This window comes from Teredinibacter haidensis, assembly GCF_014211975.1.
GTDB classification, from domain to species: domain Bacteria; phylum Pseudomonadota; class Gammaproteobacteria; order Pseudomonadales; family Cellvibrionaceae; genus Teredinibacter; species Teredinibacter haidensis.
Genome location: NZ_CP060084.1, coordinates 173,015 through 230,685 on the forward strand (window position 1 = coordinate 173,015; position 57,671 = coordinate 230,685).

At 48.1% G+C, this 57,671-nt stretch carries 47 protein-coding genes and 5 tRNA genes (2 of these 52 running past the window's edge); 40 read left to right on the forward strand and 12 right to left on the reverse strand.

Annotated features, from left to right (window positions below; genetic code table 11):
* Together H5715_RS00655 and H5715_RS00660 are read right to left on the reverse strand one after the other, a co-directional pair.
* Nucleotides 1–18 carry the beginning of an ABC transporter permease gene (locus H5715_RS00655; protein WP_221892325.1) on the reverse strand. It extends 1,641 nt beyond the left edge of the window, so the window shows 18 of its 1,659 coding nt (coding positions 1–18); it begins with the start codon at nucleotides 16–18; the stop codon falls past the left edge of the window.
* Between the two features lie 7 nt (nucleotides 19–25).
* Nucleotides 26–1,045, reverse strand: a complete 1,020-nt coding sequence (locus tag H5715_RS00660) for a Fe(3+) ABC transporter substrate-binding protein (RefSeq protein WP_075186059.1) — start codon at nucleotides 1,043–1,045, stop codon at nucleotides 26–28.
* Between the two features lie 237 nt (nucleotides 1,046–1,282).
* Between H5715_RS00660 and H5715_RS00665 the strand changes: the two genes are divergently transcribed.
* Both H5715_RS00665 and H5715_RS00670 read left to right on the forward strand, forming a co-directional pair.
* The gene (locus H5715_RS00665) at nucleotides 1,283–3,487 is read left to right on the forward strand and encodes a serine/threonine-protein kinase (protein WP_075186058.1); all 2,205 of its coding nucleotides are present in this window, start codon (nucleotides 1,283–1,285) and stop codon (nucleotides 3,485–3,487) included.
* A 223-nt stretch (nucleotides 3,488–3,710) separates the two neighbouring features.
* Complete coding sequence (locus H5715_RS00670; RefSeq protein ID WP_175574273.1) at nucleotides 3,711–5,210, forward strand: ATP-binding response regulator; 1,500 nt, start codon at nucleotides 3,711–3,713, stop codon at nucleotides 5,208–5,210.
* Between the two features lie 16 nt (nucleotides 5,211–5,226).
* Here the strand turns inward: H5715_RS00670 and H5715_RS00675 are convergent, their stop codons facing one another.
* Nucleotides 5,227–5,439 carry a bacterioferritin-associated ferredoxin gene (locus H5715_RS00675; protein ID WP_075186056.1) on the reverse strand — a complete coding sequence of 71 codons (213 nt, stop codon included), beginning with the start codon at nucleotides 5,437–5,439 and terminating at the stop codon, nucleotides 5,227–5,229.
* Between the two features lie 418 nt (nucleotides 5,440–5,857).
* On the opposite strand from H5715_RS00675, the gene H5715_RS00680 reads away from it, so the two are divergent.
* Entirely contained in the window at nucleotides 5,858–6,460 is a 603-nt protein-coding gene (locus H5715_RS00680) for a peroxiredoxin (protein ID WP_075186055.1), read from the forward strand.
* Nucleotides 6,461–6,568: 108 nt separating this feature from the next.
* Here H5715_RS00680 and H5715_RS00685 read toward each other — a convergent pair whose 3' ends face one another.
* Both H5715_RS00685 and H5715_RS00690 read right to left on the reverse strand, forming a co-directional pair.
* Entirely contained in the window at nucleotides 6,569–7,153 is a 585-nt protein-coding gene (locus H5715_RS00685) for a lytic transglycosylase domain-containing protein (protein WP_083608048.1), read from the reverse strand.
* A 4-nt stretch (nucleotides 7,154–7,157) separates the two neighbouring features.
* The gene (locus H5715_RS00690) at nucleotides 7,158–8,888 is read right to left on the reverse strand and encodes a proline--tRNA ligase (protein ID WP_075186054.1); all 1,731 of its coding nucleotides are present in this window, start codon (nucleotides 8,886–8,888) and stop codon (nucleotides 7,158–7,160) included.
* A 162-nt stretch (nucleotides 8,889–9,050) separates the two neighbouring features.
* Here H5715_RS00690 and H5715_RS00695 point away from each other — a divergent pair, with 162 nt between their 5' ends.
* On the forward strand, nucleotides 9,051–9,515 hold the full coding sequence (locus H5715_RS00695; RefSeq protein WP_185906579.1) for an HIT domain-containing protein: 465 nt from the start codon (nucleotides 9,051–9,053) through the stop codon (nucleotides 9,513–9,515).
* A gap of 67 nt (nucleotides 9,516–9,582) precedes the next feature.
* Here the strand turns inward: H5715_RS00695 and H5715_RS00700 are convergent, their stop codons facing one another.
* Nucleotides 9,583–10,002 (reverse strand): HU family DNA-binding protein, encoded by a 420-nt coding sequence (locus tag H5715_RS00700; RefSeq protein ID WP_185906580.1) that lies wholly within the window; start codon nucleotides 10,000–10,002, stop codon nucleotides 9,583–9,585.
* A gap of 385 nt (nucleotides 10,003–10,387) precedes the next feature.
* Between H5715_RS00700 and H5715_RS00705 the strand changes: the two genes are divergently transcribed.
* The 27 genes from H5715_RS00705 to H5715_RS00835 all read left to right on the forward strand — a co-directional run bounded on the left by H5715_RS00705 (nucleotide 10,388) and on the right by H5715_RS00835 (nucleotide 37,852).
* Entirely contained in the window at nucleotides 10,388–10,675 is a 288-nt protein-coding gene (locus H5715_RS00705; RefSeq protein WP_075186051.1) for an FmdB family zinc ribbon protein, read from the forward strand.
* A 50-nt stretch (nucleotides 10,676–10,725) separates the two neighbouring features.
* Nucleotides 10,726–12,531 (forward strand): aspartate--tRNA ligase, encoded by a 1,806-nt coding sequence (gene aspS / locus H5715_RS00710; protein WP_075186110.1) that lies wholly within the window; start codon nucleotides 10,726–10,728, stop codon nucleotides 12,529–12,531.
* Between the two features lie 15 nt (nucleotides 12,532–12,546).
* Nucleotides 12,547–13,287: a YebC/PmpR family DNA-binding transcriptional regulator gene (locus H5715_RS00715; RefSeq protein ID WP_075186050.1), complete on the forward strand. Its 741-nt coding sequence runs from the start codon at nucleotides 12,547–12,549 to the stop codon at nucleotides 13,285–13,287.
* Between the two features lie 178 nt (nucleotides 13,288–13,465).
* A complete protein-coding gene (gene alr, locus H5715_RS00720; RefSeq protein ID WP_075186049.1) occupies nucleotides 13,466–14,617 on the forward strand; it encodes an alanine racemase in 1,152 nt (383 codons plus the stop codon).
* An 18-nt stretch (nucleotides 14,618–14,635) separates the two neighbouring features.
* A complete protein-coding gene (birA, locus tag H5715_RS00725; protein ID WP_075186048.1) occupies nucleotides 14,636–15,643 on the forward strand; it encodes a bifunctional biotin--[acetyl-CoA-carboxylase] ligase/biotin operon repressor BirA in 1,008 nt (335 codons plus the stop codon).
* Nucleotides 15,643–16,398, forward strand: a complete 756-nt coding sequence (locus H5715_RS00730; RefSeq protein WP_075186047.1) for a type III pantothenate kinase — start codon at nucleotides 15,643–15,645, stop codon at nucleotides 16,396–16,398. The genes birA and H5715_RS00730 overlap by 1 nt, the downstream gene beginning before the upstream one ends.
* 23 nt (nucleotides 16,399–16,421) lie before the next feature.
* Nucleotides 16,422–17,156, forward strand: a complete 735-nt coding sequence (locus H5715_RS00735; protein ID WP_075186046.1) for an SPOR domain-containing protein — start codon at nucleotides 16,422–16,424, stop codon at nucleotides 17,154–17,156.
* A 56-nt stretch (nucleotides 17,157–17,212) separates the two neighbouring features.
* Nucleotides 17,213–17,288, forward strand: a tRNA-Thr gene (locus tag H5715_RS00740).
* 14 nt (nucleotides 17,289–17,302) lie between these two features.
* Nucleotides 17,303–17,386 (forward strand) — tRNA-Tyr (locus H5715_RS00745).
* A gap of 147 nt (nucleotides 17,387–17,533) precedes the next feature.
* Nucleotides 17,534–17,607: transfer RNA gene (locus H5715_RS00750), tRNA-Gly, on the forward strand.
* 53 nt (nucleotides 17,608–17,660) lie between these two features.
* Nucleotides 17,661–17,736 (forward strand) — tRNA-Thr (locus H5715_RS00755).
* Between the two features lie 89 nt (nucleotides 17,737–17,825).
* Nucleotides 17,826–17,901 (forward strand) — tRNA-Trp (locus tag H5715_RS00760).
* A 72-nt stretch (nucleotides 17,902–17,973) separates the two neighbouring features.
* A complete protein-coding gene (gene secE / locus H5715_RS00765) occupies nucleotides 17,974–18,348 on the forward strand; it encodes a preprotein translocase subunit SecE (RefSeq protein WP_075186045.1) in 375 nt (124 codons plus the stop codon).
* Between the two features lie 11 nt (nucleotides 18,349–18,359).
* A complete protein-coding gene (gene nusG, locus H5715_RS00770; RefSeq protein ID WP_075186044.1) occupies nucleotides 18,360–18,893 on the forward strand; it encodes a transcription termination/antitermination protein NusG in 534 nt (177 codons plus the stop codon).
* Nucleotides 18,894–19,080: 187 nt separating this feature from the next.
* On the forward strand, nucleotides 19,081–19,512 hold the full coding sequence (gene rplK, locus H5715_RS00775; protein ID WP_075186043.1) for a 50S ribosomal protein L11: 432 nt from the start codon (nucleotides 19,081–19,083) through the stop codon (nucleotides 19,510–19,512).
* Nucleotide 19,513: 1 nt separating this feature from the next.
* Nucleotides 19,514–20,209, forward strand: a complete 696-nt coding sequence (gene rplA / locus H5715_RS00780; RefSeq protein WP_075186042.1) for a 50S ribosomal protein L1 — start codon at nucleotides 19,514–19,516, stop codon at nucleotides 20,207–20,209.
* Between the two features lie 280 nt (nucleotides 20,210–20,489).
* A complete protein-coding gene (rplJ, locus tag H5715_RS00785) occupies nucleotides 20,490–21,020 on the forward strand; it encodes a 50S ribosomal protein L10 (RefSeq protein WP_075186041.1) in 531 nt (176 codons plus the stop codon).
* 125 nt (nucleotides 21,021–21,145) lie between these two features.
* The gene (gene rplL / locus H5715_RS00790) at nucleotides 21,146–21,523 is read left to right on the forward strand and encodes a 50S ribosomal protein L7/L12 (protein WP_075186040.1); all 378 of its coding nucleotides are present in this window, start codon (nucleotides 21,146–21,148) and stop codon (nucleotides 21,521–21,523) included.
* Between the two features lie 221 nt (nucleotides 21,524–21,744).
* Nucleotides 21,745–25,830: a DNA-directed RNA polymerase subunit beta gene (gene rpoB / locus H5715_RS00795; protein ID WP_075186038.1), complete on the forward strand. Its 4,086-nt coding sequence runs from the start codon at nucleotides 21,745–21,747 to the stop codon at nucleotides 25,828–25,830.
* Nucleotides 25,831–25,909: 79 nt separating this feature from the next.
* A complete protein-coding gene (rpoC, locus tag H5715_RS00800) occupies nucleotides 25,910–30,130 on the forward strand; it encodes a DNA-directed RNA polymerase subunit beta' (RefSeq protein WP_075186037.1) in 4,221 nt (1,406 codons plus the stop codon).
* 180 nt (nucleotides 30,131–30,310) lie between these two features.
* Nucleotides 30,311–30,682 carry a 30S ribosomal protein S12 gene (rpsL, locus tag H5715_RS00805; protein WP_075186036.1) on the forward strand — a complete coding sequence of 124 codons (372 nt, stop codon included), beginning with the start codon at nucleotides 30,311–30,313 and terminating at the stop codon, nucleotides 30,680–30,682.
* Between the two features lie 125 nt (nucleotides 30,683–30,807).
* Nucleotides 30,808–31,278 (forward strand): 30S ribosomal protein S7, encoded by a 471-nt coding sequence (gene rpsG, locus H5715_RS00810; RefSeq protein WP_075186035.1) that lies wholly within the window; start codon nucleotides 30,808–30,810, stop codon nucleotides 31,276–31,278.
* 158 nt (nucleotides 31,279–31,436) lie between these two features.
* Nucleotides 31,437–33,536 (forward strand): elongation factor G, encoded by a 2,100-nt coding sequence (gene fusA / locus H5715_RS00815; protein ID WP_075186034.1) that lies wholly within the window; start codon nucleotides 31,437–31,439, stop codon nucleotides 33,534–33,536.
* 58 nt (nucleotides 33,537–33,594) lie between these two features.
* Nucleotides 33,595–34,818: an elongation factor Tu gene (gene tuf, locus H5715_RS00820; protein ID WP_075186033.1), complete on the forward strand. Its 1,224-nt coding sequence runs from the start codon at nucleotides 33,595–33,597 to the stop codon at nucleotides 34,816–34,818.
* Between the two features lie 248 nt (nucleotides 34,819–35,066).
* A complete protein-coding gene (locus H5715_RS00825; RefSeq protein WP_246434816.1) occupies nucleotides 35,067–36,017 on the forward strand; it encodes a TRAP transporter substrate-binding protein in 951 nt (316 codons plus the stop codon).
* Between the two features lie 8 nt (nucleotides 36,018–36,025).
* A complete protein-coding gene (locus H5715_RS00830; protein WP_075186031.1) occupies nucleotides 36,026–36,529 on the forward strand; it encodes a TRAP transporter small permease in 504 nt (167 codons plus the stop codon).
* An 18-nt stretch (nucleotides 36,530–36,547) separates the two neighbouring features.
* Nucleotides 36,548–37,852 (forward strand): TRAP transporter large permease, encoded by a 1,305-nt coding sequence (locus H5715_RS00835; protein WP_075186030.1) that lies wholly within the window; start codon nucleotides 36,548–36,550, stop codon nucleotides 37,850–37,852.
* Nucleotides 37,853–37,897: 45 nt separating this feature from the next.
* Here the strand turns inward: H5715_RS00835 and H5715_RS00840 are convergent, their stop codons facing one another.
* Complete coding sequence (locus tag H5715_RS00840) at nucleotides 37,898–38,848, reverse strand: sugar kinase (RefSeq protein WP_075186029.1); 951 nt, start codon at nucleotides 38,846–38,848, stop codon at nucleotides 37,898–37,900.
* Between the two features lie 232 nt (nucleotides 38,849–39,080).
* Here H5715_RS00840 and H5715_RS00845 point away from each other — a divergent pair, with 232 nt between their 5' ends.
* From H5715_RS00845 to H5715_RS00860, 4 genes are all read left to right on the forward strand, one after another.
* Nucleotides 39,081–39,776, forward strand: coding sequence for a FadR/GntR family transcriptional regulator (locus tag H5715_RS00845; RefSeq protein WP_246434638.1), 696 nt, complete (start codon nucleotides 39,081–39,083; stop codon nucleotides 39,774–39,776).
* A 59-nt stretch (nucleotides 39,777–39,835) separates the two neighbouring features.
* Complete coding sequence (locus tag H5715_RS00850; protein WP_075186028.1) at nucleotides 39,836–40,471, forward strand: bifunctional 4-hydroxy-2-oxoglutarate aldolase/2-dehydro-3-deoxy-phosphogluconate aldolase; 636 nt, start codon at nucleotides 39,836–39,838, stop codon at nucleotides 40,469–40,471.
* Between the two features lie 28 nt (nucleotides 40,472–40,499).
* Nucleotides 40,500–41,600 carry a sugar kinase gene (locus H5715_RS00855; RefSeq protein WP_075186027.1) on the forward strand — a complete coding sequence of 367 codons (1,101 nt, stop codon included), beginning with the start codon at nucleotides 40,500–40,502 and terminating at the stop codon, nucleotides 41,598–41,600.
* Between the two features lie 293 nt (nucleotides 41,601–41,893).
* Nucleotides 41,894–43,369, forward strand: coding sequence for a mannitol dehydrogenase family protein (locus tag H5715_RS00860; protein WP_075186026.1), 1,476 nt, complete (start codon nucleotides 41,894–41,896; stop codon nucleotides 43,367–43,369).
* Between the two features lie 347 nt (nucleotides 43,370–43,716).
* On the opposite strand, the gene H5715_RS20485 is transcribed toward H5715_RS00860, so the two are convergent.
* Entirely contained in the window at nucleotides 43,717–43,947 is a 231-nt protein-coding gene (locus H5715_RS20485; RefSeq protein WP_075186025.1) for a zinc ribbon domain-containing protein, read from the reverse strand.
* A gap of 235 nt (nucleotides 43,948–44,182) precedes the next feature.
* Here H5715_RS20485 and H5715_RS00870 point away from each other — a divergent pair, with 235 nt between their 5' ends.
* Nucleotides 44,183–44,452, forward strand: a complete 270-nt coding sequence (locus tag H5715_RS00870) for a hypothetical protein (RefSeq protein ID WP_075186024.1) — start codon at nucleotides 44,183–44,185, stop codon at nucleotides 44,450–44,452.
* 753 nt (nucleotides 44,453–45,205) lie between these two features.
* Nucleotides 45,206–45,568, forward strand: a complete 363-nt coding sequence (locus H5715_RS00875; RefSeq protein ID WP_075186023.1) for a hypothetical protein — start codon at nucleotides 45,206–45,208, stop codon at nucleotides 45,566–45,568.
* A 255-nt stretch (nucleotides 45,569–45,823) separates the two neighbouring features.
* Here the strand turns inward: H5715_RS00875 and H5715_RS00880 are convergent, their stop codons facing one another.
* A complete protein-coding gene (locus H5715_RS00880; protein WP_425507050.1) occupies nucleotides 45,824–48,820 on the reverse strand; it encodes a cellulose binding domain-containing protein in 2,997 nt (998 codons plus the stop codon).
* Between the two features lie 1,657 nt (nucleotides 48,821–50,477).
* On the opposite strand from H5715_RS00880, the gene H5715_RS00885 reads away from it, so the two are divergent.
* Nucleotides 50,478–50,873: a cupin domain-containing protein gene (locus H5715_RS00885; RefSeq protein ID WP_246434640.1), complete on the forward strand. Its 396-nt coding sequence runs from the start codon at nucleotides 50,478–50,480 to the stop codon at nucleotides 50,871–50,873.
* Nucleotides 50,874–51,534: 661 nt separating this feature from the next.
* Entirely contained in the window at nucleotides 51,535–52,467 is a 933-nt protein-coding gene (locus H5715_RS00890) for a hypothetical protein (protein ID WP_075186021.1), read from the forward strand.
* Between the two features lie 533 nt (nucleotides 52,468–53,000).
* Here H5715_RS00890 and H5715_RS00895 read toward each other — a convergent pair.
* The 3 genes from H5715_RS00895 to H5715_RS00905 all read right to left on the reverse strand — a co-directional run bounded on the left by H5715_RS00895 (nucleotide 53,001) and on the right by H5715_RS00905 (nucleotide 56,368).
* The gene (locus H5715_RS00895) at nucleotides 53,001–53,297 is read right to left on the reverse strand and encodes a hypothetical protein (protein WP_075186020.1); all 297 of its coding nucleotides are present in this window, start codon (nucleotides 53,295–53,297) and stop codon (nucleotides 53,001–53,003) included.
* A gap of 87 nt (nucleotides 53,298–53,384) precedes the next feature.
* A complete protein-coding gene (locus H5715_RS00900; RefSeq protein WP_221892326.1) occupies nucleotides 53,385–53,900 on the reverse strand; it encodes a DUF6702 family protein in 516 nt (171 codons plus the stop codon).
* Between the two features lie 2 nt (nucleotides 53,901–53,902).
* A complete protein-coding gene (locus H5715_RS00905; RefSeq protein ID WP_246434642.1) occupies nucleotides 53,903–56,368 on the reverse strand; it encodes a M1 family metallopeptidase in 2,466 nt (821 codons plus the stop codon).
* A 295-nt stretch (nucleotides 56,369–56,663) separates the two neighbouring features.
* On the opposite strand from H5715_RS00905, the gene H5715_RS00910 reads away from it, so the two are divergent.
* Nucleotides 56,664–57,671 carry the 5' portion of an efflux RND transporter periplasmic adaptor subunit gene (locus H5715_RS00910; RefSeq protein WP_075186018.1) on the forward strand. Its footprint extends 198 nt past the window's final position, so the window shows 1,008 of its 1,206 coding nt (coding positions 1–1,008); it begins with the start codon at nucleotides 56,664–56,666; the stop codon falls past the right edge of the window.

A 57,671-nucleotide genomic window follows, 5' to 3' on the forward strand; every position in this document is an offset into this window, starting at 1 on the left:
AATTACAGGAAACTTCAACGGATAATTATTTCCAACCGGCCCTGTCCATTAGTTTAACCGCAGCACCATTGAGTTCGCCGACTTTTTCCAGAGGTATTTGCTCGGATTTAAAATCGCCAAATGATTTTAATACGGAGTTTGTTGCTACGTTAGTGCGCACCGGATATTCAAAATTCGTATCTGCATACCAGCGTTGAGCTTCTACGCTAAGCATAAAATCGATTAGCTGTTGCGCTTCCTTAATATTTTTACTGTGGCGAGCGATGGCTGCACCGGAAATATTAATATGTGTTCCCCGGTTCTGTTGATTCGGCCATATAACGCTTACTTTTTTTGCCGCAGCTGTTTGAGCTACGTCACTACCCGCCAGCATACCGGCGAGATAATAGGTGTTGGCGATGGCGATATCACATTGGCCTGCGGCAACTGCTTTGATCTGATCTCTGTCTCCACCCATTGGTGGGCGGGCAAAATTATCAACAATGCCTTGTACAACCGAGGCCGTTTTCTCTTCGCCCAGCTGCTCCAGAAGGGCTGCAACCATTGATTGATTGTAGATATTGCCGGATGAGCGAATACAGATTTTACCTTTCCATTTGGGGGCGGCAAGATCTTCCAGGCTGGTGAGAGACCCAGCGTCTACACGGTCGGGGGCGATCATTAGGGGGCGAGCGCGAAGTGTGAGCCCAATCCAGTGGTTCTGGGAATCACGTAAATGCGAGGGGACGGCTTGTTCTACAATTTTGGATGTGTAGGCTTGCGTTAAACCCTGTTCTTTGGCTCGCACCAAGCGGCCAACATCGGTTGTTAGTAAAATGTCCGAGGGGCTGAACTTGCCTTCATTCGCCATACGCACAATCAATGCGTCGGCGTTACCGGTAATAAGATTGACCTTGATGCCTGTTTTTTCGGAAAAAGTGTCAAGCAAAGGGAGAATTAAAGCCTCTTTCCGGGCAGAATACACGTTAACTTCTTGAGCCGTGGTCCACTGGGGCAGTGAGATCAGGCCAGCGAGAGAGAATAAGGCGATAATACGTTTGAACATGGCTATTTCCTGACGGGTAATGTTGGCTGCTATGTTACTAGAAACGAGAATCAGTCTCAATTACATTTGACTGATATAGCGCTCGATTCAGTTATTGGCAATGCTTGTGGGTCGCTATTAGTGTAGCCCCACTGCAGCTTTCGGTGGCAACAGCGGTTGGATAAACCAGCGGTTCCCTAGATTTTATGGCGGCTCCCAAAACAACAAACCTACAATAATGACAATAGGTCGATTTAGATGGCTGTAGATATACCGGGGTATAAAGTTCTTCGCACGCTGGGGCGAGGAGGCATGGCTACGGTTTATTTGGCGCAACAGGACATTTTCGAGCGGGAAGTGGCGCTCAAGGTCATGTCTCGCGCACTGGCAGATGATGAAAGCTTCGGCAAACGCTTCTTTCGTGAAGCTAAGATTGTCAGCCAGTTAGTGCACCCGAATATTGTCACTGTTTACGATGTCGGTCTGCACGAGGGAAATTATTATCTCTCTATGGAGCATATTGGCGGCAGCGATTTGAGAAAGCTGCGTAAAACCCTCACGCTGGAACAAAAAATTAAGGCCATTTGCGACATCGCCAGAGCTCTGGATTACGCTGGTGCTAAAGGCTATGTTCATCGCGATATCAAGCCCGAAAATATTCTCTTCCAAAGTTCCGATGGTCGGGCAGTTTTAACTGATTTCGGTATTGCGCGTGCAGCAGAAGCCGACACCAGCATGACCCAAACGGGTATCGCCATCGGTACTCCCCATTATATGAGTCCGGAGCAGGCTAAGGGCAAGGCTGTCGATTCACGCTCCGACATTTACAGCTTGGGTGTGGTTTTCTTTTTGTTGCTCACCGGGCGAGTTCCCTACGACGCTGAATCTGCAGTGGCTATTGGGATCAAACACATTACCGAGCCTGTGCCGCTGCTACCTGATAATATGGCCGTTTTACAGCCTATTATCGATACTTTGATGGCAAAAAGGCCCGAAGATCGTTACCAGCAGGCGGGTGAACTTGTCGATGATTTAACGCGCCTCGATTTGGAGTTGCTAGAGCAGACCCTTTCTTACGATCGAAATTTACAGGCTCAATCTGTAGATAGCGAAAGCCCAACGGAACCGGGGTTTGGCGCAATTGATAGTGATTTGGCTTTTGAAGACCAGGACACGATTATTAATGAGAGGAGTGGGTTTTTCTCTTGGTTGGTGTGGATTTTGATTTTCGGTAGTCTGATTGCCTGGATTCTTTACTACCAAAAACCCGAATTGGTCCTTCCCTGGCTGGAGAAGAGTAAAGTGTTTGTTGTGAGCAAACACGAGGATACTCGACAGTTGCTGGACGAGTTTTTTGCTGAAGAAAAATCACCTCTGGCATCAATAATATCACCGGTTCAGAAGGAAGAATCCGAAAAACGAGATCCACCGATAGAGGCAGTAGACGCGAGAGAAAAGAGCGACAAAGTCGCTGCTGAACCAGAGCCTGTTCCCGCCAAACCTCTAGAGCCGCAAAAGCTGCGGGATCAACCGGTGGCACCTGCAACCTCTATCGCGGAATACCTTAGACAGCTGGAGGCTCTTCAGGCACTTTATGTTAATGATGCAGCCTTCCTTTCGGAGCTTGTTGCTTTGCATAAGCTGATTCTGAAGGATTACCCCGTGCATGCTTCAACGGAAAAATCGCTGGGGCGATTGCGCACTTCCGAACTGAACTCCGTTACTGGCTTACTTTCGGAGGGAAAAACAGAAATGGCGGGGAAAAAGCTCGCCCAGCTCCAAGTGCTGTTTCCCGCTACGCCCGGAAGTATATTCATTCAATTGCAGCGACAGGTAGAAAACGCAGAATCTATTGAGCGCCTGTTTGCAGAGGCTGAGGGCTACCGCAAGCAGGGGCGACTCGCCTTGCCGCGGGGTCGGAGCGCGCTAGATAACTATAAAAAAATTCTGCAGTTGGATGCCGACAGTCGAGCTGCAAAAAAGGGTTTGCAGGACATTGCCGGAATATTCGTCGCGCGAGCGCAGAAGGATTTTGATCTGGGGCGTTTAAGTTCTGCTAGGGTGGGATTAGATAAGGCTCTAAAAGCGGATAGTACGTACCGGCCAGCGGTGAAGTTAAAAAACAGCGTTGATCAGGCTATTCAGCGGCAACAGGAGCTCAATACCTGGTTGTCACGCGCACAGACTAGACTTGATCGCAAAGCCTTTTTTTCCCCCGTGAACGATAATGCCTACTATTATTACCAGCGGGTTCTGGAGCGGGAGCCGGGTAATAGTCAAGCGCTTACAGGGCAGAAGCAGGTGGTCGATAGTTTTGCGCGCAATATCTGGAGCTTGGTGGGTAACGAGCAATTTGACACTGCCCGCGATCAGTTGGCAATGGCGCTGCGTTCCCTCCCCAAAAATCAACGCCTGCAATCCCTGTCGCTCGCCGTTGAAGAAGTGGTTGCGGAAAAACTCTAGCCGTTGTCTCCAGAACCTTCTTTCTGGGTTCTATTCCTGTGATTGCCAGAACTTTTGCTATTCTTCGAAGATTAGAGCTGAAGTTAAATACTCTTTCCTGAATATCTTTTTCTCTCTCTCCCGCTTAAACGGGAAGCCGTTGTTCGTAAATCAATGACAATACGTAGAGCAGCGTTGGCTAATACGCAATTCGGAAATGGACGTGGTGAACGGAGACTTAACCGTGGCTTCAAAAGCTTTTGTCGCAGGGATTCCCAGCTCGGTGTCGACTGTGTTTGTAGAAATCTGCAAACAGCAGGGCTATGACGTGACCTGCTGCGAGGATAGAGCCACAGCTTTGGTCGCCATTGAGGAGCAAAGCTTTGATTTGGTATGTCTTGGGAGTGGCATAAAAAACGCTAGCCCGTTTGATCTTTGCAAAATAATGCGTAGGCACTCGAGCTGGCGTGATTGCCTGATAGTCTTGGTTACTGATCGGCCGGAATCTGGTCTGATCGAAAAGGCATTTTCAGCCGGATTTAGCGAATCTTTTAGCTCCACGCAGCTGGATGCCTTAGCAACATTTATTACCCGTTACGGTAACTACCGCCGTTCCATAGAGGGGCGTGTGTTGTTAGTAGAGGATTCGGCCGTGCTTCAGCAGGTCGTTAAGTTGATGTTGGTACAGGTTGGGCTAGAGGTGGTGTGTAGCGAATCGGTCAAGGCTGCGCAGGAAGAACTGGAGAGCGGATCATTCGACCTTATTATCACCGATGTGGTACTGAAGGGGGATTTGACCGGGCTGGATCTGATCGCCCGGGTCAGGCGAATGGAAGGGGTTCGGGGGGACGTCCCCGTACTGGTGATGTCTAACTATCAGTCGTCCGCGCAACGTTTAGCGCCGTTCCGTATAGGGGCAGACGATTATATTTCCAAACCTGTTGATGGTGATGCGCTAACGGCGCGTTCGCTTCGTTTAATCGAATCCTACCAACTGCTGGTAACCGTGCGTGACCAACAACGAAAGCAAGAGAAAACCAACCATCTGATGGGGCAAATGCTTAGCCGTGTGAGCCACGAGTGTCGTAACTCGATGAATATCATCTTGGGTATTTCGAAGCTGTTATTGCGTAAAAACGATGTTAATAAAGACCAAACAAACAAAATAGAAATGATCATCAATGCTGGGAAGCACCAGTTGTCGCTGCTTAACGATATTTTGGATTACACCAAACTGAATTCTGGGGATATTGATTTTCGGCCCAGTATCACGGCTGTTGGTGAAATTGTGAGTGAGGCTGTTGGACTGTTTGAGCAAAGTTGTGAAGATCGTGGCTTAACGATGGAGTTTTCGGTTTCTCCTGAGGTGCCGGAGCATTGTTTTCTCGACGTGCGTCTGGTCAAACAGGTTTTGATTAACCTACTGGCTAACGCAGCTAAATATACTACTGAAGGTAGGGTTTCGGTATCGGTGGCGGTTGATAGTGTATTAAACAAAGGTCCCATGCTCGTATTTTCAGTGCGGGACACCGGGCGGGGAATTGCTCGAGAGGAGCTTAGGTTGTTGTTCTCAGAATTTAAGCAATCCCGTATAGGTCATGAAGTGGGCGGCGGAACGGGGCTGGGTTTGTCTCTGTGTCTAGGTTTCGCCCAAGTGATGGGCGGAGAAATAGATGTTCGATCAGCTGTGGGAAAAGGTAGCGAGTTTTTGCTTCGCTTGCCTTTGGTAGAAAAAACACGCTAAGAGAAATGCTCTAGCATTAGGCTACATTGTAGTACACAGAGTTGTAGGAGGAACTCGTTCCACTACTGCCAAGCGCATCTGAAATAATTTCGTGTGCCAGACAAGTACATTTACCGCACTGGGTGGCAACACCCAATTGATCTTGCACAGCGGCAAGGCTATCGGCGCCGTTACTCACCGCATCGCGGATATCGGAGTCTTTAATGCCTTTACACAAACATACGTACATAGCTTTTCTGAATACTCTTAACCAGTATGGACTAACGGGTGGTTAGTTAGTGAACAATACCAAGGTTAGTGCTAATGGGAATGATTGTCAATTAGTTTTGTGATTGGTTTTTGCCTTGAATCAATGATTTCGGTTATAAGCTGTGCCACGGGTAAAGCTGTTTTCTCGTGTACTTGGCGGCGGTAATAGCTCTATGTCAGTTATATCCAAGTTGGTAAGGCTATTAGTATTTTTCGGCCTTAGTGATATATAAAATTAATGAAGAGTTGGTGAGTTGGGTGTGTATTATTACCCCTCACTATGAGTGTTGACGTGTTGATTGGCTGTTGTTTGAGCGCCGATAACATGTCAGCAGATCCATCCAAAGAACACACATCTTTTCCATTCGTTTTACTAACAGTTATCAAGGGAGATAAAAATGGGCGTACTAGTCGGAAAATCTGCTCCAGACTTCACAGCACCTGCCGTTTTGGGCAGCGGTGAAATTGTTGACTCTTTCAGTTTCGCGGAAGCGACAAAAGGCAAGAAGGCCGTTGTTTTCTTCTATCCATTGGACTTTACCTTTGTATGTCCTTCCGAGTTGTTGGCTTTCGATCACCGTATAGCTGAGTTCGAAAAGCGCGGTGTTGAAGTTATTGGTGTTTCTATCGATTCTCACTTTTCTCACAACGCATGGCGTAATACTGCAATTAACGACGGTGGTATTGGCCCAGTGAAGTACACTCTGGTTGCCGATATCACACACGCTATTTGTCAAGCCTATGACGTTGAATCGGAAGGTGGTGTTGCTTTCCGTGGCTCTTTCCTGATCGACGAAGATGGTTTGGTTCGTCACCAGGTTGTCAACGATTTGCCTTTGGGTCGTAATGTTGATGAGATGCTGCGCATGGTTGACGCGTTGGCGTTCCATCAGGAGCACGGTGAAGTATGTCCTGCGGGTTGGCAGGAAGGTGATTCTGGTATGGACGCTTCTCCAGAAGGCGTTGCCAAGTACCTGTCTGAGAATGCCGAAAGCCTGTAAGCTTTTAGCTATACGAAGAAAAAGCCAGTGTTACACTGGCTTTTTTTGGCTTTCATTTTATCGAAAGAGCCTTCGAGTTTGGAGTAGCCAATGGATTGCCCACAAGAGCTACCGCCAATTTTTACTCCACGCATCAATCACTTTGCTCGAATAGGTATAGCGTCCATAGCTGCCATTGTAGCGAGCCAGGGCGTTGGCCCAGTGGCCTTTTTCTTTGTCGAGATAATGTTTGAGAATGGTACAGCCGTATTTAAGGTTGGTAACTAGATCAATTAAATTGTCGCTGTCTCGTCCAATTTCATGCTTCCAAAAAGGCATGATCTGCATCATACCCTGCGCGCCCACGCGAGATACCGCATAGCGATTGAAGTGACTTTCGATTTGAATAACGGCCAGTACAAATTCTGGTGGCAACTTTGCCCGCTTGGCTGCGCGATGAACTTCTTTTAAGACGTTTAATCGGTAATCCGTGTCGGCTATATATTTTTCGAGAACAGTGGATTTTTGCATAAGCCAGACTTCGGCATCGAAACGGTCCTCAAAGCTGTCGGCTTCGGAAATAGTTTGCAGTAGTTTTTGGCGAAGCTCGTCGTCTACCTGCTCGAGATTGGCATGGCCAGGGAGAGAGCTCAGTAATAGGCCCGTATAAAAAACGGTGTAAAGTATGAGTTTTAGTGTACGGGCCGGGTTCATAGTTCTAAAGGGTTATATTGTTTTTTAGGAAATCAACAATTTGCTCAAGGGCAATTTGCTGGTTGTCGCTATCGCGGCGGCCTTTGTATTCGATATTGCCTTCTTTCAAGCCGCGGTCGCCAACCACAATGCGGTGGGGAATACCCATTAATTCAATATCCGCCAGCATGGCGCCCAAGCGCGCTTTGTTTTCGTCCATTAACAAAACATCGTAGCCAAGGGTCTGGAGTTCCGCGTAGAGTTGTTCACACTTTTCGGCAACGGCTTCAGATTTGTGCATGTTGATGGGCACAATCGCAATATGGAAAGGTGCAATGGCCTCCGGCCAAATAATACCGTTTTCGTCGTAATTCTGCTCAATGGCAGACGCCACAATGCGCGAAACTCCAATGCCGTAGCAGCCCATTATCATCGTGATATCTTTACCGTTTTCATTTAGTACGGTCGCTTTCATGGCCTCGGAGTATTTGGTTCCCAGTTGAAAAATATGGCCAACTTCAATGCCGCGTTTGATTTCCAGGGTGCCTTTTCCGTCGGGGCTGGGATCACCGACAACAACGTTGCGAAGATCTTCTACGCGTATGTAATTTGCCTGCCCTTCTTTCCAGTTCACATCAGTCAAGTGGGCGTCGGTTTTGTTCGCGCCGCAAACGAAATTGACGGCGGCAGCGGCGGAACGGTCAGCGATTACCGCGATGCCTAAACCAATTGGGCCAAGAGAACCGACTTCTGCGCCCAGTTCGTCTTTAATGCGTTCTTCGGGTGCAAAGGTAAGGGGCTCGGCTACTTCTGGTAGTTTCGCAGCTTTAACGGCGTTTAGCGTGTGATCACCACGCAGCACTATAGCGACCAGCGGTTGGGTTTCACCATCTTCAGCATCACCCAATACCACCAGCGTTTTAAGTGTGTTTTTGGCTTCTACGTTTAAGAATGTTGCGACTTCTTCGATCGTTTTTTGTCCGGGGGTGGCGACTTCTTTCATGTCATCCGCAAGTTCAGCATCGCTGGGTAGGGGGGCAACCGCCTCGGCCATTTCTATATTTGCGGCGTAGCTGCTCTCGGAGCTAAAGGCGATATCGTCTTCACCGCTATCGGCAAGAACATGAAATTCGTGGGAGCCAGAACCGCCGATGGAGCCAGTGTCGGCCAGCACGGGGCGATACTCTAGGCCAATGCGATCGAAGATCTTGCAGTAGGCGCTGTGCATGACATCGTAGGTTTGCTGCAGAGATTCCTGGGAGGCGTGAAAAGAGTAGGCGTCTTTCATCAGGAATTCGCGCGCGCGCATAACGCCAAAGCGGGGGCGAACCTCATCGCGAAATTTGGTTTGAATCTGGTAAAAGTTCGCGGGTAGCTGTTTATAGCTCTTTATTTCGTTGCGAACTAGGTCGGTAATGACTTCCTCATGGGTTGGACCCAGGCAGAACGAGCGATCGTGACGGTCCTTTATGCGCAATAACTCGGGTCCGTATTGTTGCCAGCGTCCGGATTCTTCCCACAGCTCGGAAGGCTGAACGACGGGCATTAGTAGTTCCTGGGAGCCGGATTTGTCCATTTCTTCGCGTACAATATTTTCTACTTTACGTAATACGCGCAAGCCTACCGGCAGCCAGTTGTACAGGCCCGAGGCCATTTTGCGGATCATACCCGCTTTTAGCATCAGTTTGTGGCTAATAACCTCGGCGTCGGCTGGGGTCTCTTTTTGGGTGGCAATCAGGTACTGACTGGTACGCATGTGAATCCTTAAGCTGTAGAATCAGGAAAAGTTATACTTACTTTGGCTAGACTTTAGATAGATCCAAAGATAGCCCGGTATTTTACGGCGCCTATAAGACTGTGGACAAGTCTAAAACTTCGGTGTTTGTATAAAGCTTACTGGTTTTAATGAGGAGATAATATGTTTGAACTTCATCCGCAACTCGTGCAAGACACGGTACCCCTGGGGCAATTTAAGCTATCACTGGTGCTGCTTCACAAGGATGCCAATTATCCCTGGTGCGTACTGGTTCCAAAGCGATCGGGAATTCGAGAAATCCACCATTTGAGTGTGGTTGATCAGCAGCAGTTGATACGTGAGTCGAGCCACCTGTCGGAGGTTATGACATCCCTGTTTGCACCTACAACTATGAATATTGCGGCATTGGGTAATATTGTGCAGCAGCTTCATGTCCACCATGTGGCCAGATATGACGGTGATGCAGCCTGGCCCGCATCTGTTTGGGGTGTCAAAGCGCCCGTCGAATATGAGTCGGGTGCGCTTGCTCATCGAGTGGAGCGCCTGCAGGATTCACTGGTAGGAGAAGGTTTTGAGGCGCAGACCATGGTGGATGACAGTAATAGTTCGCCAGGTTTTACGCCTTAGTAGAGCAGCAGATACAAAAAAGCCCGCTTCTGCGGGCTTTTTTGTATCTGCTGAAGAGTCGAAAGGCTTATTCTGCCATTTCTTTCAGTTTCTTCAGTGGGCGCAGTTTAACCTGGATGCTGGCGGGCTTGGCAGCAAACATGGCCTCTTCACCGGTAAAGGGATTTATTCCTTTGCGAGCTTTGCGGGCAGGCTTTTTCACGGTCACAATTTTGAACAGGCCGGGCATAACGAATTCACCGCAAGCGCGCTTTTTGATGTGACCTTCGATAATGTCGGTCAGCTGGTCTAGAACCGCACTAACGTCCTTCTTGGGGAGTTCAGTGCTTTCGGCGATCTGGGTAAGAATTTGTGTTTTTGAGAAACGCTCTTTAACCGCTACGATCTTTTTAACAGGAGCGGCTTTTGCAGCGGCTTTTACTGGAGCTTTCTTTACGGGTGCTTTACGGGCTGGGGCCTTTTTTGCTGGTGCCTTACGTGCTGCCATAGGTAAACCTCGGGTTTTATTTGTTATCAATAGAAATTGTTGGCGGCATATTCAGTCTGTTATATACGGAGCAAATACGTCCTTTATCGAGCGGTGCCGCGCCTGGGGTATATATAGTGTATTCAAACCCGTGCAGCAACAAAAAAGTGCTATATATAAGGACTTTTTGCCTTTTTGGCTGTTTTTAGCTCACCGTATAGGGGCCTGGCGCTGGAATAGTTGCCGTATTAGGTAGTGTGTCGTCACAAGATCCCGGTGCCGTGATTACACTACCGCTGGTCACGCCTTCATCAATGCCGGGGGCTGGGGTATAATGCCCCGCTTTTTTTGTGAGATCGAAGCTGTTGAGCAATTTTGGGGTTTAACAGCGTGGAGTTAGAAATTTATGCCCATTTATGAATATCGCTGTGAGAGTTGTGGCCACGAGCTGGAAGCTCTACAGAAAATGAGTGATTCACCTTTGGTGGATTGCCCTGAATGTAACGATGCCGGTTTGAAAAAGAAGGTCTCAGCGGCGGCTTTTCGCCTGAAAGGTGGTGGCTGGTACGAGACTGATTATAAGTCGGGAAAGAAAAAGAACCTTGCCAGCAATGATTCTTCCTCGCCCACGAGCAGTCAATCGGATACCAAAGCGCCTTCTAGCAACGGTACCGGCAAGCCGAATAAGAGCTAGGCAGGTGTTAATTGCTAAATGAAATTATTAAACTTACGGGAATAGAAACCATGCGCAGTGTCTACTGTGGCGTATTAGAAGCGTCCAATATTGATGAAGAAGTAACCTTATGCGGTTGGGTAGATCGCCGTCGTGATCACGGTGGAGTAATTTTTATTGATCTGCGCGATCGAGAGGGCATTGTGCAGGTCGTGTTCGATCCCGACGGGGAAGAAAACTTTGCGCTGGCAGATAAAGTGCGGCCCGAATATGTCTTGCAGGTAACCGGTAAGGTTCGCGCACGCACGGAATCTACCGTTAACTCTAATATGGCAACCGGTGAAGTAGAGGTCTACGGTACCGGTCTGCAAATTCTGAACAGTGCGGAAACACCTCCTTTTCAGCTGGACTCTCATATTTCCGTTGGTGAAGATGTGCGCTTAAAGTACCGTTACCTGGATTTGCGTCGCCAGGAAATGCAGCGCAATTTGTATTTCCGCTCTAAGGTGACAACAGCCATCCGGAATTATATGGATGAGCACGGCTTTCTCGATATCGAAACTCCAATTTTGACTCGGGCTACCCCAGAGGGGGCTCGCGACTACTTGGTGCCTTCCCGTACTCACGACGGCAAGTTCTTCGCGTTGCCGCAATCTCCCCAGCTGTTTAAACAGTTGCTGATGGTTTCGGGTTTTGATCGTTATTACCAGATAGCCAAGTGTTTTCGCGATGAAGATTTACGTGCTGATCGTCAGCCAGAATTTACTCAGATCGATATTGAAACATCGTTCATGGATGAAGACGGCATTATGTCTGTTACCGAGGACATGATTCGCAAACTATTTAAAGACTTAATGGGTGTGGACCTCGGCGATTTTCCGCGTATGCCTTATGCCGAGGCGATGGAACGATATGGTTCCGATAAGCCGGATATGCGTATTCCGCTGGAAATGATCGAAATAAAAGATTTGATGAAAGATGTAGAGTTTAAAGTTTTCTCTGCTCCGGCGAACGATCCGAAAGGTCGCGTAACCGCGATGAAGGTACCTAAAGGTGGTGAAATCCCTCGCAAGAAAATTGATGCTTACACTAAGTTTGTGTCTATCTACGGTGCTAAAGGTCTGGCGTACATCAAGGTTAATGATAAAGACGATCTGGAGAATGGCCTGCAATCACCCATTGTTAAGTTCTTGCCCGCAGGTGTGTGTAAAGCCATCCTGGAGCGTGTGGGAGCCGAAAACGGCGATTTAATCTTCTTCGGGGCTGATAGCTATAAAGTGGTTTCTGAGGCGCTGGGCGCGCTGCGCTGCAAACTGGGTGAAGATCTGGAATTGTACACCTGCGATTGGTCCCCTCTTTGGGTTATCGACTTCCCCATGTTTGAAGAAATCGATAACGGCGGTTTAACGGCGCTGCATCACCCGTTTACCGCTCCATCCTGTACACCTGAAGAACTGAACGCTAACCCTGCTGTCGCGCTCTCCCGCGCATACGATATGGTTTTGAACGGCTGCGAGTTGGGCGGTGGCTCTGTGCGTATTCACGATCAGAAAATGCAGCAAGCTGTATTTGAGATTCTCGGGATTGAAGAGGATGAGCAGCGCGAAAAGTTTGGTTTCCTGCTGGATGCATTAAAATACGGTGCTCCACCCCATGGTGGGCTGGCCTTCGGTCTTGACCGTTTGATTATGTTGATGACTGGTTCTGACTCGATTCGCGATGTTATTGCTTTTCCGAAAACGCAGTCTGCCGCTTGTGTGATGACAGATGCTCCGGGAGCCGTGGATAGTGATCAACTGAAAGAGTTACATATTCGCCTGCGAGCGAAGCCTCAGCCCCAGAGTGCTGAAGGTTCAGGCGAAAAAACGGAAAAATAAAACGGGTAAAAAACAATGGCGGGTCACAGTAAGTGGGCGAACACCAAGCACCGTAAGGCTGCGCAAGATGCTAAACGCGCGAAGACATTTACCAAAATTATTCGCGAGTTAACGGTTGCGGCCAAAGCTGGAGGTAATCCGGAAGACAATCCCAAGCTGCGGGCAACCATCGATAAAGCGCTGGGTGCAAATATGAAGCGCGATACTATCGATAAAGCGGTTGCCCGCGGTGCCGGCGGTGCGGATGGTGAAAGCTATGATGAGATTACTTACGAGGGGTACGGTGTCGGTGGTGTTGCAGTGTTGGTTGAATGTCTTACCGATAATCGTAACCGTACTGTTTCCGAAGTGCGCCATGCCTTTGTTAAGCGCGGTGGGAATTTGGGAACCGATGGATCTGTGGCCTACCTGTTCACCCGCAAGGGGCAAATTAGTTTTGCTCCGGGTATCGATGAAGATCAGGTAATGGAGGTTGCGTTGGATGCCGGGGCAGAAGATGTCGAGTCTAATGACGATGGCTCCCTGGATGTGACTACAGCTTTCGAGGGTTACCTGGGGGTTAAAGAGGCGATGGTTGCTTCTGGTCTGGAGCCCGCCAATGCAGAAGTCGCTATGATTGCTTCAGTGCAAGTACCTATTGCTACGCAGGAAGATGCTGATAAAACCCTGGCGCTGATCGATATGCTCGAAGATCTGGATGATGTGCAGAGTGTTTTTACTAACGCCGATATTCCAGACAAATTTTTCGGCGAATAGCTCTTTTTCTTAGCTGCGAACTCTTCTCTGTTAAAAATGACCGGTAAACAATTGTTTGCCGGTCATTTTTCTAAAATTCCCCTTTAAACTTGCCTCTCTTTGTTTTCGCTCTATTGCTCTTTTAGTGTGATTTCATGCAGACTGTTTTTATCTTTCAGCCAAGCATAAGTCTTCTATTGTGAACTCTGATCTCGTTATTCATCTTAATGCCATTGCCTACAATTGGTTGCAGTTAAAGGCCAAATTAAATCCGACTGTTGAATGCGGAGCCGTTGTTAAGGCCGACGCCTATGGTTTAGGGGTTATCCCTGTTGTTCAGGTACTGCTTAAAGCGGGCTGTAGGCACTTTTACGTTGCTAGCTTACAAGAGGCGCTTTTCGTCCAGGGGCAGTTGGACGAGATTGTTGAGGCGCACGGGCTGAGTACGGCTGATTGTCAGTTGTATGTGCTTTCGGGGTGTGCTCCCGGCGAAGAGTTGGTTTTTGCGGAGCATCGTATAGTGCCGGTGCTTATTAGTGGCGAAATGTTTTTTCGTTGGTGTTCTGCGTTGAGAGGAGCTGGCTTGCGATCCGGTTCTGTTTCCTCCGTATTGAAAGTGGATACAGGGATGTCGCGTCTGGGCTTGAGTCAGGACGAGTTTGATCTGGTCGTAGCATCACCAAAAGATTTACAAACAGCGGGAGTTAAGCGCTTAATGAGCCACTTGGCTTGTGCTGACGAGCCGAATCATCCGCAAAATGAACGGCAGCTTCAGCGCTTTCAGCGTTACGCTTCTCGGTTGAAAAAATTACTGCCGAGTCTCAAGTGCGGTCTGGCCAATTCTGCCGGTATTTTGCTAGGTGATGATTATCATTTTGATACAGTAAGGCCAGGTATAGCGATTTATGGCGGTAATCCGCAGTTGCGGGCGGAAAATATATTTCGGCCTGTGGTTGAATTAAAGTTGCCAGTACTGCAGGTGCGAGAGATCTCCAGTGACGCTTGTGTTGGCTACGGTGCAACATATTGCTTTAGTTTGCCTGCGCGGGTGGCGGTTGTTGCGGGCGGGTATGCCGACGGCTTATTTCGTGCGTTATCTAATCACGGTGAGTGCTGGATTGAAAAAAAAGGCGGGAAGGGCTGGCGGGCACCAATAGTGGGGCGAATATCTATGGATAGCACCATTGTTGATATTTCTCATCTGGCCGAGGGCACGGTTAAGGCTGGCGATCGCTTGGAGTTTATAGGTAAGAATATTTCACTGGATGAAGTGGCGGAAAAGGCGGGAACGATCGGTTATGAAGTTCTCACCGCTCTGGGGCATCGCTATTTGCGAACATACAAAAGCTAGCGACGGTTTAACACGCTTATGAATTCAAATCAATTATTACTGATTCAGTGTTTGGCCGATGGTGAGTTTCACTCGGGAGAAAAGCTGGGCGAGTTGGCGGGTATCAGTCGAGCCGCCGTGTGGAAGCAGTTGCAATCGTTGCAGCCGCTAGGAATTGAGGTTATCAGTCATAAGGGTAGGGGCTATGCGTTAGGTGCTGCCCTCTCCTTGCTTGGGGGCGACAAAATATTAGGGCGGCTCAGCGAGGCGTCCCTGCCGCTTGTATCAGCGCTTGACGTCATTCAGCAGGTCGAGTCCACCAATCAAACCGTGTTGCAACATATTGGCAGGGGCGGTGGTCATGGCTACATCTGTCTGGCAGAGCAACAAACCGCTGGTCGCGGTAGGCGTGGCCGGGTCTGGCAAAGCCCCTATGCGGCGAATGTATACCTCTCCATCGGTTGGCGCTTTTCCCAGGGGGTTGCAGCGCTTGAGGGGTTAAGTTTGGCTGTAGGTGTGGCGGTCGCAGAGGCGCTTTGCGCCCTTGGTTATGATCAGCCGCGTTTGAAGTGGCCTAACGATGTGCTAGTAGAGGGGCGAAAGCTTGGCGGCATCTTGCTGGAAATGTCTGGTGATGCCAGTGGCGATTGTTATATTGTCGTTGGTGTTGGGCTAAATGTTCGCATGCCTGAAGCCCTTGGCGCGAGTATAGATCAAGCGTGGGTCGATTTGGCCTCTTTGCCTGCTAAAGATGGTCTTAAGGCTGGCCTGGATAGAAATGCGGTTGTTGCTGCGTTGTTGAATGAGCTTATACCCCTGTTGTCGAATTACGAACAGAGCGGTTTTAGCCGTTATAAAAAGCGATGGGAAAAATTGAACGCTTATCGTGATCGGGAGGTTTCCCTGGTTATGCCCAATAGCACCCTGGATGGCAGGATGCTGGGTGTCACCGAAAGCGGAGGTCTACGCCTGCTGGTGGGCGCGGAAGAGCGCGTTTTTCTTGGGGGTGAAATCAGTGTTCGCGAGCGTCCAGTGGGGAGGGGGTAATGCAGCTTCTTCTTGATGCGGGAAATAGTCGGCTTAAGTGGCAGTTGGTTGATGATAAACGCAAGCATGAAGGTTGTTGCGCATACTCGGATCTTGGTTGCCTTGCTGAACTCGTTGGCGCGACCCGTTTGGATAGGGTGCTGGTATCGTCCGTACGAGGGCCAGAGTTTGATCGTGAGCTTGTCTTGGCGTCTAGAGACCAGTTTGGTATTGAACCTTTTTTTGCGGTGGTTGAGCAAGAGTGTTTGGGTCTCGTTGCCGCTTACGATGATTTCCGTCGTCTCGGGGTGGATCGCTGGTTGGCAATGTTGGCTGCTTTTCATCGGGAAAAATCTGTTTGTGTTGTTATTGATGCGGGCACCGCTATAACGGCGGACTTTGTGGGTTTGGGGGGGCGTCATCAAGGTGGCTTGATCGTTCCGGGTGTGCAAGCCATGACCAGAGCACTGCTTTCAAGCACTAGCGCTATTGATGTTAAGTCGTTAACTCCACCGCAGACGTGGCGGCCTGGTTGCGATACTTTAGCTTGTGTTGAGCAGGGGGTGGCGGCCGCTTTAAAGGGTTTGATGTCGGAGGTCGTTGCTTATACTGATACTATGGCGAAGGAGCTGCCTAGCGCTTCAGCCGCTACAATTTATTTGACTGGTGGCGATATGGCGTTGCTTAGATCCTGGCTGCCAGCATCAGCCAAATGCGAGTCTGATCTGGTTTTGCAGGGGTTACTGCTAAACCAGTGTTGGGATATACGACAATAATAAACGGGGGAACTTCCAATCCAATGAGGTGGATTTTCTTTACACTGCTGTTTTTTAATGTGCTGGCCTTGGCTTGGGGGGTGGCTTTTTATGAGCCTGGCCAGCAAGTGGTTACTTCAAAGCCAGCACCTTTTGCGTACAAACGGGTGGCGCCGTTGGTTCTGCTGTCGGAAGGGGCGTCTCTGGTGGATGGAGAGCAGAATCTGGTGGGTGTTTCCTCTGTGGTGAACACCTCTTCAGGGCCTAGTTACCCGACAAAAGACGGTAAGCCGCTTTGTGATATGGTGGGTCCGTTTAAAGATCGGGAGCAGGCGCAGACTTTTACCGAGCGCCTTGCTGCGATCGATATCCGTAGCGAAATAAAAGAGTTGGAAATTCCTGCGGGTGCGCGCTACCAAGTTTATTTGCCTCCAGAGGCCTCACATAAGGCCGCGCTGCGTAAGTTAGCTGAGCTGCAGGCAAAAAAAGTGGATAGCTACATCATTCCCAAGGGTGAGTTGGCAAATGGTATTTCGCTAGGTATGTTTAGCCGCGAAGAGCTGGCAAAACAGCAATTAGTTGAGGCGAAAGCCATCGGTCTCGATGCGGAGGTCAATATAATCGAGCGCACTTATTGGGAGATTTGGACCATGCTAACACCCGGAGAAGGTGGAAAAATGAGCAATATGGCTTGGTCGCGAGCAATGGAAGGTATAAATGGTCTCGAGAGACGACAAAATTTCTGTTTAGATGTTGCTTCGCAGGACAACATTCACTAGAATCCCGCCTCCACATTAAGGGAGCAGGCCAAAGTATCCCATAATGAGGTTAGAGAGCTGGTGTAGCTCAGTTGGTAGAGCAGCTGACTTGTAATCAGCCGGTCGGGGGTTCAACTCCTCTCGCCAGCTCCATTTTTAAAATTAGCGCAGGGGTTCCCGAGTGGCCAAAGGGATCAGACTGTAAATCTGACGCGCAAGCTTCGGTGGTTCGAATCCACCCCCCTGCACCATATTGAAGTCCGAGAAGGTGGCTTTCACTGCAATGCCTAGTTAAGTATTTGTAGTGTTTTGCTTACGTCAGGCTCTTCGGATAAGAGTTTAGTCTTCGCGTTGGTAATGCTCACGCAAAAGGCTAAAGGTAAGTCGAAAAGTTGTAAGCGGGCGTAGTTTAGTGGTAGAACCTCAGCCTTCCAAGCTGATGATGCGGGTTCGATTCCCGCCGCCCGCTCCATTAAGCGATAAATGCCGAAAGTGCCCTCTGAGGGTGATAAGTGAAGAGTTCAAGCTCATGTAGCTCAGATGGTAGAGCACACCCTTGGTAAGGGTGAGGTCACCGGTTCAATTCCGGTCATGAGCTCCACATTCCGGTATGCAGTGACCAGTTAGCTTCTGGTGGGAGGAAAGGTTGGTGTTAGTGCCGGCCTTTTTGTGCGTCGGAAGAAGTAATACAGGCCAGTAGTTCAATTGGTAGAGCGTCGGTCTCCAAAACCGAAAGTTGGGGGTTCGAGTCCCTCCTGGCCTGCCATTTTAAGGCGAGAGAAATATTCGCCGTCTGCGTTGAAACTTGTCGACGCAAAAAATGTACGTTGAGAAAATTATGAGCACTACTAAAGTCGAAGAAGCAGATTTTCGTTTGGATGGTCTTAAGTGGCTAGTTGTGGCTGCCCTTGTTTTGGGTGGTGCATTTGCCAATTCATACTATGCTGGCGATTTTGCCCTGCTCTATCGTGTTCTGGTGTTGTTGGTGCTTGGTCTGTTTGCTGCGTATGTCGCGGTTAACACGGCTAAGGGTAGCTCTTTTTGGGCTCTACTAAAGGCAGCTCAGGTTGAGGTGCGTAAAGTGGTTTGGCCTTCTCGTCAGGAGACGACTCAGACAACGTTAATTGTATCCGCAGTTGTTGTGGTTACGGCTATTATCCTCTGGGGTCTGGATGCAGGCCTTGGTTATTTGGCTTCACTCATTATTGGATAGGGGCGCTCACTATGACTAAGCGATGGTATGTTGTTCACGCTTACTCAGGATACGAGAAGAAAGTGGCGCAGGCTCTTAAAGAGCGTATTGAGCTGCACGGGATGCACGATAGTTTTGGCGATGTGTTGGTGCCAACCGAAGAAGTTGTCGAAATGCGAGGGGGTCAGAAGCGCAGGTCCGAGCGTAAATTCTTCCCAGGTTATGTGCTCGTGCAGATGGAGTTGAATGATGATGCTTGGCATCTGGTTAAAGAGACTCCCCGAGTAATGGGTTTTATTGGCGGTAAGGCTGATCAGCCTGCACCGATTACCGATAAAGAAGCCGATTTGATTCTGCAGCGAGTTGATGACTCCGCAGATAAGCCTAAGCCCAAGACTTTGTTTGAGCCGGGCGAAATGGTTCGCGTTATTGATGGCCCCTTCAACGACTTTAATGGAGTGGTTGAAGAGGTTAATTACGAAAAAAGCCGCTTGCAGGTTGCGGTTCTCATCTTTGGTCGATCTACTCCTGTTGAGCTGGAGTTCGGGCAGGTTGAAAAAAGCTGATTTGGCGCCACTGCGACGAATTAAGTTTGGTAGTGTTGAGTAACAGTATTGTGCTCTCTCCCGCGTAGCGGGGGAGGGCTTTTCGCGTCTTGTTGAAGGAGGTTCTTTCGTCAAGACAGGGGAGCCTGGGAAGAACAGTTTGCCAACTGTTTGGAGGCGCTAAAACCCATAATCGGGAGTACATAGTATGGCAAAGAAAGTTGAAGCTTATATTAAGCTACAGGTAAAAGCCGGTCAGGCTAACCCAAGTCCACCCGTTGGTCCTGCTTTGGGTCAGCACGGTGTGAATATAATGGAATTCTGTAAGGCGTTTAACGCGCAAACTCAGAGCCAGGAGCCTGGTGCGCCAGTTCCTGTTGTGATTTCTGTTTATAGCGACCGTAGCTTTACCTTCACCATGAAAACCCCACCAGCATCTTATATGTTAAAGAAAGCCGCTGGAATCAAAAGTGGTAGTGGCCGTCCCAACACTGAAAAAGTTGGCAAGGTTAATCGTGCCCAGTTGGAAGAGATTGCTACTGCCAAGGCGCCGGATTTGACTGCTGCCGATATGGATGCAGCAGTTCGTACTATCGCCGGCTCTGCCCGTGCGATGGGTATTGATGTGGAGGGTGTGTAACATGGCGAATCTGACTAAAAAGCAAAAAGTAATCAACGAAAAAGTTGATTTCACCAAGTCGTACGGTATTGACGAAGCTGTAGCGTTATTGAAAGAGCTGGCAACCGCCAAGTTTTCAGAAACTGTTGACGCTGCTGTCAATCTTGGTATCGATCCCCGTAAATCCGACCAGTCTGTTCGCGGTGCAACCAGTTTGCCGCACGGTACAGGTAAAGCTGTGCGCGTTGCTGTATTTGCTCAGGGCGCAGCTGCCGATGCAGCGAAAGAAGCCGGTGCGGAATTTGTCGGTATGGATGAACTCGCGGCTGAAATTAAAGGTGGCATGATGGATTTTGACGTGGTCGTAGCCGATCCGGCAGCAATGCGTGTTGTGGGTATGCTTGGCCAGGTGTTGGGTCCACGCGGACTGATGCCAAACCCCAAAACCGGAACTGTAACCCCCGACGTTGCTGGAGCTGTTAAAAAAGCTAAAGCCGGTCAAGTGCGTTTTCGTGCGGACAAGGGCGGTATTGTTCACGGTGGTATTGGTAAGGTTTCTTTTGACGCTAGCGCGATCAAGGAAAACTTGGAAGCCTTAGTTAACGATTTGAAAAAAGCTAAGCCTGCAGCGGCCAAAGGTGTTTACCTGAAGAAAATATCTTTGAGTACCACTATGGGCCCCGGCTTGGTCATCGATCAATCTAGTTTGGAAGTTTAATTCCGCTGATTGATTAACCAGAACTTTGGGGTCTGGTTTTTTGGTTCACTTAATTTTTAAGTGTTCTGATGAGCCGGGCTGTCAAAGACCGTAGGTGCGGAAGAGACTTTTAGTTTTTACTGCTTAATCCAGATCGAAAGGTCAAGCCTACGCAGACGGTGTGTCCCAATTCAGATTTTACGGATTTGAATGTGATCACCGATAATCGGAAATGGCAAAATCACAATGTAGTAACTGTGGTAGCGTTATTTCTTAACTTCAAATCCAGGAGATTTTATTAGTGGCTATTGGACTCGAAGACAAAAAAGCGATCGTCGCTGACGTTAACGAGACTGCAGCTAACGCGTTATCTCTGGTGATTGCCGACGCACGTGGCGTGACTGTTGGCGATATGGATTCCCTGCGCAAACTGGCTCGTGAGAACAACGTAAATTTACGTGTTGTTCGAAACACCCTAGCCAAGCGCGCTATGCAGGGAACCGATTTTGAGTGTGTGAACGAAGCCCTTACTGGCCCAAGTCTGTTTGGTTTTTCTATGGAAGACCCAGGCGCGGCGGCGCGAATTTTCAAAGATTTTGCTAAACAGCAGGAAAACTTTGAAGTAAAAGCGCTCTCTATTGGCGGTAAGTTGCTGGAATCAAGCCAAATCGACACTCTCGCCAAGCTTCCGACTTTGGAACAGGCGTTGGGTCTATTGGCAAGCGTTATGATCGCACCGGTCACCAAATTGGTTCGTACTTTCAACGAGGTACCAACCAAGGTTACACGCGTAGTTGCGGCAGTTCGCGACCAGAAACAAGACGCGGCATAAGTTTCGGCTCTTTTTAATAAAAGTATCGAACTGGCTGTATCTATTGTCCGAAATTGTTCCTGACAACTTTCGGAATACTCCACATCCGTGTGGTTAATTAACAAATTTAAATTGGAGATAGAGTAATGGCTCTTTCTAAAGAAGATATCTTAAATGCAATTGCTGAAATGTCTGTAATGGACGTTGTTGAGCTTGTTGAAGCAATGGAAGAGAAGTTCGGTGTATCTGCTGCTGCTGCTGTTGCCGTAGCTGCTCCTGCTGCAGGTGGCGACGTTGCTGCTGCTGAAGAGCAAACCGAATTTGACGTCGTTCTTACCGCTATCGGCGAAAAGAAAGTTAACGTGATCAAAGCTGTACGTGCTATCACTGGTCTGGGTCTGAAAGAAGCCAAGGCAATGGTTGACGGCGCTCCAAGTTCAGTTAAAGAAGGCGTTTCTAAAGATGACGCTGAAGAAGCTAAGAAGCAACTGGAAGAAGCCGGCGCATCTGTTGAGCTTAAGTAAGTTGTGGTTTGAAGGTTTTCTCTGCGGAGAAAACCTGCGAAGACAAGGTCAGTGGGCTTTTTGCCCTCTGGCCTTTTCCCGTTTGCGATCAACGTAAGGTCGAAGTATTTGGCTGGAATTTTTACTTTTCCACTCATGCGCATTTTGTAAAACACGGTTTAAAAAAGGCTCACCCGGCCTTTAAGTCGAAATAAGCTCCGTGCTAAAGCTGAGGAACACTAATGGCTTACTCGTATACTGAGAAAAAACGTATCCGCAAGGATTTTGGCAAGCTGCCAAACGTCATGGATGTACCATACCTCCTGGCAATCCAGTTAGATTCCTATCGAAAATTTACCCAAGCTGGCAGGCTTGATGATGCCAAACTGGATATCGGCCTGCAGGCCGCTTTTAAGTCGGTATTCCCAATTGTTAGTTATTCCGGAAATGCTGCGCTTGAATACGTAAGCTATTCCCTTGGTAAGCCCGTATTTGACGTTAGTGAGTGTGTGTTGCGTGGTGCGACTTATGCTGTACCCCTACGCGTTAAAGTACGATTGATTATTTATGATCGCGAGTCGTCCAGTAAAGCGATTAAGGATATTAAAGAGCAAGAAGTTTATATGGGAGAAATCCCATTGATGACCGATAACGGTACCTTTGTTATTAATGGCACCGAAAGAGTTATCGTATCTCAGCTACACCGTTCACCGGGTGTCTTTTTTGAGCACGACAAAGGTAAGACTCATTCCTCCGGTAAACTTTTGTACTCTGCTCGTATTATTCCTTACCGTGGTTCATGGTTGGATTTTGAATTCGACCCGAAAGATTTGGTTTACGTTCGAATCGACCGCCGTCGCAAGCTGCCGGCAACGATTCTTCTGCGCGCGCTCGGTTACAGTGCCGAAGAAATGTTGGCGATCTTTTTTGAAACTTCCAAGTTCGTGTTTAACGTTGAAGGTAATGCGAAACTTGAGCTGGTTCCTTCGCGTCTGCGAGGGGATGTAACCACCTTCGAAATTAAGGATGTGAATGGCGATGTTCTCATCGAAGAAGGGCGTCGTATTACGGCCCGCCATATTCGCTTGCTTGAAAAAAGTGGTGTAACTGAGCTGGATGTTCCGGTGGAATACCTGATCGGTCGCGCTCTGGCGAAAAATATTATCAACACCGAAACCGGAGAAGTGTTATTCGAATGTAACACTGAAATTACCGAGGAGGTGCTGGAAGGTCTGACCGCAGGGAATATCACCGAATTTGAAACGCTTTACACTAACGAATTAGATTGTGGACCGTTTGTCGCAGACACCCTGCGAGCCGACCCGACTCGCACCGAGCTGGAAGCTCTAGTCGAAATCTATCGAATGATGCGCCCCGGCGAACCTCCCACTAAAGAGTCTGCCGAAGCTCTGTTCCAGAATATGTTCTTCAGCTCTGATCGTTACGATCTTTCTGCGGTAGGCCGCATGAAATTTAATCGTCGACTCGGACACGATTCTGAAACGGGAGAAGGCACTTTATCTCGCGAAGATATTGTTTGCGTATTGAAAACCTTGATCGAAATTCGCAACGGTAGCGGTACGGTTGACGATATCGACCACCTGGGTAACCGTCGCGTGCGTTCTGTGGGCGAAATGGCTGAAAACCAGTTCCGAGTTGGCCTAGTGCGTGTTGAGCGCGCGGTTAAAGAACGATTATCCATGGCTGAAAGCGAAGGCTTGATGCCTCAGGACCTGATTAACGCCAAGCCTGTTGCGGCGGCGGTTAAGGAGTTCTTTGGTTCCAGCCAGCTGTCACAGTTTATGGATCAGAACAATCCGCTGTCTGAAGTTACTCACAAACGTCGTGTGTCTGCTCTCGGCCCTGGTGGTTTGACTCGAGAGCGCGCTGGTTTTGAAGTGCGCGATGTACACCCAACACATTATGGTCGTGTCTGTCCTATTGAGACACCTGAAGGCCCAAACATTGGTCTGATCAACTCTCTGGCTACTTACGCCCGTACTAATAATTACGGTTTTCTGGAGAGCCCACATAGGAAGGTAGTCGATGGTAAGGTTACCGACGACATCGAATACCTGTCGGCGATTAACGAAGCTCAGTATGTTATTGCACAGGCATCTGCCGAGATGAATGAGGCCGGTGAGCTGACTGACGAGCTAGTATCCGTTCGCTACCAAAACGAATTTACATTAAAAGCCGTATCAGACGTTCAATATATGGACGTTTCGCCACGCCAGGTTGTGTCGGTGGCAGCGTCGTTGATTCCATTCCTGGAGCATGATGATGCCAACCGTGCTTTGATGGGATCAAACATGCAGCGTCAGGCGGTTCCAACCCTGAAGGCAGACAAGCCTGTTGTGGGAACCGGTATGGAGCGCAATGTTGCACGCGACTCCGGCGTGTGTGTCGTTGCCAAGCGTGGCGGTAAAATCGAAAGCGTTGATGCTGCTCGTATCGTTGTTCGCGCTTCCGATGAAGAAACCGAGGCGGGTGATGCAGGTGTTGATATCTACAACCTGACCAAGTACACCCGCTCCAACCAGAATACCTGTATTAATCAGCGTCCAATCGTTAAGCCTGGCGACGCCATTACTCGTGGTGATATTTTGGCCGATGGGCCATCAGTGGATCTTGGTGAGCTAGCGCTGGGTCAGAATATGCGTATCGCGTTTATGACCTGGAATGGTTATAACTTCGAGGATTCCATTTTGGTGTCCGAGCGCGTTGTACAGGAAGACCGTTTTACCACTATCCATATTCAGGAGCTGACCTGTATTGCTCGTGACACTAAGCTGGGTAGTGAGGAAATTACAGCGGATATTCCTAACGTGGGTGAAGGTGCGTTAGCTAAGTTGGATGAATCTGGAATTGTATACGTCGGAGCTGAAGTTAGTGCCGGCGACATTCTAGTGGGCAAGGTCACGCCGAAAGGTGAAACCCAGCTGACGCCAGAAGAAAAACTGTTACGTGCGATTTTCGGGGAAAAAGCCTCAGACGTTAAAGACACCTCTCAGCGCGTCCCTTCCAGTGTCAAGGGTACCGTGATTGATGTGCAGGTCTTTACTCGTGATGGTTTGGAAAAAGATCAGCGCTCGTTGGAAATCGAAAAATCTCAGTTAGATCAGGTACGTAAAGATCTGAACGAAGAGTATCGCATTGTTGAAGGCGCTACCTTTGCCCGTCTGCGTTCTGCTCTGGTTGGCCAAACGGTCTCCAGCGGTAGAAGTGTTAAGAAGGGTGATACGGTTACCGATGAAATGCTCAACGATTTGGTGAAAGAAGACTGGTTTAAAATCCGCATGTCTGACGATGTGCTCAATGAGCAGTTGGATGCCGCTGAGCAGCAGCTGATAGACCGTCGTAAGGAACTGGACGAGCGTTTTGAAGACAAGAAAGGCAAGCTGGAAACCGGTGATGATTTGGCTCCGGGCGTGCTGAAGATAGTCAAGGTTTACTTGGCTATTAAACGTCGCATTCAGCCCGGTGACAAGATGGCGGGTCGTCACGGTAACAAGGGTGTTATCTCAGTCATCATGCCGGTCGAAGATATGCCTTACGACGAAAATGGTGATCCAATCGATATCGTACTCAATCCTCTGGGCGTGCCTTCGCGGATGAACGTGGGGCAGATTCTTGAGACTCACTTGGGCCTTGCGTCCAAAGGTCTGGGGCGCAAGATCGAGAATATGCTACAGCAGCAGAATGCGGTTATACAGCTGCGCGACCTGCTCGGTAAGGTCTACAACGATATTGGTCAGTCCTATAAAAAGGAAGAGCTGGATTCCTTCACTGATGAAGAACTGCTCGAGTTGGCTGAGAACCTGAAAGGTGGTGTGCCCATGGCTACACGCGCCTTTGATGGTGCTGCCGAGTCTGAAATCAAAGAGTTGCTGCGCTTGGCGGATATGCCGGACTCCGGTCAGATGACTTTGTTTGACGGTCGTACTGGCGACGCTTTCCAGCGTAAAGTTACCGTAGGCTATATGTACATGCTTAAGCTCAACCACTTGGTTGATGACAAGATGCATGCGCGATCTACAGGTTCCTATAGCTTGGTTACCCAGCAGCCATTGGGCGGTAAAGCTCAGTTTGGTGGTCAGCGATTTGGTGAGATGGAAGTGTGGGCATTGGAAGCATACGGTGCTGCATACACGCTTCAGGAAATGCTCACGGTTAAGTCGGATGATGTTAATGGTCGAACCAAGATGTATAAAAACATCGTCGATGGTGATCATCGTATGGAGCCCGGCATGCCTGAATCATTTAACGTATTGGTTAAAGAAATTCGATCGCTGGGCATCAATATCGAACTTGAGCAAGACTCGTAAATTTCACAAATCAAACGGTGGTGGGCGCAGCTCTATTAGGCTCGCCCGCTGTGCATAGGCACCCACTGGAGGAGCAGCTTTGAAAGATTTATTAAATTTATTGAAAAATCAGGGGCAAAACGACGAGTTTGACGGTATTCGTATCGGTCTCGCATCGCCTGAGATGATCCGTTCCTGGTCGTTTGGTGAAGTGAAAAAACCAGAGACCATTAACTATCGAACCTTCAAGCCTGAGCGTGAAGGTTTATTCTGTGCCAAAGTATTTGGCCCGGTTAAAGACTACGAATGTTTGTGCGGTAAGTACAAGCGTATGAAGCATCGCGGCATTATTTGTGAAAAGTGCGGCGTTGAAGTCACGTTGGCAAAAGTTCGTCGTGAGCGTATGGCTCATATCGAGCTGGCCTGTCCTACGGCGCACATCTGGTTTTTGAAATCCCTGCCAAGCCGTATCGGTTTGTTGCTGGATATGACCTTGCGCAGCATCGAGCGAGTGCTTTATTTTGAATCTTTCGTGGTTACCGATCCCGGTATGACCACGCTTGAGCGCGGCCAGCTACTGACTGACGAGCAGTACTTTGAAGCCATGGAAGAGTTTGGTGACGAATTCGATGCCAAAATGGGTGCAGAGGCTATCCAGCAATTGGTGAAGGATATCGATCTGGAGCGTGATGCTCAGGGAATCCGCGAAGAAATTCCAAACACGAACTCTGAAACCAAGATCAAAAAGCTGTCCAAGCGACTGAAGCTTCTCGAAGCCTTTATTCAGTCTGGTAACAAGCCGGAGTGGATGATTCTGGAAGCTCTGCCGGTTCTACCGCCCGATCTGCGTCCATTGGTGCCGCTAGACGGTGGTCGTTTCGCAACTTCCGACCTTAACGATCTTTATCGCCGTGTTATTAACCGCAATAATCGTTTGAAGCGTCTGCTTGATCTTAACGCTCCGGACATTATTGTTCGCAACGAAAAGCGTATGCTGCAGGAAGCTGTGGACGCATTGCTGGATAACGGCCGTCGCGGTCGCGCCATCACTGGTTCCAATAAGCGCCCACTGAAATCTTTGGCCGATATGATCAAAGGTAAGCAGGGTCGTTTCCGTCAGAACTTACTGGGTAAGCGTGTGGACTATTCCGGTCGTTCCGTAATTGTGACCGGTCCGACTTTGCGCCTGCATCAGTGTGGTCTGCCTAAGAAAATGGCGTTGGAGCTTTTCAAACCGTTTATTTTTAGCAAGCTTGAGCTGCGCGGCCTCGCTACCACGATTAAAGCAGCCAAGAAAATGGTTGAGCGTGAAGAGCCGGTTGTATGGGATATCCTTGACGAAGTGATTCGCGAGCACCCTGTATTACTTAACCGAGCACCAACACTTCACCGTTTGGGTATTCAAGCGTTTGAGCCGGTACTGATTGAAGGTAAAGCAATTCAATTGCACCCATTGGTGTGTGCGGCTTATAACGCCGACTTCGATGGTGATCAGATGGCTGTTCACGTGCCGCTGACAATTGAAGCTCAGCTAGAATCACGTGCGCTGATGATGTCCACCAATAACATCCTGTCACCAGCTTCTGGTGAACCAATTATCGTCCCGTCGCAGGACGTTGTATTGGGTCTGTACTGGATGACCCGCGAGCGTATTAACGATCTCGGCGAAGGAATGGTGTTCTCCGACAGCAAAGAAGTCTCTCGCGCTTTCTATGCGAAAAAAATTGGCCTGCAGGCACGAATTAGAGTGCGAGTTCGCCAGGTAAAATTACGCGAAGATGGCGAGAAAGAAGAGAAAACTGAGCTGCTGGAGACGACTGTTGGTCGTGTTCTGTTGTGGGAGATTGTGCCCGACGGTATTCCTTTTGACATGGTTAACAAGCCAATGGTTAAAAAGGCCATCTCTGGCGTCATTAACTTTTGTTACCGCATCGTTGGTCTGAAAGCGACGGTTATTTTTGCCGACCAGCTCATGTACATGGGGTACGACTTTAGTACCAAGTCGGGTTCTTCTATCGGTGTAAACGATTTTGAAATTCCCGCTGCGAAAGCCGGTATTGTTGACAGCGCCGATGATGAAGTGAAAGAAATTGAAAGACAGTTCGCGTCCGGCCTGGTAACCCAGGGTGAGAAGTACAACAAGGTGATCGATATTTGGTCTCGCGCCAACGACCTAGTTGCTAAGTCAATGATGGAAGGTATTTCCAAAGAGGCCGTGATTAACCGTGACGGCGTAGAAGAAATGCAGGATTCCTACAACTCTGTCTTTATGTATGCCGATTCCGGCGCTCGTGGTTCGCCCGCACAGATTCGTCAGCTGGCTGGAATGCGTGGCCTGATGGCTCGCCCGGACGGCTCCATTATTGAAACGCCGATTGTTGCGAACTTCCGTGAAGGTTTGAACGTACTTCAGTACTTCATCTCTACACACGGCGCTCGTAAAGGTTTGGCGGATACCGCACTGAAAACAGCAAACTCTGGTTATCTAACCCGTCGACTCGTGGATGTGGCTCAGGACGTTGTTATTACGTCCAGCGACTGCGGTACCGATGAGGGATTGGTGATGACCCCGGTTATCGAGGGTGGTGACATCATCGAAACCTTGGGTGATCGTATTCTGGGTCGCGTCGTCGCACAGGACGTTGTACGCCCAGGTAGCGATGAGATTTTGATCCCAGCAGGTACCATGATCGACGAAAAGTGGGTTGTACGTGTTGGCGATATGAGTATTGATGAGGTCATTGTTCGCTCGTCGATTACCTGTGAATCTCGTTTTGGTATTTGTGCCCAATGTTATGGTCGCGATCTGGCGCGGGGGCATCGTGCTAACATCGGCGAAGCCGCCGGCGTTATTGCTGCCCAGTCTATTGGTGAGCCGGGTACCCAGTTAACGATGCGTACTTTCCATATTGGTGGTGCGGCAAGCCGGGCGTCTGCAGCCGATAGTATCCAGGTGAAGCAAGAAGGTACCGTTCGTCTGCATAATATTAAGGTTGTAACCCGCGAAACCGGAGACCTAGTAGCGGTGTCCCGATCTGGCGAACTGGCGGTTGCCGATGCCGCCGGTCGTGAACGTGAGCGTTACAAGGTTCCATACGGGGCTGTTATCTCGGTTAAAGATGGCGAGCAGATCGAGGGCGGTGCTGTGATCGCTAAGTGGGATCCGCATACGCACCCAATCATTACCGAGGTAGCCGGTAAGGTCGCTATGACCGGTATGGAAGATGGTCTTTCCATTCGCAAGCAAACAGATGATCTTACGGGTTTGTCCAGTATTGAAATTCTGGATCCTACCGAGCGTCCTGCAGCGGGTAAAGATCTGAAGCCAGCGGTAACCCTTGTAGATGGAAACGGAAACGAGCTGACTTTGGCGAACTCTAATCAGCCGGCGCACTACATGTTGCCTGGTAAAGCTATTTTGAGTTTAAGCGATGGCGACCAGATCGGTGTGGGTACCGTAATAGCACGTATCCCTCAAGAGGGATCAAAAACTCGTGATATTACCGGTGGTCTACCTCGTGTTGCCGACCTGTTTGAAGCGCGTAAGCCGAAAGAGCCTTCAATTCTGGCTGAGATTTCCGGTGCGGTTTCCTTCGGTAAAGAAACCAAAGGTAAGCGTCGCCTGGTGATTACTCCGGCTAACGGCCAGCTGCTTCCGGATGGCTCGACTCACTACGAAGTACTGATCCCTAAACATCGTCAATTGACCGTGTTCGAGGGTGAAACGGTCGCTAAGGGTGAAGTTGTGTCTGATGGGCCAAGCAACCCGCACGATATTCTGCGTTTGCAGGGTGTGGAAGCCTTGGCCCGCTACATCGTCAACGAGATTCAGGAAGTTTACCGGCTGCAAGGCGTGAAGATTAACGATAAGCATATCGAAACTATCGTTCGTCAAATGCTGCGCAAGGCAGAAATTACTTTCATGGGTGATTCCGACTTCGTTAAGGGTGAACAGGTTGAGTATCATCATGTATTGGAGAGTAATGAGAAGTTACGCGCCGATGGTCGCCAGCCTGCGAAATTTGAGCGCCAGCTGCTGGGTATTACAAAAGCGTCGTTGGCAACTGAATCATTTATATCTGCCGCATCCTTCCAGGAAACAACCCGTGTTTTGACCGAGGCTGCCGTTACGGGCAAGCTCGATAGATTACGTGGTCTGAAAGAGAACGTGGTTGTTGGTCGACTGATCCCAGCGGGTACCGGTCTGACTTATCACAATGAGCGCCGTCGCAAGCGTGAAGAAAAGTCTTTACCATCGGATGGCGTAAGTGCAGCAGAAGTAGAAGCAGCATTAACCGAAGCCCTTAAGTCCGGTTCATAGTCTGTATATAAACCTTCTTTATTGAGGTTCTAAGATGTTGACGATAGCGGGTGGTGTCATTACAATGCGCCACCCGCTGTTATTGGCGGGGGGCACTTGTTGCCCTTTTTAAGTGAAATAGTTTCTGTGTATCCGTTTTAAGCGGGCAGAAATAAAATTTATTTTTTGGAGTTAAGTTTCATGGCAACGATCAACCAGTTGGTTCGTAAGCCGAGAAAACGCAAAGTTCAGGCTAGTGACGTTCGTGCTTTGGAAGCATGTCCTCAGCGCCGTGGTGTTTGTACTCGTGTTTACACTACAACACCTAAAAAGCCAAACTCAGCACTGCGTAAAGTATGTCGTGTGCGTTTGACTAACGGTTTCGAGGTGTCTTCCTACATCGGTGGTGAAGGTCACAATCTACAGGAACACAGCGTTGTATTGATCCGTGGCGGTCGAGTTAAAGACTTGCCTGGTGTTCGATACCACACTGTTCGTGGTTCTTTGGATACGTCTGGCGTTAACGACCGTAAACAGGGTCGTTCTAAGTACGGTACTAAGCGTCCTAAGTAATTGACGCAGGTGCGCGTAAGCGTTTTACGGTAGAACCAGTAAGGCCGGGCGGCTTTCTCTAAACAAAGAGTTTACTCAGCGTCCCGGATAAGCCTGAATTTTTGAGTAATCGGTGAGTTACAAACATGCCTAGAAGAAGAGTTGTCGCCAAGCGCGAAATATTACCAGATCCCAAATTTGGTAACGTGACATTGGCAAAATTTATGAACCACGTGATGATCAGTGGAAAAAAATCCGTAGCTGAGCGTATTGTGTATGGCGCTCTGGAACAGGTTCAGGAAAAACTGAACAAAGATCCTCTGGAAGTCTTCGGTGAAGCTCTGGAAAACATCGCACCGCTGGTGGAAGTTAAGTCCCGCCGCGTGGGTGGAGCTACCTATCAGGTGCCTGTAGAAGTTCGTCCTTCTCGTCGTGAAGCACTGGCAATGCGTTGGTTGGTGGAATATTCCCGTTCTCGCGGTGAAAAATCCATGCCTCAGCGTTTGGCTGGTGAATTAATCGATGCTTCCCAAAGTAAGGGTGGCGCGGTTAAAAAGCGTGAAGACGTTCACCGCATGGCAGAAGCGAACAAGGCCTTCTCGCACTTCCGCTTCTAAAACCTCTACTGCGTTTCGCAAACTTTTTAGTGTTTTTTAAGATTTGCAGCAGAAGGCAGCCCTCAGCTGCCTTTTAGCGCTTTCATAAAGCATAAAAAGAGCAGTTAAAGTTAAATTGCGAAAGTAGAAGTCGATAATGGTAACTGGAGAACACAATCGTGGCACGTAAGACCCCAATCGCACGCTATCGAAATATCGGTATCTGCGCGCATGTTGACGCGGGTAAAACCACCACGACCGAGCGTGTTCTTTTTTATACCGGTTTGTCGCATAAAATTGGTGAGGTCCATGATGGTGCTGCCACCATGGACTGGATGGAGCAAGAGCAGGAGCGTGGTATTACCATCACTTCTGCCGCTACCACCTGTTTTTGGGCGGGAATGCAGAAGCAGTTCGATCAGCATCGGATTAATATTATCGATACTCCTGGGCACGTTGACTTCACTATTGAGGTGGAACGCTCCCTTCGCGTACTTGACGGCGCTGTCGTTGTTTTATGCGGTTCCTCGGGCGTGCAGCCGCAAACGGAAACCGTATGGCGTCAGGCCAATAAGTACGAAGTTCCACGCATGGTGTTCGTGAATAAAATGGACCGTGCTGGAGCCAGCTTTGAAATGGTTGTGAAGCAGCTCAAAGAGCGGCTCGGTGCTGTTGCAGTACCACTGCAAATGACAATCGGCGCAGAAGAAGATTTTAAGGGTGTTGTTGACCTAGTGAAGATGAAAGCGATCCTGTGGAATGAAGATGACATGGGCATGACCTTTACCTACGACGACATCCCCGAAAATATACGGGATCAGTGCGAGGAAATGCGAGAGCATTTAGTGGAAGCGGCAGCTGAAGCAAACGATGAGCTAACAGAAAAATATCTCGAAGACGGTCAGCTCTCGGAAGATGAGATAAAGGCGGGCATTCGCGCTCGGACCCTGGCCAATGAAATTGTGCCGGTATTGGGTGGCTCGGCCTTTAAGAATAAAGGCGTACAGGCTGTGTTGGATGCGGTTGTTGAATATTTACCCGCGCCGACGGAAGTAAAAGCGATTCAAGGCACCTTGTTAGATGGTGAGACGGTCGCGACACGTGAAGCCAATGACGACGAGCCGTTTGCAGCTTTGGCTTTCAAAATTGCAACAGACCCTTTTGTGGGTACGCTGACATTTTTCCGTGTGTATTCTGGAAAGCTTGAAAGTGGTACAGCCGTTTATAATTCGGTTAAACAAAAAAAAGAGCGTGTTGGTCGTATGGTGCAGATGCACTCCAACAGTCGCGAAGAAATTAAAGAAGTGTTGGCTGGTGATATCGCCGCCGCCATTGGTCTTAAAGATGTGACCACAGGCGATACCCTTTGCTCTGAGCAGGGTAAAATCGTGTTGGAGCGTATGGAGTTTCCGGAGCCAGTTATATCTGTTGCAGTTGAGCCCCGCTCTCAAGCTGATCAGGAGAAAATGGGCGTCGCTCTCGGTAAGTTGGCTCAGGAAGACCCCTCTTTTCGCGTAAAAACAGACGAAGAAACGGGGCAAACGATTATTTCCGGTATGGGTGAGTTGCACCTGGATATTCTCGTTGAGCGTATGCGCCGAGAATTTAGCGTGGAGGCCAATATTGGTAAGCCGCAGGTCGCTTATCGAGAGCGCATCACACGCAGTAGTGAAATTGAAGGAAAGTTTGTACGACAGTCTGGTGGTCGCGGTCAGTTTGGTCATGTGTGGCTTAAATTTGAACCAGCAGATGATACAAACGCGGAAGGTCTTGAATTCGTCAACGAAATTGTTGGTGGTGCTGTTCCAAAAGAATACATCCCGGCAGTGGAGAAGGGTATATCCGAGCAAATGCAGAATGGCGTTGTCGCGGGTTACCCGTTATTGGGGCTGAAGGCGACGCTTTATGATGGGTCATATCACGATGTTGACTCGAGCGAAATCGCCTTTAAAATTGCAGCCTCAATGGCGACTAAGAAATTGGCGCAGGAAGGCGGTGCTGTACTGCTTGAGCCAATGATGAAGGTAGAAGTCGTGACACCTGAAGAAAACATGGGAGACGTTGTGGGAGACCTCAATCGTCGTCGTGGTTTGATTCAGGGAATGGATGAAAACCCTTCAGGTAAAGTTGTAACCGCAGAGGTGCCTCTGGCTGAAATGTTTGGCTATGCCACTGATCTGCGGTCTGCAACACAAGGTCGTGCGACCTTCACCATGGAGTTTGAGCGTTACGCTGAAGCACCTAATAAAATTGCGGAAGAAATCATCGCTAAAAATTAAATCGGTGAGACATTTCCTTTTTCTGTTTTCAAGTTCAAAAATTTAGAGGAATAGAACAGTGGCTAAAGAAAAATTTGAACGTAATAAACCCCACGTAAACGTTGGTACCATTGGTCACGTTGACCACGGCAAAACCACTCTGACTGCAGCCCTAACCCGTGTATGTGCGGAAGTGTGGGGCGGTACTGCCGTTGCTTTCGATGGTATCGATAATGCGCCAGAAGAGCGTGAGCGTGGTATTACTATTGCAACTTCTCACGTAGAGTACGATTCACCTTCTCGTCACTACGCACACGTTGACTGTCCTGGACACGCCGACTACGTGAAAAACATGATTACGGGTGCTGCTCAGATGGATGGCGCTGTTTTGGTTTGTGGTGCTACCGATGGCCCTATGCCCCAGACTCGTGAGCACATCTTGCTGTCTCGTCAGGTTGGTGTACCTTACATCATCGTTTACCTGAATAAAGCTGACCTGCTCGCGGAAGATTGTGGTGGCGTTGGTTCCGACGAATACAACGAAATGTTGGAACTGGTTGAAATGGAGCTGCGTGAGCTGCTCGACACTTACGAATTCCCAGGCGACGATACCCCAATCATCGCAGGTTCAGCGCTGATGGCTCTGAATGGTCAAGATGACAACGAATTGGGTACAACTTCTGTTAAGAAGCTGGTTGAAGCCCTGGATGCATACATTCCCGAGCCAGAGCGTGCTATCGACCTGCCGTTCCTGATGCCTATCGAAGATGTATTCTCTATATCTGGTCGTGGTACTGTTGTTACTGGCCGTGTAGAGCGTGGTATCGTTACCGTTGGTGAAGAAATCGAAATTATTGGTATCAAAGACACAACCAAAACGACCTGTACCGGTGTTGAAATGTTCCGCAAGCTGCTGGACGAAGGCCGTGCTGGTGAGAACGTTGGTGTTCTGTTGCGTGGTACTAAGCGTGATGAAGTTGAACGTGGTCAGGTACTGGCTAAGCCAGGTTCTATCACTCCACACACTAAGTTCGAAGCAGAAGTTTATGTTCTGTCCAAGGACGAAGGTGGTCGTCACACTCCATTCTTCAAAGGCTACCGCCCACAGTTCTACTTCCGTACGACTGACGTAACCGGTGCTTGCGAAATGCCAGAAGGCGTTGAAATGGTAATGCCTGGCGATAATATTCAGATGGTTGTTACTCTGATTGCTCCTATCGCAATGGAAGACGGTTTACGCTTTGCAATTCGCGAAGGTGGCCGTACCGTTGGTGCTGGTGTTGTTGCCAAAATTATTGAGTAACTAGCCGCTCATCTAGAAAAGGCCGCTTTATGCGGCCTTTTTTGTGTCTGAAATACGTCAGTTTTCGATTTTTGGTGTTTTCTTCGGGGCAGGTCAAATACTTACCTTTGATGATGCGTACTTGTATACAAATAAATTGATACACCTTGTCTCGAGCTTTTTTTTATCTGTTAGAATACTACGCAAATCAATTCACTCAACACTAAAACAATAAAATGATGTATGTGCGTATAGTCTTTAGATTATTGATGGTTGCCTTTCTGTGTTCGCTTATCGCTGCTTGCGGAGATAAAACTGGAGTACGGGTAATCAAAATGGCCCATTCACTCGATACCGCTCATCCAGTGCATAAGGCTATGGTCTTTATGTCCGAGCGATTAGATGAAATATCCAAGGGCAGTATGCGGTTAGATATTTATCCCGGCGGGCAACTGGGCTCCGAGCGTGAGAGCATAGAGCTGCTACAAATAGGGAGTCTCGCCATGACAAAAGTGTCTACGAGTCCTCTTGAAGGCTTTGTTCCTGAAATGAAAGTCTTCAGCATGCCCTACGTTTTTCGCGATCACGAACATTATTGGAGCATGCTGAATAGCCCTTTGGGTAAACAGTTATTGATGTCTGGTGAAAAGGTACGTTTACGCGGTTTGGGTTATTTTGATTCGGGAAGTCGCAGCTACTACACCGTCGACAAGCAGGTATTATCCCCGGCCGACCTTAAAAGTATGAAAATTCGGGTGATGAACAGTCAGACTTCTGTGCGAATGGTTAAGGCAATGGGGGGATCTGGAACGCCCATTTCATGGGGAGAGCTGTATACCGCTTTGCAGCAAGGTGTAGTGGATGGTGCCGAAAATAACCCTCCCAGCTTCTATTCATCCAAGCACTTTGAAGTCGCCAAATATTACACCCTAAACGAACATACATCGGTCCCGGATATTGTGCTGATCAGCAGCTATGTATGGAACTCCCTAACTGAGCTGCAGCAGGTATGGTTGCAACAAGCTATGGATGAAGCCGTAATCTACCAGCGACAGCTATGGCTGGAGGCAACAGAGGACGCCTTAAGTGCAGTGCGTGAAGCGGGGGTTGAAGTGGTGTATCCCGATAAGCAACCGTTTATGGATGCCGTTATAGAAATGCACGAGTCTTATAAAGGCACTCAAGCTTACGACATTCTTAAAAAAATACAGGCGATGTAGGGGACCAGATGAAAAATTTCCTATCAAAAACCGAATTTGTACTGGGCCATTTTCTCGGCCTGTTAATGTTTTTAATCGTGCTCGACGTTACCTGGCAGGTGGTTACTCGCTTTATTTTAAGCGAGCCGAGTTCCTATACCGAAGAGGTCGCACGTTATTTGTTGGTATGGATCGGGTTGCTAGGCGCAGCTTACGCTTATCGTCGCCACGCACATTTGGGGCTAGATATCGTTACCCGCGCCTTGACGGGTGTAACAGCGCTGGTTGCCCAAAAGCTGGCGGATAGTCTATGCCTGCTTTTCGCTTTATCCGTAATGGTAGTGGGTGGTTGGAATCTGGTGAGCCTAACGTTGGAACTCAATCAATTGTCTGCAGCGTTACAGATTCCTATAGGTTATGTCTATAGTGTGATTCCGCTTAGTGGGGTTTTAATCGTGTTATTTGCATTTGAACGGCTGATAACAGCGCCGGCCGAAATTGCCGAGCACGATTCGTTTACGGCGATAAAATAATACATAAAGGTGCTTTAAGTGGAAATTTCTGTTGTTGTCTTACTGGTTTCATTTGTTATTTTACTGCTGATTAATGTTCCTGTTTCTATCAGTATTGGTGTGGCGACCCTACTTGCTATGCTGCTCACTATTGATTTTATCCCTGCAGTAACTACCATCGCGCAGCGCATGGGTGGAGGAATTGACAGTTTTGCATTACTGGCGATTCCATTTTTTGTGTTGTCGGGTCTACTGATGGGGCGAGGTGGTATTGCGCATCGGTTAATTGAGTTTGCTAAAGCTATAATCGGGATGCTGCCGGGCGGTCTGGCATTCGTCAATATTATTAGCTGTACTTTGTTCGGTGCTATTTCTGGTTCGTCGGTTGCGGCCACTTCCGCTATTGGTGGTTTTATGATCCCGGCGATGGAAAAAGAAGGTTACGATCGAAACTTTACCGCTGCAATTACGGTAACGTCCTCCACCACCGGCCTGCTAATTCCTCCCAGTAACATTCTGATTATTTATTCTCTTGCGAGCGGCGGCGTATCGATTGCAGCGCTGTTTGTCGCTGGCTATTTACCCGGCCTCCTCGTTTCTCTTGGGCTAATGGGCGTTTGTGCTATTTATGCAAAAATAAATGGTTATCCTGTTGGTCGTGCTCCGACGGCTAGAGAGGCCGTGGTTAAAACTCTGGACGCATTGCCCAGTCTTTTTTTAATTGTTCTTGTGATTGGGGGTATTATTGGGGGCTATGTCACTGCGACCGAGGCCAGTGTGATTGCGGTCCTTTATTCGCTGTTGCTTTCAGTCGTTGTCTACCGAGAGGTAAAGGTTAGCGATTTGCCAGAAATCTTTACCAAATCTGTAGAAACGACGGCAATTGTTATGTTGCTAATTGCAACATCCACCGCTATGTCGTGGATGTTAAGCTACGATAATATTCCTCAGGCGATCAGCAATGCGCTGATGCACATGAGCGATAACCCCTTTATTATTTTGCTTACCATTAATCTGATTCTATTGGCTGTGGGTATCTTTATGGATATGACGCCCGCTGTGCTGATTTTTACACCCATCTTTTTACCGGTTGCGGTCAGTCTGGGTATGTCGCCCTTACATTTCGGTATTATGATGGTGTTGAACTTGTGTATTGGCTTGTGTACTCCACCCGTGGGGGCGGTTTTATTTGTCGGCTGCAGTATCGCTAAGACCACCATTGCACAATTAATACGGCCCTTGATTCCATTGTACGGAGCCATGTTTATTGCTCTATTATTGGTTACCTATATACCAGCCATCAGTGAATTTTTGCCAACTTACTTTGGCTTATACGGAAAATAAAAGCGTCATTTGTTACCCCCGGCGTGTGGCCGGGGGTAACTATTGTTAGAGTTGTAGTCCTTTATACTCCGCATCGAAATTGCTTTTCTTTACGATCGCGCCGCGATTACGGATAACAATGGAGGCCACATGAATTCCATGTTTAGCGGCCTCTTCGCTCGAAAGCCCCTGCATTCTTGCTGAAACGTAACCGGCATTAAATGAATCTCCCGCTCCGGTTGTATCGACTACGCCTTCGACCCAGGGAACAGGGATATGTACTTCATTTCCGTCTACCAGTGTTACCACTTCCTTAGCACCGCGTTTTAGTATTAGCTCTTTAACCGCGCAGCCTTTGTAGCGTTCAATGGTTGCCTCAATAGATCCGTCGCCCCACAGCATTGCTTCGTCATCAAGTGTTAGTAGGGCCATATCCGCATGGGCCATCATATCCATCATGATGTTTTGTGCCTGGGTTTGGCAATCCCACAGGCGTGGCCGATAGTTAATATCAAAGCAAAATACACCGCCCTGGCTGCGATATTCATCGACAAAATTTAAGAGCATCTCTCTTGAGTGGTCGCTGATTATGGCAAGGGTGATACCACTAAAATAGAGATAGTCACAGGTCATTAGTTGTTTGGTGAGTTGTTCGGTGTGGGCCTTATCCGCGAACAGTTCACGTGCACGGGCCTCTTTTCGCCAATAGTAAAATTCTCGTTCGCCGCAGGGGGCATTGCGAATCATATACATACCCGGTAAGCGCCCAGGCATTGTTTCAATCATGCCCGTGCCGACTTTTTCGGATGATGCCAAATTCAGAATTTGTGTGCTGTAAGGGTCGTCACCGAGCAGGGTTGCGTAGTCGGTTTGTATACCGGTTCGTGCCATATAAATTGCAGTATTGAAGGTATCGCCGGCAAAGCCCAAGGCCATGACTTCTTTATCTGTTGATTCTGTTGTTGGGAATGGAGATAGCTCCACCATAACTTCGCCAATTGCTGCAATTCGTGCCATTGTTTAGCCTTTAGAGAACTGTTTGTTTAGAGTGTTAAATATTGAGAGATTTGGTAGAAAATGTCAGAAAAAGGTCTGTTTTTGTCTGTAAATATTGCGTCTTCTAAGTGGCTTAGTGTCGAATTGACAATAAGTCGTTTGAAGCTTATATTACCCACCTATCCGATAGGTGGATGGCACCCATTATAATCATCCGGAATTTCCAATAGCAACCACCAAATGGCGGGCGAATATGGTTATGCTGACGCGGCTAAAGCCGCTAACCTTGGTAGATCAAGCGAATGAGCAGCTTTACCAATATATAGACCAAAACGGTTTGGAAGAGGGGGATAGTTTACCTTCTATCGCCGAACTGTCCGAAAAATTTGGTGCCAGTCGTGCGGTCATACGAGAGTCATTAAAAAGTCTAGAGGCCAAAGGTATTATTGAAATAGCCAATGGTAAACGGGCGAAAATCAAGCCGGTAACCTCTGAACCTCTCCTTGACTATTTTCAGCGCTTTATGCAGGTGGATCAGCGAGCCGCCTGGGAGTTTGCGGAAATACGCATAGCGTTGGAGATTCAGAGTGTGAGCCTGGCTATTCAGCGCGGCAGTGACGCGGAATTGCATGGTCTGTACGCGCTGGTTCGGGAAATGCGTGAAAACATGCACAATGCAGAAGCCTTTGCCGATCTGGATGTGAGATTCCATTTACTCATCGCCCACGCTACCCACAACACCATGATGGTGCATTTATTGGAGTCTTTGCGTGATGCGATTCGCGCGTCTGTGCGAAAAGGCTTGCATAAGCGCCTGAACCGAGAGCAGATGAGCGCAGTACAGGGCTTTCACGAACGGTTAGCAGAAAGATTAATTAAGCGTGATGTTGATGGTGCTACCGAGGCCATGCACGCTCACTTTGACGAAATAGCTATGTCGTTAGAGTAAAGCTTGAAACTAATTTTTATTAAACGCGATTCGAAAGAGATTAACTGGAGATTGAGCATATGCATATTGAATTGAAAAAAATCGAGAAAATTAAAGTTGTTCCCGTTGTCGCCATTAACAATGCCGCTGACGCTGTGCCCCTTGCTAACGCTTTGGTTGAAGGTGGATTGCCCTGTGCAGAAATTACCTTTCGTACCGAAGCGGCTTTGGATTCTATAAAGGCTATGGCCAAACTGGGCAATATCCAGGTGGGTGCTGGTACTGTTTCCAAAATTGATCAGGTTAAAGCCGCAGTTGATGCCGGGGCGACCTTTATGGTGTCGCCAGGTTTTAATCCAAAAGTGGTTCAGTACTGCGTAGAAAACAATATACCCATTGCTCCTGGGATTACTAATCCAACGGATATTGAAATGGCGTTGGATTATGATCTAGAGGTGCTGAAGTTTTTCCCGGCGGAAGCCTTCGGTGGTATAAACACGCTAAAAGCGTTAAGTGCGCCCTACGGCTCAATCAAATTTATACCCACTGGCGGTATTGGTGCAAATAATCTATTAGATTATTTGAAGTTTCCTAAAGTCCTGGCTTGCGGTGGCAGCTGGATGGTGAAATCCGATCTGATTGAAGATAAAAAGTTTGATCAAATAGCCTTGTTAACGAAAGAGGCTGTGGACTTGGTGAACAGTTTACAAGCGTAGAGATAAGTCATAAATTTAGGAATAAGCTATGTCGGTTTTAAATATAAAATCAAAAGAAAGTTGTCAATATGATCTAGTGTCGCTTGGTGAAGTTATGCTGCGTTTGGATCCAGGAGAGGGGCGTATTCGTTGTAGCCGTCAGTTTCGCGCCTGGGAGGGTGGCGGTGAATACAATGTCGCTCGTGGCCTGCGACGTTGCTTTGGTCAGCGTACTGCGATTGTTACTGCGCTTGCAGATAATGATGTTGGCCGTTTAGTGGAAGATTTAATTTTGCAGGGCGGAGTGGATTCCTCCATGATCAAGTGGGTACCTTACGATGGTCTGGGGCAGTCGGTTCGCAACGGCCTTAACTTTACCGAGCGCGGTTACGGTATCCGTGGCGCTGTCGGTGTTTCGGATCGCGGCCATACCGCGGTATCTCAATTAAAGCGAGGAGATATCGACTGGGAAGACTTGTTCGGAAATAAAGGTGTTCGTTGGCTTCACACCGGTGGCATTTTTGCTGCGTTGTCTGAATCTACCGCAGATGTTGTCGAAGAGGCTATGGCGGCGGCAAAGAAATACGGCACCATTATTTCTTATGATTTAAACTATCGTCCTTCGCTATGGAAATCTATTGGTGGCGAGGCCAAGGCACAGGAAGTCAATCGTCGACTGGCACAATATGTCGATGTCATGATCGGCAACGAAGAAGACTTTACAGCTTGCCTGGGCTTTGACGTTGAAGGTGTCGATCATAATTTGTCGAACCTGGAGATCGATAAATTCAAAGCTATGATCAACAAAGCCACAACAGAATTTCCGAACTTTAAAGTGACGGCGACCACCCTGAGAGCGGTTAAAACTGCCACAGTAAATGACTGGGGTGCTATAAGCTGGGCTGCAGGAGAGTTCTATGAGGCTACTCACAGGCCCAACCTGGAAATTATGGATCGCGTTGGCGGCGGCGACAGCTTTGCTTCCGGCTTGATTTATGGCTACCTTACCTTTGGTGATCCCGACAAAGCCGTTAATTACGGTGCAGCGCACGGGGCTTTGGCCATGACAACCCCAGGTGATACCACGATGGCTAACTTAAAAGAAGTTGAAAAAATTGTTGGCGGTGGTGGGGCCCGAGTAGACCGCTAACACGCCTATTGAAAAAGCAGCCACCTTTGTGCTTTTTTCAAGGGTGGCCTGTCTAGGGTGCTGGATAAGCGTGAAAAGTTTTTCAAAGAGAGGTAATTTACACAGATCGGTACCTCGATCAAATGTACGTTGCTTTGTCATCGTTGAAACCGTTTTCAGTGTGTTGCAGCACCTCTTGTCAATGATAGTGCTGTGGTAGAATTCCGTGTTTTCTAGAGGCGTTTAAAAACACCTCGAAAAGTGTTGCTTTGCCGTGACCAATGCAGAGCAACGTTATTGTATCTGGAGTAGTGATGAACCGTTTAAATCAGAATAACTTAGATCAGCTTCCAAAAAATATTGTTCGTCCCACCTACAATAGGGATTCGTTAAAAGCGGGTATTGTGCATCTCGGGATTGGCGCTTTTCACCGTGTTCATCAGGCGGTCTATACCGATCAAGTTTTAGCCGAGTTTGGTGGCGATTGGGGGATTGTTGGAGGCGATTTACGCTCTAACCGGATATATGATCAGTTAATGCCCCAGGACTGCCTCTATTCTGTTGCCGTCAAAGATAACGACCAGCAAAAGATTCAGGTTATTGGTTCTGTTATCGGTGTGTCGGTTGGCCCGGAGAATCCTGCCAAGTTAATTGCTCTAATGGCAGACGAAAGCATTAAACTGGTTTCTATTACGGTGACTGAAAAAGGCTATTGCCATGATCCAGCAACGGGCAATCTCAACCTTAGGCACCCGCAGATTCAATACGATTTAAAAAATATCGATGAACCTAAAAGTACACCGGGGTATATCGTGTCTGCGCTTCAGCAGCGCAGAGCGAAAGGGATTAAGAGTTTCACCTTGCTGAGTTGTGATAATCTGCCCAATAACGGCAAAGTCTTGCGCAATGTAGTCCTGCAATTTGCACGCTTATACGATGCAGATTTGGCCGATTGGATTGCAGAAAATACCACTTTCCCCTGCACGATGGTGGACCGTATAGCGCCTGCGGTGACGGACGATGATTTGACGTCTCTGGATGCTCAGTTGGGAATGCGTGACGAAGGCGGCGTTGTCTGCGAGCCTTTCCGCCAGTGGGTAATTGAAGATAATTTCTGCAACGACCGTCCGGCGTGGGAAAAAGTGGGTGCGTTGGTTGTGGAAGATGTAGAAATTTTCGAGCATATGAAGCTGCGTTTGTTGAACGGCAGCCATTCATTGCTGGCCTATTGCGGCTACCTTTCCGGTTTCGAAACCATAAGCGATGTGATGACAGAGCCATCGTTTGTCGCTATGTGTAAAGACTATATGGACAGTGCGGGAGATACCCTGGAAGCGCCTGAAGGCTTTGATATAGAAGACTATAAACAGCAACTACGAGTGCGCTACAGCAATCGCGGTTTGCAGCACCGAACTTGGCAGATCGCAATGGACGGTTCGCAAAAACTGCCTCAACGGCTGCTTGATACCTTGCGGGACCAGTTAAAAAACGCTGCTGATATCGATATTATCTGTATCGCCGTTGCTGCGTGGATGCGTTATGTCTCAGGTGTAGATGAAAAAGGTGAAGCGATTGAAGTGCGTGATCCTCTGGCTGCACAGTTACGCAAGTTGTGCGACGACAATAAGGGCGACCCCGCTGCCATGGTAAATGCACTAATGGGAGTAACGGAAATATTCGGCACCGATTTAAAAAGTATTCCTACGGTTGTTGAGGGTGTAACCGGCTGGTTGAATAAATTTTATGAACAGGGTGTATTGGCGAGTGTCAGAGCCAAGTTTCCCGCTTAATCTATAAGCGAATAAATAAAAGGAAAAGCCTCTTTAGAAATAAAGGGGCTTTTTTGTGTCCGCTTCGAACGAATAATCCCGAGAGGCGTACTTGATACATGCCCTGTGTACTGGTTAATCGTACAAAACAAACTTCAGCAGGGGTCCACCTGAACTTATGGCTATTCTGAGAACACAATGCCGGTGGTAACGCTTGGCATCGAGGTGGACTGTCTACGTCTCACGCTCTATGTAAATTTTTCGGTAATTTAAGCGTTAAACTCTTTTGGTAACCCGCTATAAATATATTGAGGTTCATAATCATGACGTTAACACTTAACAGCGATAAACAAAGGCGAGCAATCTGGTTAGCCTACGTTTCCAAACTCGATGCGTACTTGGCTTTTAGATTTCAAGCCGTTGCACTGATTGCAAAAATAGCTGGTTGCGCCACAGGCTTGAAGTGTCTCTAACTCGGCCTCACAGTCGGGGCAAAAAGCGCGTTTTTTATAGCTTACTTTACAGGGTTCGCATCGATAAAGGCCGTCTTGCCACGTTAATTTGGTGTGACAGCTTGGGCATGGGTTTGATTGAGCCATAGGGTTCTCTGTATTCCGTGTTGGGTAATGGGGTGGAGAATAGCGGGTATTTGTATTTATTACTTGGTTTGTATCAACTGGGGAGGCTGTGCGGTTAAGAGTTGATTGGTGGGTTGCGGGTGATTTTTTGATCGAGATTTAGGGGCTGTGTCGACATCCATTGCGTGCTTGCCCCACAACACCGCCGTAAATCCTTCCGTGGGGGCTTCACGTTCGCATCCCTGCAAGCGAGAGTTTGTGGAGTAAACCCCCAATCGATGTTTTGGAGAGTTGTGGCGATGGCTTAGTTGTGAAGCTGGTGTCGGGTTGGTCAGAAGCCTATCCGGGAGGGGCAGAGGCCTATCCGGAGGGGTCAGAAGTCTATCCGGAGGGGGCAGAAGTCTATCTGGGAGGGGCAGAGGCCTATCCGGAGGGGTCAGAAGTCTATCCGGAGGGGGCAGAAGCCTATCCGGAGGGGGCCAGAACCTTATCCGGGAGGGTCGGAAGTCTATCCGGGTTGGGCTAGAACCCTATCCGGGAGGGGCAGAAGTCTATCCGGATGGGTCAGAAGTCTATCCGGTTTGGGTCAGAACCTTATCCGGGAGGGTCAGAACTCTATTCGGGTTGGGTCATCGACATCAAGGAAGGGTCATCCACTCGTTCCCCTATCGTCTGTGGGCAGTTAGATTGCGCAGCGTTGATCAAGTTAGTGCCGACACCCATTGCGTGCTTGCCCCACAACACCGCCGTAAACCCATCCCTAGGGGCGAGAGTTTGTGGAGCAAGCCTTGCGAATAATGGTGGGCTTCCCTGGAAAGAAAAGGGTGTTGTTTTACGGTTAAGCAGCGGAAAGTGTTGAAGCTACTGGGCGTAACTTTTTACCTTGCGAAGGCCTACTAACGCGTGCGCATCTGGGCTTACATTACATCGAAAAACAACATTAAATTTACCGGTATAGTTAACCAGTACAATAATGATATTGGGGATTTTCAGCGAGTAGGATAATGGGAAAATAACAACAAAACCTATAACTGATTGATTTAAGAAAAAAACCTTGTCCAGTGTGCAGTATTGTGTATTACGTAATGGACAGAAGAGGCCTAAAAAGTAGCATTAAATGGCAAAGTGGGAAATGCCAATAATGCGCAGTATTCAGAAAATACCGCCTAAGTTATTTATCTTAATAGAAAGGAAAGTTTATCCAGTTTGTCTGATACAGTATATTAATGGACAAAGTGCCCGTCATAACTTGGTGATGCGTAAATTGGAAAGATGAGATATGAATATATATAGTGCTCCTTCATCAATATTGGGAGAGGGGAATAGTAGTTTTGCCAAGCAGAAGTACCCGTGGCTGATGGCTGCTGTAAATGTTCTTTTTTTTTGTGCATTTTTGCTTTTTGTTCAGGATTTTGAGGAACCTTCGAATGACAAATATAGTTTTCTGAAGTTCGTGGGTATCGGAATGCTGGTGGTGCTATTTGTACAAAACGTTATTGCGTTTATTGTTGGTGCCATTTTGTCGAGGATTAAAACCTATGGCATCGTATATGCTTACTATAAGAGCGCTAGACGGATCTATATTGGAGCACCATTTTTAACAGTTGTTTTTATTGTAGCTTCGTTTTTTTTGTGGGGGTAAGTGCATAACAGTGCGCATCAATACGCTCGCTTCGCGAGCCGGACTTCCGCAAGCTGCGCTTGCTACAGCCGTTGCGGAGCGTCTCTGTGAATCTGGCCTGATTCTGCATTCGGATCAAGGGGTTTGAGTATCGTGCAGCAGAATACGTGTTGGCGATTTTTAGCGGGTAAGACCACTAATTTTTTCCACGAGGGACGGAAAGGAGATAAAGGGAAAAATAATCCGACAGATCTCTGCCGGATTATTTTTAGAGGCTTATTGAACAGTACAGATGGGTGTATTCACACTACCATCTGATGTGCCTTGCAGCCCAAAAGATGCAGATTGACCTGGCGCTAGATTTCCATTCCATGAAACATTACTGGCTGTAACCACATCTCCCGACGTGGATAGCAATGCATTCCAACTCCCGGATAACTGCGGACTTTCGCCGAAATCTAGGTGAATGGTCCAGCCACTAATACTCACATCACTGCCATTAGTGACCGTTACGCTCATCTGATAACCAGATCCCCATTCATTCACAGTGTCAGCCGCACAAGTCACTCCGCCAGATGAACTACTCGAAGAAGAGCTGGAGGAAGAGCTGCTTGAACTTGACGAGGAGCTACTTGAGCTTGACGAGGAGCTGCTTGAGCTTGACGAGGAACTGCTTGAACTTGACGAGGAGCTACTTGAGCTTGACGAGGAGCTGCTTGAGCTTGACGAGGAGCTACCACCCACAATGCCATAAGGGGACGGCTGATTGCTACAGGTACTCGCAGCGATACAGCTTTGCTGGTCTTCCCACCCCCATCCACTGGTTGTCGTTACACATAACGGATAGGTTGTACCATACCAATTACATTGTTGGGATGTACCATCCGAGGAGCTTGAAGAGCTGCTGGAACTTGAAGAGCTACTGCTCGATGAAGAGCTGCTGGAACTTGAAGAGCTACTGCTGGAGGACGAGCTAGAACTTGATGAACTGCTACTTGAAGAAGAGCTAGATCCACCAAGCGTATCGGCCATTAATATACCGCGGCCATTGGTACCCAAATAAACACGACCGTATATACGCGGGTCGCCGGTCAGCGCTTCGCCCATATTGCCAAACTGATGCGCATCATCGTTAATACGCACCCAAGTTGCACCTTCATCATTTGAACGAAATACACCACGAACGCCATCAATTTTTGCGACGATATACACGGCATGATATTCACTACCTGGCGCTGCCATACCGAAACCGACGTTATCGCCTTGCTCTACATTTTCCAGTTTGCTAAAGGTCTCGCCCGAATCCGTTGACCGCCATAATCCATAAGGTTCGTCATCACCATTACCACCTCCGGCTAACCAAATATCCCCTTCATAGCCAGGCGCCGCCTTAAACTGTAGATGTCCACCGGTTGGCAAACCTGAGGCTAGAGACGAAACGAAGCTGGCACCACTATCACTGGAAATATAAAAAGTACCACCACTCAAAGCGTAGAATTTTTTAGGGTTAACGCGATCAGATCGAACTTTTGCGCCATCTGGCACTCCGGCAGACGCTGTCCAAGAGCTGCCATAAGTTGTCGAGTAATAAACACTTGATCCACCGGGGCTCCACACAATGGTGCTGCCATCTGCAGCTAGTGCAACCGTACCACCGCTAGTGGGGGCACCGGCATTAGAGGCTTGCCACCAAGCATCACCACTGGATGTTGAAACACCGATATACACGAAACCATCGGGCGTATCGCCCACAGGATGACCCACACGAACCATGGTTCCCGGATTCAATTCTGCAAAATCAATACTCGTTGTTGTACCAAAATCGGGGGCTTGGAACATCATCTCGGGCACAACGGTTAAATCATTATGTTTAAAGCCACCAATATCCCCCAGGGCAGAAAAAAGATGTGCTCCTTCCGGCGGGCTTACCAAATCTTGTACTGCGGTTTCTTCCAGCCCCTTCACCATGGTACGAATACTTATTTGCTCGTCGTTATCCCATGCGGTTAAATTAGTTGCGCCGTAAATAGTAGCGCCCGTTCCGTACATGAAGCGATCAGAATTAAACGGGTCGATTTCTACTGATTCATTCATCCAACCCAACTTGGGCACAGTTTCTGGAGGCTGAGGGTTTGCGCCCCACGTTAGCCAAGGTGTCTCCGAAATATCTATAGTGTAACGCTTGGTTTGTGATGGATAACCATCCCAATCCCAAATTCGAGTCCACGTATCACCACCATCGGTCGTCCGAAATAAAATCATGTCCGGCCACCAAGAGTTCACCGAAGCGACCATTAATGTCGAAGGATTTTGTCGGTCGATAGTCAAACCACCGTAGCCAAAATAGAGATCGCCACTTGCTATCGTCATGGGCGTAATATCTTTCCACTCGCCGGTCGCAATTGTGTACTTCCAAACTTCGCCAGCCTCACCATCATAAGGACCACCGGTATCACTAGTGGCAACATAGAGATATCCATTCTCGTGATCTACTACACCCTTGTGAGGAATATATCCCACCGGAGCACCAGGAATTTCTTCCCACGTTGCACCACCATCTGTACTTTGATAAAGCGCATTTTCCAAATCCGCAACGCCTACAAAAATACGGCTAGATCCGCTACCCGGTGTTCCAGAGCTTTTGTCGAAACTCACCCAAACCACGCCCTGAATTTTATTGAGATAATCAAACTCATCTTCTGGGTCTTGAATATAAGTTCCAGGATTAGGGAAATTGGTAACTTCATTCCAGGTTACGCCATAGTCGGTACTGCGCCATAAACCCTCGCCCAGTTCCGCACCGAAATAAATCGTACTGTTATCATTAGGGTCGATCCGCAGGCGCTCTCCCATACCGCGACCAACCATATTGCCACCCACTTTGAAAGGCAGCTCCGTAGCTTGCCAAGTGGCTCCCTTATCCGAAGATCGAACAATCGCGCCGTTGTTGGGGTCCCAACTATTGGTATACATACCCACTGCAGCGTAAACACGATTAGTATCAACGGGGTCAGTGGCCATACTTAACACGCCATTCCAGCCCCAGTTATCCCAACTTACCCAGTCCATAATGGGCAACCAGCGTTGGCCCGACTCTTCCCAACGGTAAGCGCCGCCGATATCGGTACGTGCATAAATCAAATTGGGTTCAGACTGGTTGAACACAATACCCGGCACAAATCCACCACCATCGATGCGAACATTTTCCCAGCTATGAGGCTCCGATGGAGCGGCACTCAGTATCCCAGGTAACAGCAATAATGCAGCCGACATAGTTGCAACCAGAGTGCGTTTTAATAAAGATTGATACCACATGTATGTAAAGGTCATAAAATATCCCCCTTTTTAATTAAAGAAAAGTGCTGCCTAAATCGCCTCGTAGGGCTTTTGTGAAAAGGCAGTAAGGACTGACTAACATCCAGCGAAAAATTCGTGAGTAAAAAGAGATGTGGTTCACTTTCGTTGAACAACCAAACCCGATTTATAATAGGGGTATGACGGCTGGCTGATTGTCATTGCACTGTGAATGTTGTATCCCAAAACCGCGTAATGGTTTTTTCTGACATTCACAGCTTGCTATACCACCGGTGTATGCGCGGGTGGCAATCATAGTAAAACTCATCCGGTACATGCCTGTCTAGCTTGGAATCGGATCACCGGGAGTTGGTATGCTCAATGTGACGACCAATACGCATTTTGGCGCCACATTCGCAAGCCCGACAATAACGATTACCGTGTTAATGTTTGACATTCGATCTAGCACGCTCTACAAAAAAGATAATAAGAACACCGTTCTTGTTGATATGAATTCTTCGATAGCTATTCAATTATGAGGATTAAATCGAATATTTCCGGAATTGTTGACGTATCCGAGTGACGTTAGAGCCTCACTGATTTGAATATTGTTTAATGTGGGTCTGGATTGAACAGCAGGCCGCCACGCTCAAAAAATCTGTGAAAGCGAACGATTCGGCCGCAGCTGTAATAGAATTAAATAGAAAGGCGCCTATGTCAGCGGAAAATAAATACCTAAAGAGTTGTGTTCGAAAATAAGCTTAACTATAGGCCTCGGAGGTGTTGTGAATGTTTCATTTCCTATTTGTAAGCTTATTTCGGTTGTTGTCATTGGGTTAGTAAGTTGTGCTTTAGATTCGTCAAATAGAAGCACAAATGATGTGCCTGTTCGTTGGCGTACAGATGTTTACAAGGCTAGATGTTTTTCGTTTCTGATGTTTTGTTCAAGAGCGCTGGCGACCTTTCTGAGCTGACTGGCAATCCGTAGCATGCAGGTGTCGATGTTAAACAAACAGAAGCGGGAGAGGTTAATTGCTCGTTTTGTGCTGACGACTTTGATATAGCTGATCCATCAGCAAGAACGATAAGAGAAAGCGAAATGAGGGTTTATCACGAGTCTAAAATTACGTGTGAGGAAGATCGGATTTCAATGGGCGCAAACAAATCTAAAGAGAGTTTCTTGCCAGACAATACTCTCAGTAGGATGGGCCAATCTTTTGACCAAAGAAAACAGCGTCGAAAATATAGACAGAAGAGCCGAGGCGAATTGATTATTTCCCAAGTTGAAAGCCTGGGCCGATATTACACCTATAATTAAATGTCAGTCATCTTCAGAAATAATGTCTATTTTTTCTCGCGATGGCGCAGCGAATAGGTCGGGGCCTTAGGTGGCAGGTTGGCAGTGATGGAGTTGAATATGTGTTCATCGTTATACGTGATTATTTAGACGGCGGAGATTGCGTAATATTAGGTTATTCGTTTTATCTGTAGATGTGAATAGGCGGCCACCGGTTGCCTTCCTTTACCCAAAACATGGGGGCAGAAGCTCTCGCCCGCTGGGAAGCACTTACGGCGTGTTTTAGGTGTCAGTACGTAATATAGTTCCGGCGCTGTGCCCAACTTCCGGAAAAAATTAGTGGCCCGTTGGGCTTTAGAGCCGTTAAATGTGGATCAACTGGGTAATACGGTTGACCTTAATAGTCGCTATAGAGTGTTAGTTATGGGGAATATTTTTGAATCAATTCCAGACGATATCCGCGATGAGGTTTTTTCGGATCTGGCTTTTGGGGAACATGTAAAAATTGAAAGAATTGTCTCTAAAGGTCACGCTTCTCCCAACGTTGGATGGTACGACCAGTCGGAGAATGAATGGGTGATTGTGTTGGAAGGTGAGGCAATGTTGTCATTTGAAAATGATAGTGATGTACATTTAGTGCCTGGTGGATATGTAAATATCCCGGCGCACAAAAAGCATAAGGTCACTTGGACAAAGCCCGATACGCGAACAATATGGCTGGCGGTTCATTACTAACCCAAATGGGGCTCACGTCTTTAGCTGCTTTTTTTGCCCGCACTGGGTTTTAGTTCATATAAGTGATTAAGGGAGTCTGATCAAGTCCAAAGTTTCTCCGGCCTCTTTTCTAAGGTAATGGCGCCTGTTTGTAGGAACTCATCTGTTTTTCAAAAAGAGACTACGCGGCGGTTGGGGTCGTGCAGAAAATGTCTGAGTTTTATCAGCGGTTCCCTTGCGAGATAAAGATGATAAGCGCCTTCCTGTAACTATTTTCGGAAACTATCACATATCAAAAGTGGGTTAACTCTGAATGAGACAGAAATAACATCGAAAAAACCAGGGCTAGCCTGCAAACCTACAAAAAATAACATTTAAAATGCTCGATCAGAAATAACATCAAAACGGACTTAGTTAAAGCGCGCATTTCTTGAGTTGAATGAGTAAATCGATTACTCTCCGATACCGGAATTGCCATCTTATGGGATGATAACGATCGTTCGGTTGTGCGGTGTTATTTTTATGATTTTCCAGTCTCTAACGTTAGAATCTGTAAGCCCTTGTTTGCACGCGAAGAAAAATTAACTGCGATTGGGGTCTTATCAAGCACTTTATTTAATACATATAAACCATGTTTTATTTTAGAGTGAATTTAATATCAATATTTGGATAGGATTGCTGTATGAAAACGGGTTTTTGTCGTTATATGTTTGGCTTGGCATGCTGTTTTACCCTCTCTTCTTGTGGTGGTGGTAGTGGTGGAACTAAAACACCCGAAAATGGTGGCGTCTCGAGTTCAGCTTCCAGCGCCTCAACGACTAGCTCTGCCTCCAGCAGCTCTGCCTCTTCTCAAGATCAGTCCGGTGACAAACTTGGTAATTGCGATGTTTCTGGTCGCAAATTGCTCGCGCTTATGGGGACGCCGCTTAATAAATTTGATGGCAGCAGCTTTTCCGAAAAAGTTTGGAATACTCAACAGAGCCTGTATGGCTGGTACCCCCTTGAGTTGGGGTTGAGCGAAAACCCAGGAAAATCGTCAATCTCCATTGATAGCGATGGTTTTGTATCCCAAGAGTGTATGGATTTGGCGAATTATTTTTTAGCCGATCGCTATCTCTACCCGGAAGTAGAAAACCAGTGGTCCATTGATATACGCTTGAAGTTCTCCAAGTTTGATTACAATACATTTTTTGAATTTAGTGATAGCGAAGAAATCACTATGGTCCACCCGCACGTTGAAATACAGTTCGAAGAACTTGAGCGTCTTGAGCAGAGCGGCTCCTACACTGTGGTAAGGCAAGTTATCCATTCGTCCGTTGAGTTAACGTGTGAGGTTCCTTTTTCTGTAACTTCATCCTGGATTGACCCGTTACAAAATTCTAACTTGGATCCAGAAACCACTTATGTTGACGTTGAGAATAATTTGTTCGCGCTCACCCACGTGGCCGATTTTAACGGTGATGGTTGTATATTTTCGTTAACTGATACATTTACACTTAAAAATGGGGTTGATATAGATGCAACTCTGTACGGTGAGCTGGAAGCGAAATATGATCAAGATATTTTGAAAGGCTATGACTTCAAGCTTAATGGTATTCACGTAGGAAGTCTTTGATTGATGTGTCTCCTTGCGTTACCTGCCTCCGAAGAAGTCTCAGGGCACCAACTATAGAGGAAAAGTGAGCTAAAACTCGAATGTAGAGAATATTCAAAACGCGAGCTTTCTGAGGGAAGGTAAGCTTGTTGTTTTCTAGCTGAAAGCGGGGGGTATTCAAAGGCGAATGCGTGAATTCTAAGCCGAGCTTAGACCTGCTAGCTTAAGTGGATTTTTTTTTCATTGAAGAAAGACGGTTAGTGAAAAATTTCTTTGCAGCTTAAAAGCGCAGTTCGCAACTGCTAGCCCAATCCCTAGGGCTCCTTTTACTTCGTGAACGCAGTAACCTGGTTAGCGAGCGAACGCCACTTGGCGTAAAATGAGCGACAATATAGGCCCTGTCTTTACTGGTAAAGTCTCTAGCCAGAGATGATTGGGCTTTTTGCTTAGATAGAATACACATAATCCTCCAGGCGGTTACTCTCAACGGTGGCTTCTCCGTCACTTACGCGTAGCCAAACGTTTATCGTATTTCCCGATACGAAAGTCTTGGATTACAGCGGCACTTTACCCCTTGCAGCCGTAATCTCTTCTGCGTCTACTTCCCATATTATCTCAACTAGCAGTGCTTCGGGCCCGGTATCTGGATCGAAATAGACATCCATACTGACGACAACAATGCTTGCGGCCTTAACTTCCATGGGCATATCTTGCCAATAGATATCGTGATAAATCTGTGGAGGGTGGTTCAATTCGGGCACATAGATAAAAGATTGATCTGCCAAGTCGGTGTGGTGAAACTCTTTTTGGGGCTTGAAATAGCGGCCCACATCTGTTGTGCCGTCAGCCATCTGCGGTGTGCTCAGCTTCGTTATTAGTTCTAATTCAACAGGGCCTAACGTATACGAAATTTTCTTGGTGTTACAGGCGATATTCGGCTATTCTTTTCTGTAGAGATTTTTCCATTTATCACGTTTTCCCATTTCAATCGAATATATTTTCCCCAGTCCTTCCATGTTGATCAAGTTTACCTGTGATGGCCAAAGCTGCTGTAGTGCGCGATGGGATACCTCTAGAGTTTTTAGGTGATCGACAAGAAAGGGTATTTCCTGATAAACCCAGAAAAATTTTCCTTCCACTTCAAATCCGACTGGCTGCAATTCAATTAGTTTTCCGTTTATGCGAAGACCAAAGTTGTTGCGCACATAATCGTTAAACTGTTGCTGGGTTTGGGGGTTGTTTAGCAGGTCGGCGTTTTTGTTTTGCAGGTTTTTTACCGCGTGCTCGGCGTCGTGAATATAAAAGCGATGGCTGACTTCAAGCATGCCGTTGTTAGCGTTAAATAGCAGTGTTGTTAGTGCGCGTTTTTGTTGATGTGAATGACTTAAACTTGTATAGAAAAAAAGGCTCACGATAAAGGCGAGCCGTGTAATTGATAGCAGCAGGTTTCTCACGCTTACTTCCTCTTGGGCGTTGCTTCCGGTGCTTTTTCTTCAGTTTTGATATCGTGCATGATGTCGCGATATACCGGGTCGGTTCGCTCTTCCTGTTTAAAGGCTTCGATACGGGAGGGAATGATCCGACGTGGGTAGTGGTTGTTATCCACATTGACATCGGCTGTCATCCACTCGGGGTCTATCGTTACAGCGCTGAGATTTTTATCGGTTACGATTAATTTTTTTACCGAGTGGGGCGAGCGCCGCCAGATTTCGGCGGGAATGTAACGCTGTTCTTTTTTGCCGTTCTCGTAGGTAAGCTCCAACAGAATGGGCATTACCAAACCGCCGAGGTTGGAAAACTCCAGCACGTAGTAGTTTCGATCTTCTTTTACGGCTCGGCTAAGTGCCTTGCGTTCCCAGTCTTCAAGATCAACCAGCATCTGCTGATACTCGTTGCGTTCAACATTGGTGACGGTAAAGCGGTCGTGCTTATCGTAGAAATCGCTTACGCCTTTATTACTGTCTACCCACAGGCGCTTGTCTTCCTGCTGGTTACGTTCAACAAATACTGACGCGGGCTTGTCTACCTCCTCTTCGCGTCGACGCTTAAAGTCGATATCGGGATTTAATGTGTCGATACGCAGCTGTGAAACTTTGTCCACGGAAATATCAACGTGGTCGGTGGTATAAAACCAGCCGTACCAGAACCAGTCCAGATCAACGCCTGAGGCTTCTTCCATGGTGCGGAAAAAATCTGAAGGTGTTGGGCGTTTATATTGCCAGCGTTGGGCGTATTCCTTAAAAGCGAAATCAAATAGATCGCGGCCTAAAATGATTTCGCGCAAAATATTCAGTGCAACAGCTGGCTTTGTGTAAGCGTTAGGGCCGAGATTCAAAATACTATCCGATTGTGTCATCACCGGTACTTGGACTTCGGATTTCATATAGTCGGCCACATCGCGAGGTTCGACACCCCAGGGAATGTCCGGGTCCCACTCGCGACAGGCAATGCCATCGAGAAAGCTATTTAGCCCTTCATCCATCCAGGTCCACTGGCGCTCGTCGGAATTTACCAGCATCGGAAAATAAATATGGCCAATTTCGTGAATCACCACGCCGATTAAAAAGCGCTTTTCCGCCTGCGTATACGTTCGGCTACCGTCTTCGTGCCAAGTTGTACGCGGACCGTTAAAGGTGATCATGGGATATTCCATACCTCCTACGGGGCCGTTAATGCTTTGCGCCACAGGGTAGGGGTAGTCGAATGAAAAGCGCGAATATACCTCCATGGTGTGTACCACTGCCTCGGTGGAATATTTCTGCCAAAGCTCGCCGCCTTCTTTTGGATAAAAAGACATTGCCATGACTAGGGGCATTTTTTCTCCACCCTGATGATAGCCCTTGGCGTCCCACATAAATTTACGGGAGGAGGCCCAGGCAACGTCGCGGACGTTGTTGGCTTTAAAGTGCCAGGTCTTGGTTTTGTTTGTACCTGCTTTTTCGTTTTCCAGAGCTTCTTCAGGGGTTACAATAAATAGAGGGCTTTTGGCGTTTTTAGCTTTGTCCAAACGCTGCTGCTGGGTTTTGGTGAGCACGTTTTGAGGATTTTGCAGTTCGCCGGTTGCGGAAACAATGTGGTCGGCTGGTACGGTAAGCTTAATATCGTAGTTGCCAAACTCCAGGGTAAACTCACCGCGACCTAGAAACTCCTTGTTGTGCCATGCTTCGTAATCGGAATAGGCCGCTACGCGTGGAAACCATTGCGCCAGCAGAAAAATATCGTTTCCGCCTTTGCGTTCATCGTCGGGAAAGTGTTCGTAACCCGCGCGGGCCGATACGGCATCTTCTTCGAGAATATTGTAAGCGTAATTGAGCTTAAAGCTTAGCTGTTCACCGCTTTTTAAAGGCTGAGGTAAATCGATACGCATTTGTGCACCCTTTATCAAATAGGGTAGTGCGCTGCCCTGCGTGTTTGTTACGGCGCTAATTTCGTAGCCGATGTTATTGTCGGCATAGAATTGCTGACGGCGAAGTTCACCAAAGGTGATGCCAGCGGGCTGTTCATCGTTTTTTGCTCGGGTCGCCGGGCCGCGCCGACCCAAGCCGCCGAAGGCGACGGTTTGTTCTGCCATCGAATCCGGTTTAAAGCGGTTTTGCTCCAGTTGCAGCCACAGGTATTTCAGCGCGTAGGGCGAATTATTGTGGTAGCGAATGGTTTGTTTGCCTGTGAGTCGGCGCTCGTTTTCGTGCAGGGTGGCCTCAATACTGTAATCCACTTGTTGCTGCCAGTACTGCTGGCCCGGTTCTCCGGCTGCGTTGCGGTAAGCATTGGGTGTGGGCAGAATTTCGTCCAACTGGCGAAACTTATCTTCAAAATCGCCTTTGGTTTGTTTGACTGTGCTGGCAACACTGATGCTGGCTAGGGCACAGCCAACCGAAATGGCGAGGTATGCCACAAGCTTCATCGGTTTAGGTGCTTTCAATGAGTTTCTCCTGCGGGCAGTTGTTTAAGCGCAGAAGTTTAGCAGGTGTTACCGTATCTACCATACCGCATCGTGACCGAATTAAGTGTTAAATTCGGGCTTGAAGTGGGTGTGCCAGATGTAACCCTCTGTGTGCCCCAAAACAAGACAGGGATAGATCGGTAATACCGTGCGCCTAGCGGGGAGAGCCTGTTTAATCTTTCTTTCATTGTTTGCGTTGTGCTTACTCGTACTCGTATATATTTTTCACTAGGTTATGCGTAAATATTTAAAAATCAACTTGGGGACAACTTCTATGGCCGAAGCTACATCTGCAGCATTCTCGAAAACACGCACAATCGTTATTTGTATAGCCGTATTGTTTGCCGGGTTATTGTTGTCGCAAGTTATTTTTACTACCGAGCCGGTGGCTCAGATAGAGGCGGCCACCAAGCGCACCGCGATGCTGGTGGAGGTTGTCGAGGCTGAGTACGGGAGCTTTCATCCACAAATAACGGCTATGGGTACAGTGGTTCCAGCCGAGCGGGTTTTGTTGCGAGCGCAGGTGAGTGGGCACATTTCTGCGCGCGCCGAACATTTTTTTCCTGGCGGTTACGTTAGGAAAGGAGACATGTTGGTACAAATCGATCCTGCAGATTATCGTCACCAGTTGCAGCAATTCGAAAGCGAGCTGGTTCAGGCACAATCTGCGCTGGCTATCGAAGCCGGAGAGCAGGAGGCTGCACGACGAGATTATGTGCGGCTCAATCGTGAATTAAAGGGGTCGCAACAAGAGCTGATTCTGCGCAAGCCTCAAATGCGTAGTGCGCAGGCAAAAGTTTCAGCGGCCCAGGCGATGGTAGAGCGGGCGAAACTGGATTTGGCGCGTACGCAGGTACGCGCTCCTTTCGATGCTCAAGTGATTAGCCGTAATGTCGATGTTGGTTCAATGGCGAACCCCAATGAGACCCTCGCCGAGGTGGTAGGAGTGGATCACTATTGGGTTGAGGCATCGCTTCCGCTTGCGAGGCTACCATGGTTGGTGTTGCCGACAGAGTCCTTGCCTGGCGGTAGCGTTAGTGTGCGTAATCGAACAGCCTGGCCCAGTGGCGCCAGCCGTGAGGGCCGTTTGTTGAGTGTTGTTGGTTCTCTGGACGGGAGCACTCGCATGGCTCGGGTGATCATTAAGGTCGAAGATCCACTTGCCCTGCGCGATACGAACAACGGTGCTCGGTCGCTCGTAGTCGGGAGTTTTGTCGAATGTAGTATTACCACGCGTAAATTGGACGAGGTTGTCAAAATTCATCGCGACTATGTGCGCAAG

What these genes read in the sequence shown, in the direction of transcription:
- rpsG (WP_075186035.1), top strand. Translation starts at nt 30,808, where the DNA reads ATGCCTAGAAGAAGAGTTGTCGCCAAGCGCGAAATATTACCAGATCCC.
- aspS (WP_075186110.1), top strand. Translation starts at nt 10,726, where the DNA reads ATGCGCAGTGTCTACTGTGGCGTATTAGAAGCGTCCAATATTGATGAA.
- H5715_RS00685 (WP_083608048.1), bottom strand. Translation starts at nt 7,153, where the DNA reads ATGAACCCGGCCCGTACACTAAAACTCATACTTTACACCGTTTTTTAT.
- H5715_RS00825 (WP_246434816.1), top strand. Translation starts at nt 35,067, where the DNA reads ATGGTTGCCTTTCTGTGTTCGCTTATCGCTGCTTGCGGAGATAAAACT.
- H5715_RS20485 (WP_075186025.1), bottom strand. Translation starts at nt 43,947, where the DNA reads ATGGCTCAATCAAACCCATGCCCAAGCTGTCACACCAAATTAACGTGG.
- H5715_RS00880 (WP_425507050.1), bottom strand. Translation starts at nt 48,820, where the DNA reads ATGTCGGCTGCATTATTGCTGTTACCTGGGATACTGAGTGCCGCTCCA.
- H5715_RS00715 (WP_075186050.1), top strand. Translation starts at nt 12,547, where the DNA reads ATGGCGGGTCACAGTAAGTGGGCGAACACCAAGCACCGTAAGGCTGCG.
- H5715_RS00895 (WP_075186020.1), bottom strand. Translation starts at nt 53,297, where the DNA reads ATGGCTGACGGCACAACAGATGTGGGCCGCTATTTCAAGCCCCAAAAA.
- rpsL (WP_075186036.1), top strand. Translation starts at nt 30,311, where the DNA reads ATGGCAACGATCAACCAGTTGGTTCGTAAGCCGAGAAAACGCAAAGTT.
- secE (WP_075186045.1), top strand. Translation starts at nt 17,974, where the DNA reads ATGAGCACTACTAAAGTCGAAGAAGCAGATTTTCGTTTGGATGGTCTT.
- nusG (WP_075186044.1), top strand. Translation starts at nt 18,360, where the DNA reads ATGACTAAGCGATGGTATGTTGTTCACGCTTACTCAGGATACGAGAAG.
- H5715_RS00660 (WP_075186059.1), bottom strand. Translation starts at nt 1,045, where the DNA reads ATGTTCAAACGTATTATCGCCTTATTCTCTCTCGCTGGCCTGATCTCA.
- H5715_RS00675 (WP_075186056.1), bottom strand. Translation starts at nt 5,439, where the DNA reads ATGTACGTATGTTTGTGTAAAGGCATTAAAGACTCCGATATCCGCGAT.
- H5715_RS00680 (WP_075186055.1), top strand. Translation starts at nt 5,858, where the DNA reads ATGGGCGTACTAGTCGGAAAATCTGCTCCAGACTTCACAGCACCTGCC.
- rplA (WP_075186042.1), top strand. Translation starts at nt 19,514, where the DNA reads ATGGCGAATCTGACTAAAAAGCAAAAAGTAATCAACGAAAAAGTTGAT.
- H5715_RS00875 (WP_075186023.1), top strand. Translation starts at nt 45,206, where the DNA reads ATGAATATATATAGTGCTCCTTCATCAATATTGGGAGAGGGGAATAGT.
- H5715_RS00830 (WP_075186031.1), top strand. Translation starts at nt 36,026, where the DNA reads ATGAAAAATTTCCTATCAAAAACCGAATTTGTACTGGGCCATTTTCTC.
- H5715_RS00690 (WP_075186054.1), bottom strand. Translation starts at nt 8,888, where the DNA reads ATGCGTACCAGTCAGTACCTGATTGCCACCCAAAAAGAGACCCCAGCC.
- birA (WP_075186048.1), top strand. Translation starts at nt 14,636, where the DNA reads ATGAATTCAAATCAATTATTACTGATTCAGTGTTTGGCCGATGGTGAG.
- H5715_RS00665 (WP_075186058.1), top strand. Translation starts at nt 1,283, where the DNA reads ATGGCTGTAGATATACCGGGGTATAAAGTTCTTCGCACGCTGGGGCGA.
- rpoB (WP_075186038.1), top strand. Translation starts at nt 21,745, where the DNA reads ATGGCTTACTCGTATACTGAGAAAAAACGTATCCGCAAGGATTTTGGC.
- H5715_RS00730 (WP_075186047.1), top strand. Translation starts at nt 15,643, where the DNA reads ATGCAGCTTCTTCTTGATGCGGGAAATAGTCGGCTTAAGTGGCAGTTG.
- rplK (WP_075186043.1), top strand. Translation starts at nt 19,081, where the DNA reads ATGGCAAAGAAAGTTGAAGCTTATATTAAGCTACAGGTAAAAGCCGGT.
- H5715_RS00890 (WP_075186021.1), top strand. Translation starts at nt 51,535, where the DNA reads ATGAAAACGGGTTTTTGTCGTTATATGTTTGGCTTGGCATGCTGTTTT.
- H5715_RS00735 (WP_075186046.1), top strand. Translation starts at nt 16,422, where the DNA reads ATGAGGTGGATTTTCTTTACACTGCTGTTTTTTAATGTGCTGGCCTTG.
- H5715_RS00860 (WP_075186026.1), top strand. Translation starts at nt 41,894, where the DNA reads ATGAACCGTTTAAATCAGAATAACTTAGATCAGCTTCCAAAAAATATT.
- H5715_RS00695 (WP_185906579.1), top strand. Translation starts at nt 9,051, where the DNA reads ATGTTTGAACTTCATCCGCAACTCGTGCAAGACACGGTACCCCTGGGG.
- H5715_RS00855 (WP_075186027.1), top strand. Translation starts at nt 40,500, where the DNA reads ATGTCGGTTTTAAATATAAAATCAAAAGAAAGTTGTCAATATGATCTA.
- H5715_RS00850 (WP_075186028.1), top strand. Translation starts at nt 39,836, where the DNA reads ATGCATATTGAATTGAAAAAAATCGAGAAAATTAAAGTTGTTCCCGTT.
- rplL (WP_075186040.1), top strand. Translation starts at nt 21,146, where the DNA reads ATGGCTCTTTCTAAAGAAGATATCTTAAATGCAATTGCTGAAATGTCT.
- H5715_RS00840 (WP_075186029.1), bottom strand. Translation starts at nt 38,848, where the DNA reads ATGGCACGAATTGCAGCAATTGGCGAAGTTATGGTGGAGCTATCTCCA.
- H5715_RS00705 (WP_075186051.1), top strand. Translation starts at nt 10,388, where the DNA reads ATGCCCATTTATGAATATCGCTGTGAGAGTTGTGGCCACGAGCTGGAA.
- H5715_RS00845 (WP_246434638.1), top strand. Translation starts at nt 39,081, where the DNA reads ATGGTTATGCTGACGCGGCTAAAGCCGCTAACCTTGGTAGATCAAGCG.
- H5715_RS00700 (WP_185906580.1), bottom strand. Translation starts at nt 10,002, where the DNA reads ATGGCAGCACGTAAGGCACCAGCAAAAAAGGCCCCAGCCCGTAAAGCA.